Genomic DNA, 57,671 nt, shown 5'->3' with positions numbered 1-57,671 from the left:
CAGTCTCTGAATCACATCTGGATTTGCCGCGTAATCCGATTCTATAATTTCTGCAAGTTTTTCTTGTCTAGATTCTGTTTCTACTTCTTCAGTTGTAACCTGCGAAATTAAATCTGGCTCATATAAAACATTGAGTTCAATTGCTTCCAATTGATATACCGTTGGCATGACCCAGTCCAAAAATGTCCCTGCTGAAGACAGCATATAAGCGTCAATTTCTCGATTCCACATACTGGCCTTGGCCCCATAGTCTTTCACCGTACCGAAAAGAATCAACCGGTCTACTGGCCTTGTAAGCCCAACATATAAGACGCGCATTTCTTCAGAAAGCGTCTCGCCTTTTACAACCTCTTTCATAACCATTTGTGGCAGCGTTTTGGATTTAATTCGCAGTTCAGGATTTACATACGCAAGCGCTGTTCCAAGATGTTTATGAGGAATCATATCCCCATATGTGTCCATAAAATTAAACTTTTTACCAAGTCCCCCAATGATTACCACTGGAAATTCCAATCCTTTTGACTTGTGGATGCTCATTAGTCGAACCACATCTTCTTCTTCACCAATATTGCTTGCCACACCCATATCCCCACTTGATTTTTCCATCTGTTCAATAAAACTTATAAAGTGGGCTAAAGTGTAGAGTCTTGAGTTTTTCAGTTCACTCGCACGGTCAACTAAAATTTTGAGATTGGCCTGCCTAGAACTACCGCCAGGCATCGCTGATGCATACGCATAAAATCCAGAGGCTTGCATGATACGCCAAATAAAATCATCCAAAGGCATATAAGCCGCTTCTTCACGCCACGTATTCAATTGGTCAATGAAATTTCTAAGCCTTGGATCCCTAAAAGACTCTTGATTTAAGCTGGCCAATAACCGATTGTAATAAAAATCACTGTCATGATTTACTTTAAGTTCTGTCAATTCTTCAATAGAAAGTCCCACAATAGGGGATCTAAGCACTGTTAAAAGCGCTAAATCTTGATAAGGGTTGTCAATTATCCTTAAGAGATCCATCATAATTTTAATTTCTAAGGTATCGAAATAACCAGTTTGGCTATCTGCATAAAACGGGATACCCTGTTCCAAAAACACGGACTCAAAAGCTGGAATCCAGCTTCTAGTGCTCCGAAGTAAAATTACAATGTCTTTATAAGTACACGGTTTCATCTCACCTGATTTCGGATGATAAACCGGTTTTCCAACAAGCCTTTTAATACGCGATGCTATGGCACGGGCTTCAATTTCATCTGTTTTCAAATCAGCCAAAACATCAGACCCTTCCTCTCCATCTCCCTGATCTTTTGAGATTACATTCATTTCAACATAAGGCGCACCTGATGGTTCAAATGGCATCAACCCATTTAATCGCGCATGTGTGTCATATGCGACATCGCCCATTTTTTCTGACATAATGCGTGAGAAAATACCATTTACCTGGTCTAAAATGTCTCGACGTGTCCTAAAATTGTTTTTAAGGTCAATTCGAAGGCCATTTTTTCCATCCCCTATATCTTTTGAATCCCCATAGACATCGTACAGATGGTATTTTTCCAAAAATAGCTCTGGATCGGCCATTCTAAACTTATAGATACTCTGCTTCACATCCCCTACCATAAACCGATTCCCATGCCTACAAATTCGATTAATGATGGTTTCTTGAATTGCACTTGCATCTTGATATTCATCTACAAAAATGTGGTTAAACTGGTCTCTGTAAAACGCACATACTGTTGAATCTTCTAAAATTTCTATGGCATAATGCTCTAAATCATTGAAATCCAGAAGATTTTTATCTAACTTCATTTGTAGAAATCGATTGGAAAAATCTTGAGTAAGTTTGGTCAAATACGACAGCCTATTGCTGAGTTCAGGCAATTCTTTCCAGTACTGGTCCATTGTTTTGTAATTGAAAATTGACTGTAACTTTGATAAAATTTGTCCTTTTAAAAATTTGGTCCGAATCACATCTTTAACCTCGGCCACAAGTGCTTGATCATAAAGGTCTTTTTCATCTTTCTTGAGTGTCGCTATTCGATCGAGTGACACGTTTGAAAGCCTTGATTCAAATGCTTCCAACCCTTCATGCGCACTCTTTTCCAAATTTTCAAACACAAGTCTATCCGACTGAAGTGTTTTTATATAAGGCTCAGGACCACCTGGCATCTGACACAATTCAATGCCTCTATCAATTAACGAAAGGCCACCAGATACAAGGGCCCTAACCTGTTCAATTAAAATACTTTCCCATTTTTTTCGAAGTGGATGGTCCGGCAACGCATAAGGGTCATGTTGGGATGACAACCACTCAGAAGGATAGGGTTGGCTCATTGAAAAAACATAGAGTTGTTTGATCATTTCCCTCAACTTATAATCATCTCTGTTTCCCGTATAAGATTCAACAAGTTCCACAAATCCCAAATCTTGGTCTTTATAAGCCGCTTCCAACGTCTCATCCAGTGCTTCTTCCATCAATATCAATCGCTCTGAATCCCGGATTAACTTGAAATTTGGGTCTAAATCCGCTTTCAAAAAATGTGTCCGAATCACATCTAAACAAAAAGCATGAAAGGTCTTAATCTGTGCGCGATTTAACTTTTTGATTTGTTGGTTCAAAAGAGATCCCCGCTCTGGGTAAGCTTCTATAGCACTTGAAAGCGCTGATTCTATACGGCTTCTCATTTCACCTGCAGCGGCATTTGTATACGTTACAACAAGCATTCGATCTACATCAGATAAACCTTCAACAATCATTCGCGTTATGCGTTCAACCAAAACAGCTGTTTTACCAGACCCAGCTGCCGCAGATACAAGCAAATTCACATTACGTATTTCAATAGCTGCCAATTGTTCATTTGTCCATTTAGTCATCTTGTCCTCCTGCCTTGATACACGCAATTGCTTCTTCATCCGATAATTTCGTCAGGCTCCGATATTGATTGCCGAAAAATTTGGGGTCAAATTGGCACAAGGCCTTGTACTGGCAGTAATCACAGCTGGCTCTCCCAGCTACTTTTGCAGGACTAACAGAAATTTCTCCTTGTGTTATGGCATTCCCTATGGTCTTCATTTTATTGGTAACCCAACTTGTGATACTCTGAAAATCTTCTTGCGTTAGGGCGCCTGATGATTTGGATAGTGTTCCGTCCTTTTTAACTTTAACAGAGACCACGCTGCTTTGAGACTTGCTTTCAAAATCAGAGTCAAACGCTTTAATGATTTCCATATCATTTAATATAAGCCCATCCAATTTCAAATGGTTATAAATATCTGCTTCAATTGCTTCTCGATCGTTCAAAACTTTTTCAATTATAGGATCATCAATTTTAAAATAGAAAGCCCCAGCTGGAATTAACTCTTTGACTTTAAAATAATCCGGATGTTCAAGGCATGCATTTAGATACACCATCAATTGCATTTGAAGGCCGTGATAAACATCTGATAAAGACATTTCCTTCATCCCTGATTTATAATCAATAATCTTTACATAATGCTTACCATCGCGTTCAAGCAAATCGATGCGGTCAATTACGCCACGTACAAAAAGTTTGCGATCCCCTTCCAAAGGAATAACGATCGGCGGTACACCAGCTGGCCCATCCGAGAAAATCAATTCAAAGGCCTGTGTTTTAAACAATCCAACTTCTAAATGATGAGACAAAGTATCCACAGATCGTTTTGCCACACGTTTTAATTTCCGAATCATATATAGGTATTGGTATTTAGAATCAAACAACTCCTTGTCAAGGCTTGTTTCTAAAATAGCATCCAGAACTTGATTTTTTTCATCTAAACTTAAATCTGACCAGTTCATTTGCGAGGTGAACATCCATTTTCCAAATGCTTCTAAGATTGCATGGAGCAAAATCCCCATATCTGGATATTTCAACTCATAAACATTAGGAATATAAGGTTTTAACCCAGTCGAAACAAAATATTTAAAAGGACAATTAACGAACTCTTCCAATCTTGAAACACTTGTTTTTACAGGATTATCATAAATTTTAGACACCAAATTCCAAGACAATCGCTCCACCGAGTTGTCATAAAATAAAGCTGAAGTCAATTGTTTGACTTTTAATGGCGAGTCAATTGCAAACCATTTTAAGACACTAAACCATGCCACGTGCATTGGCATACCGTCCAAAAACCGTCTTAGTTCCACGGCCAAGTGATCCCACGTAGGCGTTGGCAACGTAATGGTGCTAGGAATCACATTAGGGTCCATATTCTCAACAATACCTTCTTCAGAATACCAAAGGTCTACACATACCTTTCGCCCTTTAGAAATCAAATATGAAGGGCGTAATGCACGGCCTTCTGAATCAGATTTTGCATAATACAAGTATAGCCTTTCTGCTGGACGTGTAATTGCAACATATATGTTAAAAGTTTCTTTATTGATAAACATGTTACTGTCCGATAAAATTCGAATTTGCCCTTGGTTTAAAACGTCTTTTTCCATTTCCGATATTAATTGGTGTGGACTACCTGCCTCAGGTAAAATGCCATCATTGACCCCTAAAACAAATAAGACCTTTATATCATGAGCTCTTGATCGGTCAAGACTTCCAACAAGGATTCGATTTTCATTAAGGGGCAAAACCCCTACTTCCATATTTTCAAAGCCCGCTTCCATTAATTGGCCCAAATCTTTTACCGTCAATATTTCAGAATCCATTACTGCCACCATTTGATCGAACAAAGAAAGCGTTTTATTCCAAATTTGAGAGAAAATTTGTGCTTCTTCAAAATTTTGATTTTCTATAAAATAATCTATATTTTCCTGAATCTTAAGATACAAATCATTTTGCACAATAAACCCATACAAAATCTCCACATATGCTTTAGTTGTCATTTGTTTCAAGTTAGAAATGGCTTCTAATAAGCCCCATAATGACTTCCGTATGGCCTCTAAAGCGTCCATGTCCAACCCGCGGTCAGATTCTCTGCTAAATGGTCGCTTTAAATGATAGGGCTTAATTGCCTTTGACTTTACATAAAGTTCAAACAAATGCACTTGATCCGAGCTGAACGGTAAGTAACCTGTTTTTAGGAGTTGAATCACATGTGCCATCTGGGTCGGTTCGCTGATTATCCGAACAGTTGCCAGAACAAATCTAACAAATGGATTGGCAAGAACACTGTGTTTCACATCCATAAAAAAAGGCAAACCGTATTGATTAAACACACGCCTGATGGCAGAATCATACTCTGAAATACCATTGGTTACCACAGCAATATCCCGCCAACGCATGCCCTCATCCCGAACCAATTTTATAATTTCAATGGCACAGGTTTCAATTTCAGATGCTCTACTGTTTGCAGCATGCATCCGAATGTCACCCTCACTTTTGGTAAAAGTGGCATATGGATAGTTGAGCAAATGATCTGAAAACATGGAAATTGAAGCACTCAAATAGGATTCTGTCAAATGTATCTGCTCAAACATGTCCTCACCGAGTTGTTCTTTTGTAGCTTTCTTAATCCGGTCTACCATCACCTTTGTATGGTCAAATTGGTCACTTTCATCCCATGTTGCGGTTAGTGTGACATCATTGGCGCAAAGCATCAATTTTTCCAAAATGGCATATTCCTGCATTGAAAAACTATCAAATCCATCCACCCAAATATTGGCCTCTCGAATCAAATTGGATGTTTCTGCTTTTTCAATAAACAAATCATAATACGCTTCATCATCAAAAAAAAGAGTCTCCTTCTCTTTCCAATACGCTGAATAAACCCGATGTATATCTTTCATTTTCATACGCAACACATCATGACTTGAAAGTTCATTCTCTAAGTCTTCTAAAATTTCTGGTGTAATGCCTGTTTGACGCAACTCCTGAATCAAGGCATTAAACTTTTGAAGAAAACCCGGTTTCTGATAGGCTTTTCCATAGTAAACCAGTTCTGATTCCATGCTGCGAAACAACTTTCGCAAAAGGAGCATACGGCCCATGTCTCCTATTAACACTTTCTCGTCCAAATCTATAACCTTTTGACAAAGACGTTTAAAACTCAAGATTTCAATGCCAATAAACCCGTTGGAAGCTGTATGCTCTATATATTTCTTTTCCGCTTCAAGTGTGAACTGTTCCGGCACAATCATAATAACAGCGTTTTTTTTATCTGTATTCTGTAAAGTCTGGATTTCTTCAAAAACACGGGTTGTCTTTCCAGTTTTTGCTTTACCAGTTATAAGCCTAATCATACAAACCTCCATCTGTCCATTGTAGATGCTTTATTTTATCATTTTGGTATTGCCCTTTCAAGAATGTCACAGATTCGACTATTTATTATAAAATATTTATTTATTAACCCTTGAGGTGTATAATCATAGCATCACATCAAGGAGGCTTTATGAAAAACATTCAAAAAATACTGATTCTAATTTTAGGCATTTCACTATCCCTCAGCTTATTTCTTTTGATATTTGAAAGCTATGCGTTCAACGAACACTATTTTGCTGAAAACTTTTTAGACCTTAACGTAGCGGAGCAAATAGGCGTTTCTGAAGAAGATCTCCTTAACGTTACACATGAACTGGTGACCCACATAGACACTGGAGAAGGCAACCTCTATGTTTCTGCTGAAGTTCATGGACGGCGGGTCATCTTTTTCAATCACAAAGAACGCGTTCACCTAAACGATATTTTTATTCTTGCTGAATCTGGGCGACAATTTTTGTTCTACATCCAAGTGGTTACAATTGTTTCCATACTTGGTTTGTTTTTCACCTCAGGCGGCAGAATGAAGCCTTTCCTAAGTGTTTTAGGAACGACCCTCATCACAAGTTTGCTTTTTCTAGGATCACTTGTTGTGCTGTATTTTGTTGATTTTACCAAAGCTTTCCATCAATTTCATGAGCTGTTCTTTTCTAACGATTATTGGCTCTTAGATCCTTCTAAAGATAGACTCATCCAGATGATGCCACTTCAGTTTTTTATCAATTTTACAAGCCAGTGGTTACGCAACACAGCACTTGCACATCTGGCAATTTTAATACTCTATGTCATTGGGAAAAAACACATAAAAAAACCGTCAGCAGAGGCATAACACCTTTGCTGGCGGTTTTGGATTTTAAGGTAACCCTTTCCCTGAATCTGTCAATTCTATTAATTCAACTGGAAATAAGTCGAAAATCCGCTGCGTCTTTAAATAGGGCTCATCAAACCGTATAACCCATGCTTTAATTAACATAAGAACTGTTGAAAATGGAATTTTGCGATTTTGATAAAGGGCCAGTTGGTCCAGAAAAAAGGCCTTTTCATGATCCGAAAGGTCTTTTTTAAAATAACCAAACAAATGCAAGAGCATATTCGTATTTTTACCATGTGAAGGCGCTGCGTTATAAATAAAAGGCAGTAATGCCCCATATTGGCTCAGTACGTCTTCTAAAGATAAATGGTCGTGATTGGCCAAAACGCGCCCCATCTCTGTAAGCGTTTTTTGTTGATAAGCCATGAACAAATACTTGTGTCTTGTATGAAATTCTACCAACGCTTTAAGCTTACCGGTTGATTTAACCCGATCAGACACTTCCCTAAATTCAGCTTGAATAAAAATCGACATTAAAAATTGTTCTCTAATATTATAATGCTTCAATCTGCCATCATCTTCAACGGGTATCCCTTTAAATTTTTCAGAAACCACTCTGCCAAAATAGCCTTCAGTCTTGCCGGGATTTGCCCCCATTTTTCCAACACCAGGATATGTTTTCGCGTCTTTCAACCCACATGTAGGTGATTTACACTTCATTATAACACCATCAATGGGGGTCTTCAGCGACTTGAAAAAAGTATCTATAAAGGCATCCATTTCTTCCGTGTGATCTGTGCCTGAATAGGATTCAACAAAGCGAATAGAATCCCCTATTTGGATCAAACGCACAGCTTCTCTAGGAATTGGCAGTCCAATACCAACCTCTGGACAAACCTCAATAAAATCCACATACTCAACTAACTTTTCAATTAATGTGCTGGGAACAACACTGCCGTCATAACGGCATTTATTAAATTCCAAGCATGCACTTATCAAAATTTTGGGTCTGGCCAAATCATTTTGCATATTCTCTCACTTTGAATCCTTTTTCTTCTAACCTTTTTACAATTCGATCTGGATCTTTAGTGTCCAGACGTATAGATATCTCTTGAAGCCCCATGACTTCAGTATCTATCAATGCAATATTTTTGATATTGCCATCATTTTTAGAAATAATCTCAGCAATCCGGCTAAGGACACCCTTAAAGTCATCTGTATAAATTGAAATCTTTGTGCGTTTTAAACCGTAAATTTTTGTAATAACGCCAAACAATGCTTTTTGAGTTACAATCCCCATAAACTGATCATTTGCGTCCACAACTGGAATAAAGCGTACATTTTTATTAAAGAAAATATCTGCTGCTTCTTCCACCATCAAGTCTGGTGTAACCGGTTCTACACGGTTATGAATAAAGGTTATAACTGGACGCGACAAAAACTCTTCCATGCTTGGGTGGTCTTCTTTAAAAAAAGTGTCATAAATAAATTGTTTGGATAAAAAGCCTACAAATTTCTTCCCATCCGCAACAGGTAATGACAAAAATCCATTTTGGTCTATTAATTCTACTGCCTCTTTTGCTGTGTCCGTAGGTTTTAAAACTGTCAGTTCCTTAACAGGAACCATAATTGCTCTTACTTTCATATAGTGCTCCTTTCAAAGTAAATTATTTGTCACTCCATATATATCCAAAAACAATAACAACACAACAAAAAAGGTTATCTTTTTTAATATTAGCACTCTTTTCGGTCGAGTGCTAATTGACGCTTGACTTTTTGATGCCCCAACAGTATCATAATTTTATAGAAAATAATGAGGAGTGAGTAAATATGAATCAACAAAAAGGTAACTTGTCAATTCACAGTGAAAATATTTTTCCAATCATTAAAAAATGGCTGTATTCAGACCATGATATCTTTGTTAGAGAACTGGTCTCCAACGCCAGTGATGCAATTACCAAACTTAAAAAGCTTTCAACAATGAAAGAAGTGGCGTTGGATTCAGAAGAATCCTTTAAAATCGAAGTGCGTTTAAATGAAGCAGACAAAACCATTGTGTTTTCTGACAATGGTATTGGCATGACAGATGAAGAGATTAAAAAGTATATCAACCAAATCGCATTTTCCGGTGCTGAAGACTTCTTGAACACCTACAAAGATAAATCCGATAAAGATCAAATCATCGGTCATTTTGGGCTCGGCTTTTATTCTGCGTTTATGGTTGCTGAAAAAGTGGAAATACACACAAAATCCTATTTGCCAAACACTGATCCAGTTCTTTGGACATGCGATGGTGGGACAACATTTGAAATGGAAACGGGATCGCGAGAACATCGCGGAACTGACATTACCCTTTTCATTGGGGATGAAGGCAAATCATTTTTAAACGCATACACCTTACGTCAGACCTTGGATAAATATTGCTCTTTTATGCCTTACGAGATTTATTTAACAGTTGAAGGCGAAGAAGCAAAAGAAGACGCCGAACCCCAAGAAGCAAAACCACTCAACACAACGACACCCCTATATATGAAAATGCCTTCAGAATGTACAGATGAAGACTACAAAGATTTTTATCAAGCAACATTTAAGGATTTCAAAGAACCTCTTTTTTGGATCCACCTAAACATGGATTATCCATTTAACCTTAAAGGCATTCTTTATTTCCCAAAATTAAATACAGAATTTGATACCATTGAAGGACAAATCAAATTGTATAATTCACAAGTTTTTGTTGCCGACAACATTAAAGAAGTTATTCCAGAATTTCTTCTACTGTTAAAAGGGGTCATTGATTGTCCTGACCTTCCCCTCAATGTCTCACGTAGTTTTCTTCAAAACGATGGTTTTGTCCGAAAGATATCCACCTACATCAGCAAAAAGGTAGCGGATAAACTCAACGGTTTGTTTAAAACCGAACGTGAAAGCTACGAAGGTTTTTGGGAAGACATCAATCCATTTATAAAGTTTGGAACCCTTAAAGATGAGAAATTCTTTGAGAATGTGGAAAAATCAATTTTATTCAAAACCATTCAAGACCAATATGTTACCCTTGATGAATATCTAGCTGAGGCCCTTGACAAGCACGAAAACAAAGTGTTTTACGTTACAGATCATATTCAACAAGCCCAATACATCAATCTTTTTGAGGCACATGATCTAAATGCAGTCCTTTTAGAACATACAATCGATGCACCTTTTATTTCCATGTTGGAATCAAAAAAAGAAAATCTTTCGTTTGCAAGAGTTGACTCAGATCTTAATGAATTCTTTAAAGAAGCAGGCGACGCAGAATCAGACGCAGAAAAAACAAAAAATGAGGAAAAACTTCAAACGCTTTTTAGGGATGTTTTAGAAAACGAAAAACTGGAAGTTAAACTTGAGAGAATGAAAAACAACGATTTATCAAGTATGATTATACTTTCAGAAGAGTCCCGTAGAATGCAAGATATGATGCGGATGTATGGCAGTGCTGGACTTGATCCCAAAATGTTTGAAACCAATGGGACGCTTATTTTAAATGCCAACCATGTATTGGTCTCCAATTTAATTACAAATGAGACATTGGAGTCATCAACTCGGGATATGATTTGCGCACACCTTTACGATTTAGCAATGCTCAGTCACACACAACTCTCTCCAGAGGCAATGACGCGATTTGTAAGTAGGAGCAACCTGCTATTGACGCGGTTAATTTCATGAAACTTATATTCCAATTTGGAATATTAATGGGGATCTGGATCACGGGCGAGGTCATAAGCCACGTGATTAGACCCCTTCTCTCTATTCCAGGGCCTATATCCGGTATGCTTTTACTCTTCCTTCTTCTCACTTTAGGCATCTTAAAGGAGGAACAAATAAAAGATATTGCCGATTTTTTACTCTCTAACATCGCCTTCTTTTTCGTTCCAGCAAGCGTTGGCATTATGGCACTTTCAAACTTAGACGCTGCCACCCTCCCCCTTATGATTGTAATTGCGCTTGTGTCAACTGGTATAACACTCGTTGTAACCATTACAGTTACAAACTTGCTCACACGTAAAAGGAGGGAAAATGGCTGATATTATTCTAACCACACCTGCATTTGGAATTGTGCTTACAATCCTAGCCTATCAATTTGGGCTATGGGTTAGACGCAAAACCAATTCTGACCTTGCAAATCCATTATTAGTGGCTTTAATTTCAATTATAACCCTACTCGTTGTTACTGGAATTCCTTATGAATCGTATAAATTAGGCGGTGATGGCATTCATTTTTTCTTAAGCCCACTTACCGTCGCACTAGGGATTATGCTTTATCGCCAACGCAACTTAATTTTCAAACATTTTCTAAGCTTAATCATTGGAATCACTTCCGGTGTGTTGGCATCTTTTGGATCTATTTTAATCATGGGGCATTTTTTCAATTTATCAGAAGACATCTTGTTGTCAATGCTTCCTAAGTCCATTACCACGCCAATGGCCTTGGCGTTGACAGACATTATCGGTGGCATTCCTTCGATAACTGTCATTATGGTCATTATTACAGGAATTGGTGGGGCTTTTATGGCACCATTGGTTTTAAAAGTTTTACGCATCAACAACCCCATCGCAGTTGGAACTGGCATAGGAACTGCCGCACACGCAGTAGGTACTTCAAAAGCCCTTGAAATAGGCGAAAAAGAAGGGGCACTCAGCAGTGCTGCAATAGGCCTTGCTGGCCTTATAACAGTTCTGCTAATCCCCTTCCTGATTTCATTTTTTTAAGTTAACCGATCCAACAAAGTATCGATATCCGCTGGTTTTCTATCAATTGAAACCAGCGGTTTTTTCATATGCGGTATCCGTGATAAAAAATCTGGTTTTGGATTCGAATAAATAATCCCAATCGGTATTCCCGCGTCACCATACTTTAACGCCATCTCATAAGCTGCGTTCTCATCTGTAGGGTCATAAGACGTATCTAATTCGTAAACGCGGTCCTTATACCATTTAAAAGTATTGATTTTATTAAACGAAATACAAGGTTGAAGCACATCAATCAAGGCATACCCCTTATGCGCCATAGCCGCTTTTATCATTGCCTTTAAGTGTGGTAAATTTCCAGAAAAACTACGGGCGACAAAAGAACACTTAAGCGCTACAGCCATAGCCACTGGATTTAAAGCATCTGACCGCATGCCCTCTACCTGAAGTCTTGTCTTTTGACCCAGCGGGGTAGTTGGCGATCCCTGTCCTTTTGTTAAACCATATACTTGATTGTTATGCACAATGTGAACCAGGTCCAAATTGCGCCGAACATTGTGCAAGAAATGATTTCCCCCTTCACCATAAGTGTCACCGTCGCCCGAATTGACAATTACTTTAAGGGCAGAATTGGCTACATGAGCCCCTAAGGCAGCTGGCAATGCACGTCCATGAAGGGTGTTAAATCCGTTTGCATTTATATAGTGCGGCAATTTGGCTGCTTGTCCAATTCCAGATACCATCAAAACGTCTTGAGGTTTTATTCCCATTTCAAACAAGCTCTGATTTAAGGCCTCTAAAATGCCAAAATTACCACACCCTGGACACCAAGTTGTGCCTTTTTCCGAAACAAAAGGATTTTCATTTATTTCAATTTGATTCAAAAGGATCCCTCCTCATAAGCTTCCACAATCCACTGACCTGTAAATGGCCTGCCATCATATCGGTTAATGGTGCCGTCATAAGCAACACCAGTCTCAAGTCTTAACAATTTTCCAAATTGATTGAAAGCATTCCCCTCAACATTTATCACCTTAATATTGGGTTTTATATAGGGTTTCATACAGGCTTCATTTAAAGGATAGACATCCGTAAAAGCAAGCAAAGCTATCCTGTGCCCCTTTGCATTTAAAAGATCAACAGCCTCTCTTAAAGCACCATAGGTAGATCCCCAGCAAACAAACAGGGTTTCGTAAGCACTGTCTCCATAAAATAGAGGGGGTTTTGCTTGTCTTCTAAGCGCTTCCATCTTTTTGATGAATTTATGTTTTAAGGCCACTGTATCTTCACTGGTTTCTGAAACACGGCCATGACTTGTGTGTATGTGTGAATCTGTCATAATTAAAGACTGAGTTAACCCTGGTATTCGGCGTCTACCCTCTATCTGATTGAAGTCATATCTTTCATAGACCTCCGTATCTTTCGTATCCAAATACCGATTAACCTCAAGTGTTGATGTATCAAAGCGATCAATCCCTTTTACTGTGTCCGCTAGGAGTTGATCTGTCAAAAGAATAACTGGAATTTGATATTGGTCTGCAACATTAAAAGCTCTAAAAGAAGTTTCAAAAGCATCTTCAACATCAATCGGCGCCATAACCGCCCTAGCAAACTCACCTTGAGAGGCATTGACTACAAATGATAAATCTGCTTGTTCCGTACGTGTCGGGAGACCTGTTGCAGGACCGGGCCTTTGTACATTGCACATCACCAATGGGACTTCGGCAACTGCAGCAAATCCCAAGGCTTCCACCATTAATGAAAAGCCACCACCTGAAGTCCCTGTCATAGCCCTAACCCCACACGTTGACGCGCCAATCGCCGCCATTGCCGCAGCAATTTCATCTTCAACTTGTTCAACAACAATGCCAAGAGTCTTTTCCTGACTTGAGAGATAGTTCATAATCCCAGTTGAAGGTGCCATTGGATAGGCAGCATAAAAACCCAAACCTGCAGCCAAAGCACCCAGTGCAGTGGCTTGATTGCCACTCACCAATATCCGGTCTTCCGTCCGTTTATAGTCATAAACACCATCCGCTGCATCATAGCCAAATTCCAGCAACTGAGCATTTTCTTTTTGAACAGACGCATCCCATGTGGCATGTGTAATGCCTTGAAGCTGGCCCTTCGATAGGCCAAAGTACTTAAGAATCCAACCGACAGCATACATTCCAATGCCCATTTTGATTTTGGATATTTCTTTCAGTTGTTTTTCTGAAACCCAGATGACGCGACCAGAAAATGCACATACCTCTTTGAAAACATCCAAACCTAAAAGGATACCATCTTGTTTAAGTAAAGTACCAGCCTCTTTTACAGCATCTGAATTAAGCGCAACCAATAAATCAACCTTATCTTCCACAGCAAATACTGTGTCGTCAGAAAGGGTAATTAGGGCATAATTAAAGCCCCCCCTTACTCTAGACATGTAATTTTTATAAGAGATCAAAGCATAACCTTGACGTTTAAGGTTCTTTTCAAGAAAGCTTTGGACCGTGTTGATGCCCTCGCCTGCCGCACCCGCTATACCAATTGTTTTTCGCATAAGCCACCTTTTTATATTACAAAATTACCCTCTTTAAAAATCAGAATCTCACGACCTTGCCCATCAATTCCCTTAACGGATAAATCAGCCGTTCCAATCATAAAATCTTCATGTGTTATGGAGCGGTTAATGCCATGTGCATCTAAAGTGTCTGCATCCATGTGTTCTCCACCTTCGACACATACTGGATAGGCTTCGCCCAGCGCCAAATGACACGCCGCATTTTCATCAAAAAGTGTGTTATAAAACAAAATGCCTGTATTGGAAATTGGTGAATCATATGGAACCAGAGCCACTTCACCAAGGAATTTTGACCCTTCATCTGTTTCGATTAACATTTTCAACTGCTCTTCGCCTTCTTCTGCACGATAGGAAACAACGGCGCCGTTTTTGAATTCAAGCTCAAAATTTCGAATCAAACTGCCATTAAAGTTTAGTGGCATAGACGCGACAACTTTGCCATTTACACCTGTTTTAAGGGGTGCTGTAAACACTTCCTCTGTTGGCATGTTTGCAATAAATTCATGCCCATCTGGTGTAAAATCAGAACCGCCCATCCAAAGATGTCCTTCAGGCAATTCAATATGAAGGTCTGTACCAAGAGAATTTGTAAAATGTAGTTTTTTTAATTTAAAATTATTTAATTTTGCAACATTTCCCTTAAGATTCTCCTTATGAATTTCCCAAGCCTCTACTGGATTTGATTCATAGACACGGGTTGCACTTAAAATAGCATCCCACAATTTGGAAACTGCCGCTTCTGAACCCACATTTGGAAAAACCTTCTTCGCCCATGCTTCTGTTGGCACAGAGGCCACACACCAGACATTTTCATTGTTCATCATACGCTTTCGGTATTCTGCAATTGCTTCACTGCTTACTCTTGAATAGCGTTGCATTCTTTCGGGATTGACCCCTTTCATTGCCTCCGGATTAGATGCTGAAATTGAAAGAAATGCAGCATCCTTTCTGGCATAAGACAGAAAAAATTCTTTTTGCCAAGAAGGAAAAGTATCAAAAATTTCATCCGGCCCATAAAGGTAACGAATCTTTGCTGCGATTTCATCTGACCACATAAAAGCCACATCACCCGCACCAGCTTTAAAAGCCACTTCTGAAACAATTCTGGCAAATTCTGCACATTCTATAGGTGTTCGAATCACAAGAATTTGTCCTTTTTTTAAATTAATACCTGTTTTTACCAATAACGTTGCATATTTTTCTAGATTTATACGATTCATAATTCCCCCTAAAAAAAAATTAGGACTATTCAGACCTAATTTCAGATTATCAAATTTTTTGATGTTGTACAAATATTTTTCTACGCGTCAAATGATGCATTCACAATTGCCAACATCTCAGTTACATGATGTTGCAATTCCGCTACTTTTTCATCAGACAAGTTTTCAAGTTTTTCTGATAACATGGCCTCGACATAAGCTCTGTGCTTCTCTACCTGCTTTTTCCCAGCAGTGGTTATGGAAATATGCACCACACGTCTATCTTTTTTAGAAGGTTGACGCTTCAAATAATTGAGTTTAATTAACTTATCCACTAATGGCGTTAAATTTGAATTAATCACATGAATTTCCCGACTAATTTCAGACATTGTCATTTGCTTATTGTTTGTTAAAAGCAACAAAATCTGGATGTGGGATGGATATAACCCTTCTGATTTAAACAGTTCCTCTTCCCTCAAAAATCGTTTGTTGAGTAACGGCATTAATTCCAAGGCGTCATACATTAATTGATGAATCGCTTCATTTCTCATTTTTTTATTACCCCTTTCCGTTTGTTTTCTTATATATACCATAATATCCTTTATTCAGCAATAATATTCAATTTTTTTGAAAAAAAACGAAAAAAATTCCGATTTGTATAAATCCTCTAAACAAATCGGATTGCAGTGGGGATTCCGCCTATATTTAAAACAATTTCTTTGTGGATAAGTTTCAGCACTTCATTCTTTTTTATGTTTTTTTGTATTGGAGAGGTCATTTCCCACTGAAAATTGCACCTGTTCACAATGCCCCACACCGAGAAATCTTTTGGATGTTGTACAATTTCACCTATTAAAGGATCAAAAGTACCTTTCAAGGGCATTAGGTGGTGTAAAAAAATTTTGGTGTCAAACTGAATTTTAAAGGTCCCGTTTCCAGAACAAATTTCAATGCCCGACTTATTTTCACACCCACAAATTGGACAATGACCTATATAAGAAACACCACACACAAAGCAATACGCCAATTTGCGTTTTTGATCAATTGTATACTGATTGAGGGTCTCTTTATTAACTGTGCCGAAGTCATATGGCTCAAAAAAACTTTGAATCAAAGCCAACCGCTCTGCCTCCGTCCCCAGACGACACATAAAATGTATTTCTTGTGTCCGCTCATCTAAAAACAAACGTTTAATGGAGAGTTCTGTCTGGCTGTAAGCATTCTTCCAATTGCCTATAGCAATCCTCTGTGCAATTTCTATTTTTTTATGCATTAAAGCACCCGCCAGCAATTCAGATACAGGTCTCCAATGAGATGGGTAATCCGCCGTAACAATACATGGATTGTCACAAATTACCTCAGCATTGGTCTTGCAATTCAATGGCCGATAAACAATCCCACTTGCATCATCCTTGGAATAAGATTCTGCGATTTCAAGTGCTTTCGTTAAATGATTTTCTAAATCATCCGGATTTTCAACGCTTGCCATGGCCCTATAAAACTTAGTTTCATCTATGATGCCACTTGGATACGCGTTTGTAACCCCATCTGAAAAAAGCCCTGCAAAAACCACCTGACGTTCCTCTTGAATATAGCCAATGCGCACAGCCAACCACGCATCTTGCATCGCTAAGGAGTCTGTTTCACCACCCATCCGTTCAATTTCAGAAATGGGATAAATTACCGCACCATCCTCTAAAACAACAACACTACGTCCATCTCCCAATTGCAGAAAATATAAGGCCTCTTCACACCAAACCGCCACGAGCAAGGTACATCCAAACGGTTCGGGATTAAACTCAACTTTTTCAAGCCATTTGTCACAAACTGCAAGACTAAACGTGTTTTCAAAATAGACCAGACGCTTATCCAGAGATGGAAGCGCCACAATTTCTTCCCATAAAGCCTCAAGACACTCAACCACACTTTCAATTGCTAAATTCGCCCCCTCTTTACTGCGATGGTGTTTTTCACCACCATGTCCATCTGCCAAGACCATAAATTGGTGGTGGCCAGTACATCCAAGAACAGCATCTTGATTAGGCGTACCCTGCAGTACATGTCGTTTTCCAGTGACTGATGCAGAAGCCATAACAGCCATAGGGTCTACCAATCCCAATCCATTTCATTTGGATCTTCATTTTTTGGCACTGTGGGTGGTAAAGGCACTTTTCCAACAGATGGGTTAATTGAAGCTTGGGATACAGCAGTTGATGCCCAACGGATATAATTTCTTAACTCTATCGCATTTTTTGCAAGAAGGGGCTTAAGTTCGCCTCCAAAACTGTCTCCTATAAAATCCTGCAAGACATCCATATCCGTATCTCCACCTATGGCAATGGCAATTCTAAGCGCTTTTGATCCCCAATACGTGTCAGTCAATTTTTTGAGCCCAGCTTCATAGTCATCTGTTGGCAAACCATCCGACAATAGAATCATAACAGGTTGATACCCTCTCGCTTTTTCGAATCCAGTTTCCAAACTATCAGCCAAAACTTCAAAACCACGCCCCATATCCGTTACGCCTTTTGTTTTGACATCTTCCCAAATGAAATTCTCAATATCTACATGATTATAAATCCAACGTGCGCCTGTGGAAAATGTCAATGCATGTACTTTTATTGAGCCTTCTGCCTCACGCGCAATTTCCCGAATGTGGGGAATGGATTCCCGAATTGCATTGTTTAGAGTCTCAACTTTACCACCATAGCTCATAGAATCTGATGCATCAATTAAAAAAAACAAATGTAAGTCCCGTGTTCCCATATTTCCAAGTCGATCTAGCATTTTATGCCTCCTTCTTATAACTTGCAGCCAAACGTATTTGTCCGGTCACATCGCCAAAATTTAGTTTCATATGGTGCATTAAAGGTACAATATCACCCGGCTTAACTTCTCTGATAAATTCATCGCCAACCATGGCATACCAATTTGATTTGCTTGTATTTCTTATGCCCCAAATCTCTGGACTGTCTGGTTTTTGCTGGACTACACCCACACTTTCATCACTAAACAAATCAAAATCATCGACAATCTGATTCTTATAGATAACTCTGCCTGGAATCAAAATTAAAACCTGATGATCGACCTTCAGTCTTGGTGGAATCACCCCAATTTCTTGGCCACAATATGGGCAAATGGATGCAGGTGTCATAACGCCTGGCTCATAAAACAGCTGACCATCACACTGCACACAATTAAATAGCCTTGCCTGAAGTCGCGTCAATTTCTTTTGCCAGACACTCTCTCGCACCCGCATTTCAGGTGCACAAAGGCCTTTGGTAAAAGAATCGACAAACAGGTCTTTGAACCAATTTGGGTAAAGGGACCAAAAGAAAACCCCAATATCTTTTCGCCCTTCAACAGGTCTATTTGTCGTGTTTTCAGGGTCAAAAATAAAAACAGGATTGTCTCCATAAAGTGACCTTAAAGCTGCCTCGTCTACAATTGGCAATTCAAATTCCAACCGACCTTGAAGCGGGTGTTGAAAATGAAGCAATCTAAATATAACCACTGCAAGGGCATACAAATCTGTGTAAGTACTCGGTGGTTTTTCACCGCGCATCCATTCCGGTGCCATAAACCCAACTGTGCCCCAAGTATTTTCCAATTTATCGACTTTATCTATAGAGATATTGTCCGTGTCACAAATTAGAATATTCCCAGAACTGAAATCCACAAAAACATTGGCAAATGACAAGTCAGTGTAGCAATACCCTCGAAGATGTAGTTCATAAAAACTCTGCGTCAGTTGTTTACAGATTTCTATCACCAAATGTAAATCCGGTATTTCCTTAGGCTTGCCAAAATAAACGGACAGCTTCTCATATTTAGCGGTGTCAATTAATGGCATCACATATCCAAAATGATCAGGGGACTGACCTTCAACAATTTCTTCTGGCCAAATAAAGTGTTCCCCGGGCACACCTGTTTCAATAAGATGCTCAACTGCTTCATACCGTTCAGGTGTTGCCGTCGTTTGCTTGTACCACTTCAAAGCCAAATACCTGTCGCCATCTGTAACTTTATAAACAGCCCCCTGTCCACCCATTCCAATCTCTTTAAGAATTTCATAACTTGATGTTTGCGATACAACTTTATCCCCAATAGTCAATAAATCCGACATGCCTGCCTCCTAAATGAATTTTTGTACCAAAATCTGCATCATCACAAAAATTAAAAATGTGACGCCATAAGATCTAACGGCCACCTTGAATTTAAACCGTGTCCCCCTGCCAAACCCGGTCCATAAAATTGGGATATATGCCAGCAACAAGGTTAACCAAATGGCCAATTGTATTTGTCCGTAAAGAGGCCTCTGCGCCGAATATAGGCCGGATATAACCAGTTGTCCACCTAGAAAAATTAGGGGCAACCAAACCATTCCTTTTGGAATTGCAAGAATTGAAATTGCGCCAATTACAATGCCAACAGGCCAATAAATCGTTTGAAAGAGCGTATACCCATCGCGTGAAATATCAAGGACAAACCACAAGTAAAACAGTTGACTTATAAGCAAAACAAATCCCAAAGTCACTTCAATTCGGTTTCGAGTTCCAGTGGATTTCTTTTTAATTTCTTGACCTTGCTTACACAGAGACGCTGGTTCAAGCGTATTAAAATGGCCCATATGTGTTTTTGTAAAATTCCCTACAAATTTCTCCTCAGGCTGGCTTTCAGTTTCAATGCCTTTACCACCAATTGCTTCTAAAACCAAATTAACAGTTTCTATTACCACGCCATATTCAAAACCATAGTTTCTCGAAAACTTTTGTGCCTCTTTTTCAATTTTGTTTAGACGATTTTGAGACGACTTCGTCCACTGAAAGATTTTTTCCAAAAACCCAGATTGTCCCATAATTTCAAGCCGAGTCTTAAGCCCAATCTGATTTGGTATGTAATCAGCCAGCAGTCCTTTAAACTGTTTGGTGGCAAATCCAGTTATATCACATCTCGAAAACACACGCTTAAGGTGTTCGACAGTTTGTTTTCTTCGCATGATGCCTCCTTGTATCTACCTTAAGCATATAAAAAACCCGGGCTTATCTCCACCCGGGTTTGTTTAGTATTCCTTTAATATTCTCTAATTCAATTCTAACGCAATTTTAATTCAACTGCTTGAGGTTAAAATACAGTCCACCGTCAAACAGACCAAGTTCAAGTGGCATCTGATCTTCCGGTAAGTGAATGACACGTGTGCGGTTGATATAATCCATTTCCAAAGTGTCCCCAGAAGCTGGATAAATTACAAGAACTTCTACGCCTCTAGCCACTGCAGCACCCGTCATTTGATAGAATAAATCCTTCTCCAAAGGATCTTTAAACCTTTGAGGATCTGATACTATAAAAATCAGTGGTTTACCATCAACAGCTTTTAGAGCTGTCATAATTTGTGTCCACTGGCGTCCACCAGTGTCTTTAAACGTCTGTTTGCTGTTGTCTAACGCAACAGTTGTAATCCGGTCAGAAAGCGCCTCTAAATTTTCAAGCGCCAATGCCATACGCTCACTTTCAAGGACTGTTTGCGGAATCGATGCCTTCATAACATCCGCATAACGGGTAATGGGCTCTGGAACGTCCATTTCAAAAGCGCTAGACACAGTGGCTTTTAAATCGTCTAAATAGATGCCCCCCTTATCCTTTATAAGCGGGTCTGTTTCCACAAGATAAATTCGGTCCAAGGTCAACGGCCCTTCTAAATCACTTGGAATATCAGCAGTGACTTCTTGATAGCCTTCCCAATCAAGTGTCCTTGCAAAAGTGATGTTATAAGGCGTTCCCTGGCCATCGAAGACTCGACCTCTCAGCCAATGTCCATTTCCACCACCAGCATTTACGGAAAGGGTTAATTGGGTAGTGCCTTCAGGCAAAATCACAGGGGTATTAAAATTCATATAGGCAGCTCGTGTAACTTCAGTCTCAGTAAAATCATAAGTTAGCATACCGCCACTCGACCCCTTAAGGCCCAAGCCTCTAATTTCTAAAAAGTTTCCTGAAACGTCTGACGGATAACTTGAAAAAGTTCCCGTTGACGATTCAAAATCTGCCAACACCACTTTTCCAATACCGATACCTGCAGGCACATAATCTGTTAAACCTGCATACTTGAATTCCCAAATCGCTTCTGTTACAGAGTCACCTGCTGTAAAAATGCCTGTTTCAGAATTGAATATGCCCAGCTTATCAGATATTGATGTTTCAATCACACTTGCCGGAATCGCCACTTTATTTCCATATTCTGTGATGACAGAAAAATGTAATTGAACAGATTCTCCTGGACTTAAATTAACCGATGTGGGAGATACATTAAGTTCAAGTGGCATGTCGCTCACCGCAAACTCAAAGGTCGATTTTTTTCCCTGATAAGTTGCAATTAAAACGCCGTTTCCAGTACTTTCTGGAACAAACGCATTGTTTTCAAATCGCCCTTCAACACCTGCCACCTTATACTGGACAATACCATCATTCATTAAAGTTTTGGTGTAATTGGAATCAATCGCTTGAACTTTAATTTGGGATGATACACCTAGAAGCAATTGATCTGATGCCATTGTCGCCTTGATATATTTAAGTTCAGGCGATTCTATTGGAGCCTTTGCCACACCAATTCCTGTAAAAATTCTTCTTTCAGATTGGTCTGAAGGTGCGTTTAAAATAGACATCGTTCCCAACCACGGTGATTTTCCCATCATTTGCGTCGACCCACCACCATCAAAATTTATGGCTTCGTATGCGCCAAGCTCTAGCATCAGCTTCGCAAGTTCTGTTTGGCTAAGGCCTCTAAAAGATGCCGTTCGTCCGTCTACAGCAACCAAAATCAATTCATTGCGATCTGCATTAATCCCAAGCGCAGATCTTGGATGTAAGCCAGAGACATTTAGTGAAAACGGACTTACAACCTGACCTTCTTTAACAAGTTGTGCACCACCACCAAGGCTTAATTTAAGCCCTGTCACATAATCATCTGCATTAAATTCAACTTCAGTTCCAACACTTAAACGGTATTCTATGTCAAAAATACGATTTCCTGTTGCTGCAATCACGTAAGCGCCTTCTTTAAGATCAAAGGGCGCACCACTCCGCCTGGTTTCCACCACAACACCATCTTCTACCAGCACTTCATGAACAGGCGTCCCAATTGTATTTCCAAAGGACTTTTCTCCCCAATAGTGCGTGTATAAAGCCAGTGTATCACCGGATAAATGTGGTTTGTTAATGTGGTCTAAAACAAAGGTCCACCACTTCGCTTTTAGGGTATGAACCGGCTCAGGAAGATAACTGATCATGGGAACGTTGTTTTGATCCAGATTAAAAGATCCAAATTCATAACCACCAACACTGGTAGTTACAACTTCACCGTCTTTAACAATACCACCTATCGTCGCTGCCCCAAAAAAGTCCGTGTTTAGTCCACCCACAATGAGATCAGACTGATCATTTGCTTCAATCATTTTTGACAAGGTCTCTCGCTCAGATAAGTAAGGGGCCGTTAATGGAACAATTTCTGCACCAGAATCCAATGCAACACGTATAATATTTACATTGATCCAGCCTTCATCTGTAAACCGTTGTAAGGTTTGATGCACCACACCATCTGCAAGATTTTCCGTTTTCGAATACCGTTCGTATAGGGTCGTATACGCACCAAATGTAATGGCAGATGTGCCAGCCCATATCACAACGATCCCAAGCATTAATACCAAATATTTTTGAAAACGCTTTGCCGTTTTATCAATTCGTCTATTTCTCATAAGTCGATCCCACACTCTCTCTAGTCATTTGACTCATTAAAAGCATCCATAGCATCATTCAAATACGTATCAATTACATCTTGAACATGTGAATCCTTAAGAATAATGCCAATTTCGATGCGTCTATTTTTTGCATAAGCCGCTTCTGTTTGTCTGTCATCTACAGGCCTGTATTCAGAATAAGTACTGGCCATAAAGTAATCTGAATATGTGCTTTCCAAATTCGGATTCGATTGCATTAGAAAATTAACAACCGATGTCGAACGCATGGCACCAAGTTCGCGGTTATAATCCCCTTCACCCCGTTCATCCGTATGGCCTTGAATGTTAATGGCATCTATACTGGCTCTGGTTTCGGAGTCGTCCAAGACAGCTTCAAACGCCAATGCCAATTGTGCAAGCAATTTTTCACCATCGGGCTTAATGGTATAGGAAGCCCGATCAAATAGGACCCCTTCGTTAATGACAATACTCCCATTATCACTGATTAAAACCAAGGGCTCTCCCGCTTGATTGGTTTTCCCAAGGACCGATTCGACCGAATCCTTAACGGCATTTAAAACATCTAATCTCAAAATCGCAATTCCCTGGAGTTTTGATCTAAGGTTGCCCAGTTCTTCATTGCTGTTGGCAATAATATCTCTTTGTTCTTCGATTTCTTCTCTTGACAAAGTAAGTGCCAATTGGCCTGCTTCCACTTCAGCCATGGTTTGATCCAGTTCCGTTTCCAGTAGCCTCAAGTTTTTTTCCGCTTGACTGATTTCAAGTCTACTGGCCTCCAGCCGTCGATCCGTATCCTGCAGTTCCTTTCTTAAAAATTCAAGGTCCTTGCCTGCAATAATGTTGTTGATATACATTAAAAACATTAGAAAAAACAGGATTATGGCTATGGTTGAAATCATGTCGGTAAAGGAAGGCCAAAAATTTTCAGGTTCCGTGTGTATGTCTCTTCTCTTACGACTCTTCATCTATGCCTCCTCACGATTGTGTTTTGTTTTCGCGTATATCTGTGGTTAAGTCGTCGAAAGCCAAAGACATTCTCTGAATGTTGTTTTTAAGTTGGTGGTTAAATTCTGAAAAATCCCTTGTGTTTTCAGAAAAAGTCTTTACTGAGGTGTCAAATAAAACCAAACTCTTTTCTATGCTTTCAGCTGTATCTTTCATGCTGTTTGAGGCCACTGTCAGTCTATAACTCATGGCCTCGGATACAGACTGTAAATCTCCAGAAAGACGTTCGCCCAATTGCTCAAATGCAATTTCAAGTGGCGTTCTACCGGATTCATCAATTAGGGTTAAATCAGAGGTTTTGTGGCCAAGCACATTGTCCAAATACTCTTCTGCAACAGAAATATATTGGGCTCTGGATTCAGATGTCCCAACCAAAATGGTTAACACATTCACCACAATTGATGCACTGATGCCAAATAGAGATGTGGCAAAAGCAACGGACATGCCATTAATCGAACTCAGCAAACCGCCAGTAATTAAGTTTACATCTCCAACAACCGCTTCATTGGTGGACGACAATAAGTTTACAAGCTCTGATATGGATAAGGTTAAGCCAAAAAAAGTACCCACTAGACCTAGGATAATCATAAGTCCGGATGCTTTGGCTACAAACCGTTCTGCAATAAGTGTTCCAGACAAAAACGTCTGCATATTCTTATCAATAATTGCAGGTGTATTAATTTCTGTTATTCTAAGATCTACAGCCGTTTTAAAGTCATCTGAAACTGCATTGTTCACCGGAAATTTAAACAATCTGCTTTTTCGATTGGCATCGTCTAAAACATCGTAGACCAAATTTACATACTTTGCTTTGATTTTAAACATAGCCACCAAAGTGCCCAATAATACCAATAAAATCAAAACGATAATCACTTGACCAATAGGGTTCATTCTCAATAAAAGTTCAATCATGCATGCCTCCTTAAAATGTGATCTATTTTGCTATCATCATAACATAAGAATGTTTCAAAACTGTTACTGTAAAACACTTTTAATAATATTGTTCATTAAATTGTAATTTTTATTTTAGAAAACGGCTAGGATGTTATAATAGAATAGGCATAGCATAAATAGAGAGGTTTAAATATGAAGATAAAAACGAAGTTCATCATCGCCATTGCGCTACTGGTCCTTTTGCCTACCGCTTTTACAGTTGCTGTTACAAGCAATATTTTAGACGACAATTTGGACTTTGTACATTTTTTTGACACCTATTTTGACATATTCAATACATTTACTGTTATTGCAGAGGATTTTGATACTGTAATAGAAGAGAAGTCGGCAAATCCAACCTATTTTCTAACGGATGCCTTTACACAAAAAATTGCCCAAGACTTTGACAACAAAATCCTATACATTGAAATTTTTGAGAACTCAAACTTAAGGTATTCCTCACATTTGGACACACTAGAGGATCTAACCCCTGTGGAAACCTTTTTAGCATCCCGCATCTCCCCCACCTTGGTTCAAAAAGGATACACTTTGAAACAGCACCACTTTAAACTTGAAGATGCTTCTGTAATTGATGTGCGCCTCAACATCGATACGTTAAGACTTGAACTTGCCTATCAATCCTTTGAAGTCATATTCTTTCTGTTCTTTGGCGCATTTAATTTAATTGTACTTTCTTTGCTAATTGCATGGATATCCAACCCCATTAAACGCAGCTTAAGGCGACTTTCCTACGCAACAAACGAAATTGGAAAAGGTAACCTCAACATTGAGCTGTCTTACAACGAAAATGATGATTTTGAACCCTTGGCAGAGAGCATAGAGTCTATGCGTCAATCCTTAAAACGCTCTGTCGCAAGGCAACAGCAAGTTGAACTGGAAAAAAAGGAACTCATCGCCAACATTTCCCACGACCTCCGCACACCTGTAACCTCCATCCGTGGTTATGTTCAAGGACTGAAAGATGGCGTGGCAAGGACACGCGATACCCAACAAGAGTATCTTGAAATTATTGAATCTAAAACTTATATGTTGGAAAGTCTTGTAAATGACCTTTCAGAAATCACTGGCTATGATACCAATGCCATAAAACTCAACAAACAGTCAATTGACTTAAGGCATTTCCTATTCGATTGCGTGGATGAACTTGAGAAAGATGTCAGCCGGGCAGGTGGAAAAATTCACCTCCATTACATCATTAAAGATACGGTGATCACTGTAGACCCTGAAAAATTGATGCGGGTCTTTATCAACATTATAGAAAATGCCATTAAGTATAAAAGTGCAGCCCCTTTGGAGATTGTTATCTTGGCAAATCGTGATGATGATGGTGTTTTCATCAACATTTCTGACAACGGCATAGGTGTTCCCGAGTCTGATCTGGATAAAATTTTTAACCGCTTTTTCCGGTCGGACAAATCCAGAAATTTGGACATTGGCGGCAGTGGTATAGGGCTTAGCATCTGTAGGGAAATTATTCAGGCGCATGGTGGCAGAATCACTGCCACTACAGGCACAAGCGGAGGACTTACACTCTCCATACGTCTAAGCGCAACACAAAATGATACGGAGGAACTTTATGGAACGCATACTGATTATTGAAGACGATCAAAGTATCGCCAGACTGCAAAAAGATTATTTGGAAATCAACGGCTACGAAGCCATCGTTGAGCACACAGGGGACCTTTCCAAAATCATGCCCCTTATTGACGGGGTTTCCTTAATTGTTTTGGACTTAATGCTCCCAAAAGGAGATGGCATTGAAATTCTGAAAAAACTACAGACCTTGGTAGATGTGCCGATTATTATTGTCTCCGCTAAAAACCAAGACCTTGATATCGTTCTCGGTCTTGGTGTTGGAGCAGATGATTATCTCACAAAACCATTTAGCACAAATGAATTTATTGCCAGAGTCAAGGCTCAGCTTCGCAGATATACCAAAATGAAACAAGCGGGCACAGACGGGTATGACGATTCAAACATTACCATTCGAAATGCCATTATCAATGAAATGACTAAAATTTTTACCCTAGATGGAATTCCAGTTGAGCTCACACCAAAAGAATTTGACATTATCTTATTGCTGGCCAAAAACAGGGGCCGGGTTTTTCCAAAAGAAGAAATCTATGAACGTGTTTGGAAATATGATTCTTTAGGCGATGCCTTCACTGTAACGGTCCACGTTAAACGCATCCGAGAAAAATTAGAAAAAATAAGCCCCAATGCAAATCTCATTGAGACCGTTTGGGGCGTTGGTTATAAAATTATTTAATGCGTTCCATAATAAGGTTGTGTGTAAATCAGATCGAAGATCGTACCTGTTAGGTCAATGTCTTCGATCTTTTTATGCCGTTCAACAGCTCCTTTTGTAACTTTGATTTCAGCTGTATAACTGGGCCCAATCCGAACATCATCCCAAGATAAGGTAGGTGCTGTTACAGGCAGATTGTATTCATAAAGCCATACCCCCGGTTCATTTTCCACCAAAAAAACTGGAAAAGCAATGTCTGCTTCAAACTCATCGGTATATTTGTAGAGGTTGCCAAACCCATCTCGATAGGTCATGGCTTTGAGCCCTTCTGACAGATCCAGCTTAATTTCATCGGGATTGCCTTGAACAAAAGCTGTAAACCGGACTTTTTCTAGTCCCAAAAACCGATGTGGGTTTAAGGTCAAAGTTTTACCATCCAAATCCCCTTGTCCCCGCCAATGATTCCAATACCCAGTCACGTCAAAGGACAAAATTTTTAGAACAATGACCTGCTTCATAACCAAATGAGAAGCCTCATTGCCAGAAGCCGTTTGCGCATAAAACTTGAACCTGTATTGGTCTTCCACTACCCCATCACCCACTTCAAAGTCAGCTTCCCAGATGGATTCACCCGATGGTTGTGTCCCAATCTGTGCCAACTGAACATGGTGTTCATAAGGGGTTCCTTCAAATACCTTCGCATAGACCGTTTTTGCATATTGGCCTGCAACCGCGCGCACCACACCAGTTTCACCTGCAATAAGTTCTGATACTTGTCCTTGAACAGATATTGGGGTTTGAATTGTAAATGGCAAATCCAATGCCACCCGTCCAGAAATCAACCGCATGTAATAGGCCCCATCACTTAAACCCTCTGAAAGCTTGGTTGCAATAGCATTCCAATTGTGCTTACTTCCATCAACGCTTCGGTGGCTATAATCGGTTTCACCGTAATCACACACCTCTTTTATCCAAACCCCTCCTGCACCCATCAGGTCAATTTTAAGACCATGTGGCAAATGATACTTGGTTTCAATGTCATATAGGGTGACCTTTTCTGAAGCCGGCAGTGTTTTAGGCGTGAGTTTTCCCTTGAGCTCAAGTTCTGGGACATCCTCTAGCACAATCCTCTCCACAAACGGATCACTCCAAACCCCTTCAATGTCTTTTACAATGTAACGGATTTCGTAGTTGCCAGGGGCAAGGTTATCGGGAATGGCATAAATCCATTGGTTGTCCCCATCTGTTTTTCGGTACATAATCTGCCGGTCCCTAATCCCCCTTTCAGGATCTGTGTGTTGATGGTCTTTGTCATAAGACAAGTCTACCCAAGTGGTCTTGTAGGTTTGTACGTCTGGATTGTAGTCCCAATCTAATGCAAACTCTGCTATGGGCTTTCTGTGGACGTAAACATCAAGTGCCGGTGTGTTGGATACCTTGTTAAAGTCCGGTTTTCCACTTGGCCTGTCCTCAATAAGTCTATAAATGGTGTACTTGCCGGACTTTGAAAATCTGTCTTTCATATCCGGTGTAAAGTCTGTTTGGGTGTAGACGAGGTTTGTGCCCAATTCTTGGCCCATTGAATTGTCAAAGTAAGTCGGCTCATGGATGTACTGAAACCCTATTTCTGTTAAGGGATCGCCTTCCATATCAAAATTTGCCACATTGGTTTCAAACGTTTGGTTAACCAAAAGAAGTTTCCTGTTGTCTACTGGATTGTTTTCGGAAATTATTTTATTTACTTCTTTCATCACATCCTTAAGAGGTTTTGAAGCGTCTATCCAGTAATCGTGTGGGAATTGACTTCTTGCCCCTGATGTGGATACTAAAATCAAACTGGAATCCGCCTTGTTTAGGACATATTGCAAGTCTGTTTTGTTTGTTATATTCGAATTTGTAAAATAAACTACATATTTGTCAGATCCATTTCTCAAATTAGGGATATAAGACGCTTTCTCGTATTTGTAAACTGTTCCGCTATAGTAACCTGTGTAGTTGTCATACCAAGTCACATCCTTAACATAGACTTGTTCTGATTTCGTAACTGTTCCAGAATATGTCGCATATCTGCTCCAATGGAATTTCCAATCTGATTCAACGCCATCTTCTACAACAGGCCACCAGTCATAGCTGTAGGAATCTTGAGACAAAGTTCCAGAATATCCTCCAGAAGAATAAGCAATACTGGAAGGAAGTGTGTTGTCTTTGAGAGGTGGCGATGTTCCGCTATCAGATCTGGAATCTGTTTCTGTCCTTGAATCCTCCACTGTTTTCCAGTAACTGTTGTCCACTTTATATTCGTTGTTTTCGTAATCATACCTAGAAAGAGTGCCGCTATACCCTCCTGAAGAGTAATGTATGGTAGAAGGCGGAGAAGAACTTCCGGTGTTTCTAGATCTAGAAACTGTTTCCGAATATTCATAAGTGTAAAGATCCCAATTTTCAATCCAAGCGTCGACACCCAATTGTCTCATGCTGTTTATCCAATTGACTCTTTCTGAAGCTATAGCATTGTTCTTTTCTCTGGTTAAAGACTCGTCCTTTAAAACCATTACATCTACTTTTGGAAAATTGTATTCTAAATCTGTGTAAATTTTAGTCATTGGCGCAATGTTTTCTACAAAAAATTCTCTTTCTATTGTGAAAGATTTTTTATCTGCATCTGTTACAAATTGAGAAAGTGTTGGCTCTCCAAACTCTTCTTTTGCATAAAATACAATTTTATAATTGCCTAGATTAGAAGGTTTAAACTCGGTATAATCTTCAAAATCACCTTGTTTTATTAGGCTATTTGGGATTCCGTTACCCGTTGTATCGTAATATATTTTGTATGTGTCTATTGCTATCGAATCTCCATCGATACTCTCTGCTTCGTAAGTGAAATTTAGAGCTTCGTTTCTTGTCAGAACACCATTCCAAATATTTGCAATTAGTGCAGGTTTGTGGTCTTCTAAAACAAGTATTCTGTTTTCATATTCGTCAGAAAAATGATAGCCAGATGGTATGTCGCTTCTCTCTATTTTAGAAGGGTTTATAGTTGCTCTTACTTTCATTTTCAAAGAAAGCTCCGCTTGATCTTTTACAATAAACGATTTTTTTGTGTCATTATTTGTGCCATATTTTATCAAGGTATTCGAGCCAGAGTTATTGTTTACTGTGAAATATTCTGTAGTAAATGTCGAATTGGACATTAGGTAATCTGAATTTAAAGAAATATCTCTAGTCGCTTCTAGCAGCCTGTTTTCTTTCAAGGTCCCTGTGATAAAAAACTGGGCTGTTGGTTTTGTGGTATGCACCAACACATAGCTGAAATACTCATGGACTTTTCCTTCCATGTTTGTGTACAGAATTCTATAGTTGTAAATTTTATCTCTTCCGATCAAAGGGAATAAGTGGTTTCCATTTAAAAAATTCTCTGCTTCTGACTCTGAAAGTTTTTCAGATCCAACATATACTTCAATCATCATTTCTTCATACATGACACTATTGTCTGTGATTTCAAATCTTTCCGTATCTAGCATAACCTTGATTGCGGAAATGTCAAAATTAAAGGTGGGCGTAGGCTCCTCTATTTCAGGTGGCTCTATAATTGGCATTTCTATTACAATTTCCTTATCGGGAATTTTGCCTTCTTCTATTGGTGCAGATGGATCAACTCCGTCTTGTGTTGTTGCGTACCCAATTCCTTTATCTCCAGTATGGTAATTTACTGTAGCTGTTCCATCTAAAACGATTTCAAGGTTTTGATTGTCTTTGGAGATCATGTTTTTATACTTACTGTAAGGGATTGTTATTTCAAATTCTGCTTCGCCTATGTTTAAAGTCCCTCTTCCTCCATTGATAGTTTTTGTATTTCCTGTTATTTGATCTTTAATGTCAAAAGACCACGTTTTAATATCTTCTCTGTTGTAATAAGCACTCCTTAAAACTTCATCGGGGACACCTTCATTTACTCCGTCATATAGGTAATCGTCCATAAGTTTACCTCGAATAACACCCCTAAGCGTTACCCCTCCAGAGCCTTCAAAAACCTCTTCTTTTATATCTGTTATGTGAATTTCAGCCTGAACAAGCGTTGACGCCTTTTCTTCTATTTTTGAAAGTGTAAAACTTTGATGCCAAAAACTTTCACGACTTGTGCCGGCATTGCTAACATGCCACATCATAACTTCTCCCGGATACAAAGAAGTTGGTCTTGTTTTCACATGTGCATAATTGTAAGCACTCTTATCGCTGTTGGTGCTGCTTTCTATCTGAAAGGGCATTCCGTTTTTAATCCATTCTCTAACTTCATTGGACCCATTCTCGTTTAAAATAGCGGTATAATTGTAATCGCTAATTTCTCCGATAAGTGGGTCCGAATTGCTTCCTGTTGCGTAAGGTTTAGTTTTATCCCAAGGCCTGTAAATCCAGTTTTTCTCTGTTGGCTGACGGTTAGATGATTTGTCTGGCGGGAAATTGCTGTTGCTGTAGGGGTTCCCTTCTGCGTCAAATCCATGGTATCTGTACTCGCCACTGTTGTTTCTATAGTAACCCTTGTTTGGAACGGTAGTCCCGTTTACCCTCGTTTCGTTTTTAAAGTCATTTCTAGGGACATCTTCATAGTCTCCATAAACGATTATTTGTTTGTCTTCCCAGTGTTCCATCGAAAAAGCGTAACCGTTTTTGTTTACTCTTTTTACTTCAAAGGGAATTCCATAAAGGTCTTTATAGTTTTCCCAAGTTCGTCCGCCTATTTCTTCAGCTTCAAAAAATCTTGGGTTGTCATAAAGACTTGGAGAATTTGTGCTCGCAAAACTTTGAAAAGTTACGCCCGAAAAACACTGCATAAAAATTAAAAAAGTTAAAACGAGACTTATTTTTTTATTCATGTTCTACCCCCTTTTATTTTTTTAAAGAAATGTAAAGAGTGAGGCCTCCCGAATCATATCTGAAATGAATATCTCTATTTCCTATTTCTAAATCTTCAGATTTTCTCTCTTGCCCAGTGTAAAAAATTGCATTTTCGAAAGCCGCCCAATATTCTTCAAAATCTTCTTCAAAAATAACTTTAAATAAAGTTTCTAGTTTCTCCCTGTGTGTTTTATTGAAATAATTTTTAAAAGATGTTTCTGGAAGCATGTTTGAAGATTTTTTCCAGTAAACCATATTGTAAGGAGATTGGTCATTGTTTAAATTTACAAGGTCCACTGAAAAGGAATAATCTTTTCTTTCAGCTGCTATAAACCCTTTTTCCATATCGCTTACTGGAAGTTCTTGGATGGAATCTAAGTATTCTTTAGATTTATAACCGCTGCTACCAATAATAGAACTAAAAGAGTTGTAAGACAAACTAGTGTAATTAGAGTCCGTAATGCTTTCAAAATCTCTTAACAACGTAATGACATCTATAACTTCATTTACAGGCTCTCCGTTGCGAATAGGGGCGTAAATTTCTACCATTCTTTTTTGACGCGAAAAAGATGGGTCTTTGGGATCGTACGAAACAACTTCGTTTCCGTCTTTGTCAGCAGAATACTCGACCTCAAAAACTACTTTTTTAGCATCTTCATTTTTATAAGGCGTTCTTGAAGATGGGTTTAGAAAATTAATTAGAACTTTGGAAGCTTCTGCCCTTGTGGCCAAACCTTCTGGTCTGAAAGTTTTGTCGGGGTAGCCTGAAATAATGCCAAATTTGTAACTCTCAACGACATTTTGCTTGTAATAGTCATCAACCAAGTGATAATCTTTAAAACTGTTAATAACATAATCGTCAATAGAGTTTGGTAAAAGTTCTTCTGATAAAGCGATTGCGTTGACAATAACAGATGCCATTTGCTGCCTTGTGATAAAGGCTGTGTATTGTGGAAATTCTTTATCTTCAATAACCCCAAGTTCAATGGCCTTGTCAACATAAGGCTTGGCCCAATCCGAGCTTTTAGACTCTAAATGATAACCAATTCCCCTTAAGGTCATGGCCAGAAACTCATTGACCCTAACATTGTCCTCTGGTTTAAACGTCCCATCTGGATACCCACTGATAATCTCACGTCCAAATAAGTCCTCAATATGCCCCCTTGCCCAATGGCTCGCTGACAGGTCTGAAAACACCTTGTCCCCCTCTGCAAACGCCATGCTCGATGCAATTAAAAGTGCCAGTGCTAGTAAAATCATTGTTTTTTTCATATTATTCCTCCAGATGTTTTTGTCAGTATAACAAGTTTTACATAATTTTACAAGTCCCATTTGGAATAGTATTGACACCTTATGTAAAATTGAGTACAATTTAATTGTACATACAAGATTTAGGAGGTCCCCATGTCACATAAATACGATGCCCTTTTATTAAAAAATCAACTGTGCTTTCCACTTTACGCTGTTTCAAAAGAAATCATCCGATTGTATAAACCTTTTCTAGACCCATTAAACCTCACCTATACCCAATACATTACAATGATGGTCCTTTGGGAAACAGACAATTTAATGGTTAAAGAATTGGGCGAGCGCCTTTATCTGGATTCTGGCACATTGACGCCGGTCTTAAAAAAACTGGAAGTACAAGGGTACATCACCAGAAACAGAGGCACAGAAAACGAACGCAATGTCTACATCCAAGTCACAAAAAGCGGATGGCAACTTCGTGAATCGGCACTTAGTGTTCCGGAGGGTATCCTCAAGTGCCTAGACCTCAATATAGAAGATGCCAAAACCCTATATGGCCTTTTGTATAAAATACTGAATGCATCCCCAAAAACCTAAAAAACTGATGAAAATCTAGTAATTTCTAGATGTTCATCAGTTTCTTTTTTGCCTTATTTTAAAACTTTTTTAATCCATCCCAATCGGTTGCCATAAGGCGGATAAAGCAGTTTCATATCATATTTGGATGACCTGTATAGAACACTCTTCTCATGCGAAAAGGTCTTAAAGGAATCAAAACCATGGTAGGCCCCCATTCCAGAATTCCCCACGCCACCAAAAGGCATATCCGGTGAAATCAAATGTGAAATGGTATCGTTGACACAGCCACCCCCAAATGACACGTTTTCAATTAAATGTGCCTGAACCGTTTCACTTTCGCTGAACACATAAAAGGCAAGGGGTTTTGGCCTTTGTCGAATGGCCTCAATCACTGCTTCTAAATCTGAGTAGGTCATTACCGGCAGAATGGGACCAAAAATTTCACCCGCCATCACCTGATCTTCCCACGTAACACCCTTCATAACCGTGGGCGCCATATACCGGCTTGAAACATCATACTGGCCACCACTTATCACTTTTGAATGGTCCAACAAGTCCGCCAACCGCTCAACGGATGCTTCATTTACAATCCGGCCATAGTCCGGGCTTTTTTGGGGAAGGCCACCAAAAAAGTCAACAAGCGTCTGACCAACATACTCTAAAAATTTATGCTCTACTGCTTCATGGACATACACATAGTCTGGGGCAATACACGTTTGTCCAGCATTTAAAAATTTTCCCCACACAATCCGCCTTGCAGCCAGTTCAAGTTCAGCATCCTCATGAACAATTACTGGACTTTTACCCCCTAATTCCAAGGTCACCGGTACCAAATGCTCTGCTGCTGCCCGCATGACAATTCTGCCAACCGTATCACTTCCTGTAAAAAATATATGATCAAATGGGGCGTGAATCAGTTCATTCATAACCGTTCTATCCCCTGTTACAACTGCAACATATGATTTTGGAAAAGTCTCGCTCATGATTTTTTGAACAATGGCTTCTGTGTTCGGTGTGCGTTCGGATGGTTTTAAAACAACTGTGTTTCCAGCTGCAATAGCCCCAATTAAGGGTTCAATTAAAAGCTGGAAAGGATAATTAAAGGGGGCTACTACCAACACCTTCCCCAGGGGCTCCCATTTCACAACACCCTTTGAAAATGGCAAGAAAAGCGGGGTTTTAACCTTTCGGTCTTGGGCCCATGACTTCACATTTTTAATGGTATGTCGGATGCTGCTTAGGACATAGCCCACTTCCGTGGCATAGCCTTCAAATGCACTTTTCCCAAGATCTTTATAAAGAGCCTCTAAAATCAAGGCCTCATTGGCCTCAATAGCCGATTTTAACAGTTCAAGTTGTTGAATTCTAAACGCAACTGGCCGTGTCACACCCGTTTCAAAATACTGATTTTGTTCTAAAAGCAATTCTTTTACCATGATACGCCTCCATTCACTTGATTAATTGGGGTCCCCAAAATAAAATGCCTTACATTTTCAACAGCGAGGTTCAAAAGCCTTGCCCGCGTCTCTTTTGGAGCCCATGCAATATGTGGGGTTATGTTTACAGTTTCAAACTGAAACAAATCCGTGTCCGGCTTGGGGGGTTCTTTTGAAAGGACATCCAAACCTGCTGCAAAAACCTTTCCACTTCTTAATGCTTGAACAAGTGCCGTTTCATCAATAAGTGGCCCCCTTGCTGTGTTAATGAGAATAACCCCATCTTTCATTTTTTTAAAGGCTTCTGCATCTATAATGCCACGCGTTGTCTGCGTCAATGGCAAATGCAAACTGATTACATCTGCATCATACAAAAGGTCGTCCAAACTACAAAAGGATAAACGGTCTGTCTGTTTGGAAGGATCGGGCGTCCGCGTGTAAAGTTTAACCGTCATCCCAAAAGCAAGGGCTATCTCTGCTGTTTTCATGCCAATTCGACCACCCCCAACAATCCCCATGGTTTTGCCATAGAGTTCAATAAGGGGCTTTTCCCAATAGCAAAAATCAGCATGTGTGCTCCACTTACCCGCTTTAACACTTTTAGAGTGGAGGGGAATGTGGTGACAAATTTCCAGCAAATGGGCAAAAACAAATTGGGCAACGGCTTCTGTTCCATACGTCGGTATATTGGTCACAACCACACCGTGTGCATCTGCCGCTTCCAAGTCAATCACATTATACCCAGTGGCTAAAACACCAATATATTTTAAATTTGGCAATGCTTCAAAATGCGTCTTCCTAAATTTAATTTTATTGACCAATAAAACTTCGGCTTCATGAGCGTGTTCAATCAATTGGTCTGGCTCAGTTCGTTCATAAATAGTGACATCTCCCAAAGTTTCTAGAGATTTCCAAGACAAATCGCCTGGATTCAGGGCATACCCGTCCAACACCACGATCTTCATATGACTCACTCCTCATCTTTAATATATGTCTATCTTGTCACAGTCCCTATGGCTTTGCAAGCCTTTTATGTGATAGAATAAGCTTGGGAGGTGGCACTATGACATCCATTCAACCCTGTCTGTACCAAACTAAAAATTCAAACACTTTTTATCAGTCAATCTGCGGTGGTATGCTTGAACCTGTATGCCGTACCATTGAGCTTGCCCATAATAAAACCCACATTGAAGTGACAACGCTTTTAATTGATGGCCTCAATACAGACTTAAACGAACTTCATGCGCTATATAAATGGCTTGCAGGAATTGACCCAAAGATTAAAGGCGGCATTGCATCCTCAAGAAATGCAATACCGCCTATATTTATAACCGCTTCACTATTTTTTTAATATTTTCTCAACCATTGGGGCCTTAAGTCTAGCACCTGGATTGAAATTCGAGCCAATTAATGGTCTTGCATACTTGATAAAGGCTTCCGTTACATGGTTGCCTGCTTCATTGATAAATGTATCCGGCATGTGCTTGGTCTTTGCTGCGATTTCTTTAAGATCTACCAATCTGTAATCCACAGCATAATCCCCCTTACGCTCCATGACAACCGAACCATCTTTGTTATCGATTAACGCAAATTGGACTGCTTTTTCAGCAACTTCTCTGGCTTCTTTTTGGTCTGTATCTGACACACAGCCTAGGAATGATCTTTGCATGTAACCAAGCGTATCGGCTCTTACCCTGCCAATACCCAATTTAGCTTTCACTTCAGCCACAAGCAAATCACCAAGCGCACCCGTTCCAGAAAGTTGAACATTTCCGTGGGCATCTCGCTCAACATTTTCTTGAAGTTTGGTCACAATCGCTTCTCCAGATGCATCTTGAATGCCTTCTGAAACGGCTACGATACAACGCCCATACTTGTCATATACTTTTTTAACATCTTCAATGAAGGTGTCAATCTCAAATGGTCTTTCCGGGAAGTAAATTAGATGCGGGCCATCCTCTTCATAAACTCGGCCAAGTGCAGCTGCACCTGTTAAGAATCCTGCATGTCTGCCCATGATAACCCCAATGTAAACACCAGCCAAAGCTCTGTTGTCATAGTTAATTCCTGCAAAAGCTGACGCCACATAGCGGGCAGCTGATCCAAATCCAGGCGTATGGTCGTTAATTACCAAGTCATTGTCCACTGTTTTAGGAATATGAACCGCTCTAAACTCATAATTTTGGCGTTGGGCTTCTTCATTAACAATTCGCACAGTATCCGAAGAATCGTTTCCGCCAATATAGAAGAAAAATCTTATGTTGTGCGCTTTCATAGAGTCGAACATTTTTTTACAAAATTCTGCATCCGGCTTCACACGTGTTGACATAAGCCCTGAAGATGGGGTTGCTGCCACAGCCTCTAAATTTGCCACAGTTTCGCGTGTCAAATCCATAAATTCTTCATTTACAATCCCTTCAACACCGTGAACAGCGCCATAAATACGCTCCACTTGTGCATAGCGTCTCGCTTCCAAAACCACGCCCACCATAGACTGGTTAATCACCGCTGTTGGTCCGCCACCTTGTGCAACCAACAGATTGCCTTTTAATGCTTGATTGTTCATAAAAACCTCCTATTTTAAACCATAAAGTTCTGAATATTTTTGTTCAAGATAATCGCAATAATAAGTTGCATTGAACGCTTCTCCTGTAATTTGTTTCATTAAATCAACCGGTTTTACAAGGCTACCATACTGATGAACCTTGTCATTTAACCAGGCTGTAAGCGGCTTGAAATCGCCATTTTTAAGGCAGGTATCTACATCAAGGTCCTGTTTCATATAGTGCATCAACTGGGCCGCATAAGCGCTTCCTAGTGCATACGTTGGAAAATAGCCAAACATGCCTTCAGACCAATGCACATCCTGAAGCACCCCTTCGCCATCGTGCTTTGGTGTAATGCCCAAATAAGCTTTTACTTTCTCGTTCCACACCCTAGGCAGGTCTGATACCTTAATGGACCCATCAAACAAGCCCAATTCAATTTCATAGCGAATCATAATGTGGAGTGAATACGTGAGTTCATCCGCTTCAATTCGAATTAAAGACGGTTCTACCTTGTTCATCCCCTCATAAAAGGCGAGGTCGCCAATTGATCCCAATTGTTCTGGAAAGTCCGCCTTGAGTTTCAGCAAAAAATAACTCAAAAATGAACGGCTGAGCACAAAATTGTTTTCATAAATTCTTGATTGAGATTCATGAAACCCATTTGAAGTTCCAGTTGCAAGGGGTGTCCCTTGCACTTTTTCAGAAAAATTTTGCTCATAAATGGCATGACCCCCTTCATGGGCACTGCTCAACAAAGCAGATTTCAAGTCATTTTCATAATAATGCGTCGTTAAGCGCACATCATTTACATCCAAACCCATGGTAAACGGATGTACACTTTCCTTAAACCACCCTCGATTCAAATCAAATCCAATGGTTTTAAGCAAGTCTGTTGACACCGTATGTTGTTTGTCCACAGGAAAGGCCTGACCTAAAAAATCTGTGGCCACTTGTTTGCCACTTGCTTGAATCTTCTCTAAAAGCGGTACAATTCTGGCTCTAAGTGTATCAAAGAAGGTATTGAGTTGATCAATTGTCATACCCTCTTCAAAATCATCAATGTAAAGATTGTAGGGATGATTTTGATACCCCCTGTATTCGGCAAATTTCAAGAGGTAAGAGACAATCTCCTCCAGATAGGGTTCAAAAAGCTTGAAATCGGCATTTTCCTTTGCTTCTTCCCAAATCATAGACGCTTTAGAGGTTAAAGCACTGTATTTTTGATAAGCTTCCATTGGAATTTTTGTTAGCTTGTCGTATTCTTTTTTGGTGTCTACCACACGTACGCGATCCACGTCTGATAAGGCATCCAAATGATTTGTCAACAAGTTCAGGTCGGCATCCATCGTCTCATTGACCAATAATTTGTACATAAAGCCACTCATGGTTCCAATAGAAGTGCTGCGTTTGTCCGCGCCACTTTTCGGTGCACCTGTTGATGCATCCCAAAAGAGAATGGATGTGGCATAGTTCATAGCCATCATTTGTTCTTGTGCGGCCTTAAACCGTTCAAGTGCCTGTTCGATTTGCGTGGTGTTTCCCATAATTGAATACTTCCTTTCTCAATGGATTACTTTACCCATGTACCTTAAGATTATAACAAAAAAATAATGAGGTTGAAACCTTTTAATCCCTGTGATAAACTAATTTTTGAAATTCTATATTAAAGGAGGACCCATGTCTTTATACGATCAATGGAATGCCCTTTTAGAGGGTAAAGGTCTTAGCCAAGCGCAGTCGGACGAATTCTGGAACGCCTACCTGGCGCATGAGACTCAAATTTACGAAACCATACTTAAAACCAAAAACGACAAAATTGAAGGCACACTTAAAAGTTTTGGTGAAGCCCATGACCTAGAGCCTCTTTTGGCCCTTGGATTTATTGACGGCATCCACACAAGTCTTATTGAAACCTTAGATTTGGAAACGCTTGAAGAAACTTCAGAATTGAACCACACAATTGATTTTGAAAAATTGTATTTCAATATGCACAAGGCAAAAGCGGAATGGCTTTATTCACTTGATGCATGGGATGACGTGCTCTCCAAAGAGCGCAGAAGAGAAATCAAACAAGAGTATGTCGACACAGTTACCGTTCGTGTTGAAAACAAAATTGGTCGAAATGACCCCTGCCCATGTGGCAGTGGAAAAAAATTCAAAAAATGCTGCATAGACAAAGGCATCTACTAGGAAAAAAATAAGATAGACCCTGGAAAATCAATGGATTGACCAGGGCCTTTTTTTATTCGGACTTGCTATATTTTGATTTATAAAGCCGTCTACGGTCCAAAACAAAAACAGGATCTGTAAACTGTTCATCGTCCATATCCTTAAGGGCTTTATTCATGTCATACATTCTCGCATCGATCATGTCAATGTAGTGAAGAAGTTCACCTTCTGGAATCAAAGGTTTTTTAGGACTCCCAAATTCCGGTTCATAATGGTGGGACAAAATCATATGTTGAATCAAAAGAGACAATTCAGAGTCTACATTGAGTTGCTCTGCAATTCGGTCAATGCGTTTGATGCCCATGATAATATGACCCAGCAATTGACCCTCTTTTGTATAGGTTTCAACAACGCCAGCTTCCGTGGCATCCATTTCATTTATCTTTTCCATATCGTGTAGAATGACACCTGCATAAAGCAAATCTGGGTTTATATTTTTATAAATCCCACTTAAGGCTTCCGCAGACCTGAGCATCCGAATAATATGATACAAAAGCCCCGACTTAATCGCGTGATGATTTGACTTTGCAGCAGGATAGTAAAGCAGTTCAGTTTTATAACTTTCTAAAACTGCAAGCACCAGCTTTTTCATGTCTGCCGAATCCATTTTATTAATATAATACAGAATTTCATTATACATGGTTTCTGCATCTATCGGTGCAGTTGGAATAAAATTATCATAATCCACTTGATCTGAATCCTCAGATTGTCTAATTTTTATAATCTTCAACTGGACGCTTTGCTGCCACTGGGTGACACTCGCTTGAACTTTTACAATCTCACCTGGATTATACAAAGCTTCAAGGTCTCCTTTTGCATCCCAAAGTTTCGCATTTACTTCCCCAGTAATATCCTGAAGCGTAAAATCAATGTATGGTTTGTTGGCACTTGATGTTTTTACATTTTTTGATTTCACCAGATAAAATGCAGTCACTTCTTCGCCAACTTTTAAATCTTTAATGAACATGCGCCTCTCCTTTTATATTTTCTAATTTATATTATACTGGAATCCAAAAGCAATGTCTAATCCACATAAAAAACCCTGTTCCATGTGACATGAAACAGGGCGTCCTTGCTTTACAATTTTTCAATAGTGTATTTTGATTTTAAAGCTTCCACTTTTTCCAAATAAGCTTGGTTTTGTTTTTGAACCAATAATTGTTGCTTAATTTGTGGCATTACAGCTTCTAAAGTCTGAGTTTCAGCCCCTTTTTCAGCCGTTTTAAAAATCAAATGATATCCAAATTGAGTCTGTACAGGTTCAGAGAGTTCTTGAAGATTCAACTTAAACGCAGCTTCTTCAAACTCTGGAACCATTTGGCCTCTTTGGAAAAAGCCAAGACTTCCACCTTGCTGACTTGACGGGCATTTGGAGTATTTTTCAGCAGCTTCAGTGAAAGCAAGCCCTTCGCCTATTTCTTTGGCAATTTTGTCTGCTTCTTCTTTTGTATCCACTAGAATGTGGGATGCCTCCACTTGAGGTTGTGCTTTAAACATATCTGGATTTTCAGCATAAAACGCTTCTGCTTCCGAATCTTCTACTGAAACGCTTTCAATCAATTGTTTGATGTTAAATTGCTTTAAAAGACTTTCTTTCATGAGTTCCAGTTCATTTTGAAATGCTTCTGTTTCTTCAACTTTTGATTCAAGTGCTTCTGCATAAAACAATTCTTGATAAATCAATTCATCCAACAGGCGTTGCATACCCGCTTCCCCTTGAAATTGTGCCTGAACCTGTTGTCCAAGCGATGCAAAAAAATTATTGAAATCAGTTTCTGTGATTTCGCGTCCATTGACTTTAGCCAATACTTTTGAAGTCATATCATTCTCCTTTCACTTTTTGGCTGAAAAACAGCCATCCGATGTCTATCATAACAAAATATCCACCCGATGGCTACCAATTACACAATTGTTTTTAAATTTTCAACAAATTGTTCAAGTTTATCATCTGATATCGCCAAGGCCGACACCACATCTTCATTAATTGGCTTATGATACAGGTCGTAGTCCATAACTTCCCAAGCAAAATAATTTGCCAGATGAACAGCAAGGACCAATTCCCTATTAATAACCATAGGATTTAGAGGGTCGTGGTGCATGAGCGCAGCCTCAACCACTGGCACTGGAAACCCCCAAAGATCTAGTAAATAACCGCCTAGTTCTTCATGAGAAAATCCAACAATTTCCTTTTCAAGCATTGAAATATGACCTGTTTGCGTCGTCTGTTCCCACTCGACAATTTTTTTAAATTCTACCGGATAATTGGCCATCATCACCACACTCCCAATGTCGTGCAAAAGACCCACAGAGGCAATGTTGTTATTGAGTTTTTTACCCAGAAGTTCCACATAAAGCGCGTTTAATATCTTATTGGTCAACCGAACGTGCTTCCAATGAATGTCTCTTATTTTAGGGTCAATTCCAGTATTGCCAAAAACCGCATTGGTCAAAATAATATTCTTCACATTAATAAGTCCAATAAACATAATCGCTTGGCGAATGGACCCAGTATTCGCATTATAAAAAGCAGTATTGGCCATTTTTATAATATTTGATGAGATTGCCGGGTCGCTCTCCAGTTTATCCGCAATATCTTCAACAGAAGCATTGTTTCGAATCATATGGCTCAACTCAAAGTAAATATTGGGAATGGTTGGAATATTTTTAAGTGTAGACATTAAACTCATCAATTCACGATTTTTAAGTTTGGAATCAATATCAAAAACTTTGTCAACCAATGACCAAATTTCAGTGGCAGAATGCGTCTTATTCAAATTTAGTTGTGCAATGCCCTCAAAAGCAGGCATGTGGTTTTCACATGTGGTCCTAAGATCATTTAAGGTCATTCGAATGATATTGGGATATGTCTGTTTAATATAATCCAGCATGGACTCATTATAATTGCCAATCGACACATCCAATATAAAAAGTTCCACCGATTTATGGCTTGCAAGCCAAGCATGTACTTTTTGCTGATCGTTGAAACTGTAAAGTACAAACTTCTCCGGGTTCATCCGGCGGCGAAACATATTGATAAAAACTTCATCTCGTGTCAGCAAAACAATTTCTTTCATGGCTTCCTCCATGGTGTCCTTAATTGTATAGTTGTCTTATACCCAAATCCCCGAGTAGGTCACGCAAAAATTGAAGAGAATTCACTTGATGCGTTATTTAGCTTATGTTAAAATTAGAATCAAATGATGACAGAATCGCATTGCACCTCCCTCTGTTTTATCCCTGTGTTGCAATGTGACTGTTGAATCATTCCTTATACTAGAGTCCCAACTCTAGTATTTTTTTATGCCTGAAAACGCCTATACACATGTACGATTGCCACTAAAGCCAAACACGATAAAACGAGACTAAGCCCTGCAAGCCATAGCGTTTTAAAAGCAAGTGTTAAAATGCCCGTGCTCACGCCACATAAAATCAATAGCCCCATTATAAAGAGCACACCTTTAGGTGTCAATTGAAAATTCCCCATAATTTACCTCCTTTACCTTACTCTTATCATACGTTATTTGAGTTTATTTTTCCATACTGATCTGTGAAATCATTAACTTAATTGAAACATGTTTTCATCTACGCTATAATAAATGAAAGTTTAAAGAAAGAGGTTCTATTATGTTTTTGCAAGTAAATCATTGGACTGCATTTACTGCAGGGATTTTGTCTTTTTTTACCCCCTGTCTCTTGCCCTTAGTCCCGGCATATATCATGTACCTAACCGGATCGTATGACAGCAATGATGTCAAATCAAAACGCAGTTATGCTTTAATTCAAACCTTTGGGTTCATCCTTGGCTTTACCATTATCTTTATGATTCTAGGCGTTTCTGCAAGTGCTATCGGTCAAATTTTCGCCCAAAACAAGGCACTCTTGTCAAAACTAAGTGGCCTTGCCATAATACTCTTTGGCGTCTATATGACTGGACTTGTTAAAATTCCATTTTTATCAAAAGATTATCGTAAAACCAAACCCAGAACCAAAACAACTTTTTTATCTGCAATTGGAATGGGGATGGCTTTTGCCTTTGGATGGACACCCTGTTTCGGGCCTATTCTTGGTGCAATCTTAGCGTCCACTGCCTTTATTAGCAAAAACGTCTCTGAAGGTGTTGGCCTTCTTTTTGTCTACTCAATGGGCATGGCTGTTCCCTTTATACTAACCGCACTTTTTATGGACTTATTTGACCGCTATGTGGCATCACTTGGCAAATACTCGAAAAAGCTCAATGTTATTGCAGGATTTGTCATGATTGTTTTTGGTATTCTTATTTTTACAGACAAGCTCATTGACATATCCAACTGGCTTTTACAACTTACTGAATAGGAGGGTCTTATGACACACAAATTGCGTATTGCAACACTTGGTATTTTACTTTTAACAGCACTTATTACAGGCTGCACAACCACTGCCGAAATCAAAACACCAGAAGCAACAGAAGTCACAACAACACAGCAGGCCCAACAACAACCTGAAACAGAAGCGGAAACAGAAGCAGAAGTTGAAGCCTATTATATGGATGATTTAGACTTAACCATGCTTGACGGGTCAGAAACTTCGTTATATGCTTATGAAGGTAAAATCATTATTCTAAACTTTTGGGCAACATGGTGCAAATATTGTGTTCAGGAAATGCCCCTTCTTGATGAAATCAACACGCGTGATGACGTTGTCGTCCTCGCATTAAGTACAGGGGAAGATTCAGAAACCGTTAAAGATTACATTGATAAATATGGGTATGCTTTTGATGTTTTTGTAGATGAAGCAGGCACCCTGTCTAGCGCTTTTGGAATCTCGGGACTTCCAACCACTTTTTTCATTGCACCGGATATGGAATTGCTCCATGTTCAACCAGGCATGGTAACAGAAGAATCCTTGGATCAAATCATGACTGCAATTGAAGACTTGCTCGAAAGTAAATCCAACCAATAATGGAGGCAAAAATGCAAGCAAACAAAACGTATGTATTGGAACTTTTAAAGGATTTACTTATGACAGACAGCCCAAGTGGCTATACATCAGCTGCCATGGCGAAACTTTCAAACTGGGCAAAAGAACTGGGGTATAACCTTGAAACAACGCCTAAGGGAACTGGTATTATCACACTTGAAGGTGAAGACAACTCTCGCACCATTGGATTATCCGCTCACGTCGACACACTTGGCGCTATGGTTCGTAGCATTACATCAAAAGGCACACTTAAGTTCACATTAGTAGGTGGCCCCATTGCAGCAACTTTAGATGGTGAATACTGTACCATTCACACAAGAGATGGCAGCTTGATTTCAGGAACCTTTCTCAGTACTGCCCCATCCTCTCATGTCAATAAGGATGCACATACGCAGGCAAGAACCCCTGATACAATGGAAATCCGTTTGGATGCGCCAGTTCATAACAAACAAGATGTTCTGGATTTAGGCATATCTGTGGGCGATTTTATTTGTATAGATCCCAAAACGACACTTATCAACGACTTTGTCAAATCCAGATTTATTGATGATAAGGCTTCTGTTGCCTGCCTATATGGTGTTATGGCCTACTTATCTGAAAATAAACTCAAACCAAAATATAAAACTAAAATTATCCTCTCTGTTTATGAGGAAGTTGGACACGGCGCTTCCTATCTCCCAAGTGATATAGAAGAGCTCCTAGCTGTGGATATGGGTTGCATCGGCGAAGACCTAACGTGTACTGAATTTGACGTTTCCATATGCGCAAAAGATTCTTCAGGCCCTTATGATTATGGCATGGTTTCCAAACTCATTGACCTTTCAAAAGCGCATGATCTTAAATATGCCGTCGACATTTATCCATTTTACGGATCGGATGTCAGCGCTGCACTTCGGTCTGGCAACAACATAAAAGGTGGCCTTATAGGACCTGGTGTTCACGCCTCTCACGGAATGGAACGCACACATTACAGCGCACTTGAAAATACCATGAAACTTGTATATGCCTATTTAATAGGCTAGAACAATCTACCCATCAGGAAGGATGATTCATTTCATCCTTCTTTTTTTTGTCGCTAAAGGTTTTAACAACATAAGTTATGGGTAACAATAAAAAAATGTGTGAAAGAAGGTGATTTTATTAAACGTATCGTCTATTATGGTCAACTTGTAGCCCTCTTTTCCCTATTTTGGGTTGTACTTTTTGAGAGTTTGTCTTTTTGGGTTCTCATTTCCGCACCAATTATTTCTATTCTTTCATTGATCCTCTCTGAAAAATACCTCTTGAAGGCCAACTATTACGACCTCTACTACTTTAATATTTTTTGGCTTCTAAAATATACCGTTGTTTTATTTACTGAAATCTATAAATCCGGTTTTTCCATTATTCCCAATATCCTGTCGGGCCACGCCAATCCAGGAATCGTGGATATTACAACTGAGGTTGATACCAATATTGGCATTGCTCTGATTGCCAATTCCATAACCCTTACACCAGGAACGATAACCATGGATGTTTCAGGACAAAAATTAAAAGTCCTCTGGATTGATCCCGAAACATACAACCCAACCATGGCAGGCCTGATTATCAAAGGACGTTTGGAAAAACTATTTTAGGAGGATTCATGGCAATCGCTATTTTTTTATTGATGATTTTTTCACTGTTGAGTGCTCTTAGAGTTATCATTGGGCCCACAATATGGGACAAACTCCTTGGTCTCAACTTGGTTACTGCAAAGCTCATTGTCATTATTGTTTTGGTTGCCAGTATGCAATCAAAAACTTATCTTTTGGACCTAGCTTTGGTTTATGCCCTTCTAAGCTTTATAGGCATTGTTTTTATGTCTTACTACCTTCAAAGAAAGGGGCGATTCTAATGCGAGATTTAATTGGTAATATTATTATTTTTGCAGGTGTTGGCTTTGCCGGCTTGGGAATTTTAGGCATATTTCGGTTTAAAAACTTTTATTCACGGGTTCTTGTCTCTTCAAAGGTGGACACTGTTGGATTTATCACCATACTTTTAGGGGTTTCTGTGAAGCATGGTCTATCCTTTTTCACATTAAAAGTCCTTTTTATCATGGCAATGGCCCTAATTATCAACCCTCTAATTACACATTCTATTGTTAGATCTGCTTATATTAGCGGATATAAGACCAGAAAGGAGTAACAATGCTTGAACTGACGCTTATTTTACTGATTATTTTAGCCATAGCTGCCATGCAGACGCGTTCCATGCGCAACGCAGTTATTTATCTAGGTGTCTTTTCACTTGCCATTTCTTTTGTCTACTTAGCTTTAAATGCCCCTGATGTCGCCATTGCCGAAGCCGTTATCGGGAGTACAATTGCAACGATACTCTATTTGGTTGCCCTTCAAAAATATAAGATATTTACCATCTACTATCGCTTACAGGATGCAGAAATAAAAGACGAACATTTTTACGCCTCCTATAAGATGCAATTGGTAAAATCTCTTGAAAAGTTTTGTACCAAACAAGAATTGGAGGCTCAAATTATCTACACACATGAGCAATTGGCCGATATCCTCATTAAGCACCAATATGCATTGATTGTTGAAGAACACGACGATTTTTTTTCAATCTATGCACATCACGAAAACTATATGTTGGATAAATTGGAAGTCTTTCTGGAACATGAGCCACCGTTCAAACTGCCATTTAGAATTATTAAATTAGAAGAAATGGAGAGCGAGGTGATTGAATGAGACGAAAACTCATTGCAATCTTACTGGTGGGAATTGGCCTATTTACACTTGTTCAAAGCCAGAACATGCCAGCGATAGATGCCTTGCCACTAAGTGCTTATTATGCTGAAAATGCTTACCCAGTAACTGGATCTGTAAATGTTGTCACATCCATTTACTTGTTTTTTAGGGTATATGACACACTTTTTGAAGCCCTTATGCTTCTTTTTAGCATAATTGGCGTCATCTATATGTCGATTCACGAGGGAGAAACACACGATGACTGAACATTCTTCATTACTTTCAAGAACACTGGGAATCACTTTCCCGTTCATCATTCTTTTTTCAATTTATATGATTTTAAACGGCCACATAACGCCAGGCGGTGGGTTTCAAGGAGGTGCTGTTATGGCGTCCATCTTTATTGCCAAATACCTCATTGTACCCGTGAAAGACATCCGGCTGGTTGGTGTGCAATTTGTTGAAAAAATTGCCCTCCTCTTAATTCTTTTGTTCGCAACTGCCTTTGTAATATCCGGTTTGAACATAATTTTTCCAAGTTTTTCGCAGGTTTATATGGTGGTGATGAACGTTTTAATCGGCTTAAAAGTCGCATGTGGCATGACCATCATATTCTATCGATTTGTATACTATGAGTCCAGGTGAATCTATGATTTCTAAAATAATCTCTCCAGAAAACGTCAGCATTGTCCTTTTTTTCATAGGTGTTTATGGGGTAACTGCAAGGCGAAATATATTCAAAACCATTATGGGACTTAGCATTATGCAGGCCGCGCTTATTTTATTTTTCCTGTCCATGCATGCAGAAAATGCCATTTCAGCACCAATTGGCATTGGACTAGACGCCACACAAATAGCAGACCCGGTCCCCCAAGCACTTATGATCACAGCAATTGTCGTGGGTATTTCCACAACTGCTGTGAGCCTGACCATGTTTGTAACCCTTTATCATAAATACGGCACAACCAACTGGAATAAAGTAAAGAAAAAGCGAGGTGAAATGGATTGACCCCACATTTGATTGGATTTATACTGCTCCCAATTGTCGCAAGCTTGACACTTTATATTTTTAAAAACACAAAATTCAGGGTCATTTCAGTGGCAATTGAACTTTTTCTTTTTCTCGTATCTGTAAGTTTTATACAAACAGGTTCACATTTTGATTTGCTTGTAAATGTGCCACTCCCCTATGGTATGGCCCTAAAACTCGATTCACTTTCTGGCGCTATGCTACTTTTAAACAATTTTCTATTTTTAGCCATGACAGTTTATAGCATTAAAAGGCCCTATGCCAATCAACTGTTTATGTTTATTTTTTTGAGCCTACAAGGCTTAATTAACGCCTTGTTTTTGTCTACAGATTTTTTCAATGTCTATATTTTAATTGAAGTGGCTACAATAGCGGTTAGCATTTTGATTATGTATAAAAAAGACAGCCAATCCATGTATGACGGCATGATCTATTTGTTGGTCAATATGGTGGCCATGGCTTTTTTCCTATTCGGGATTGGGTTTTTGTACAAGCAATACGGCGTTCTTGATTTTGTCACAATCGGGGCCCTGATTGAAAAGAGTAATACGCCAGAAACCCTCTATTTACCCTACGCCTTGCTCATTACCGGTGTTTCTCTTAAAGCTGCACTTATGCCCCTTTTCAGTTGGCTTCCCAAAGCCCACGGTACAGCCAGTGCCCCTGCAGTTGTTTCAGCTATACTGTCCGGTATTTTTGTAAAAGTTGGCGTCTACATGCTAATCAGACTTCAAATCCTGTTTAATCCAGCAATTGATATTCAGAGTTTCTTTTTGTTTCTCGGATTTCTAACCGCCATAGCAGGTTTTGTCTTTGCGATTTCACACACAGATATAAAACTCATTTTAGCCTATCACACGGTGTCACAAATTGGTCTAATTCTAATTGGAATTAGCGGTTCTTCTGAACTAAACTTTCTTGGCGGAACCTATCATATTCTAAGTCATGGTGTGTTTAAGTCCCTATTCTTTCTCAGCAGTGGCCTCTTGGTCCAACATTATAAAACGCGAAAAATCAAACACATGACGGGGCTATGGCAGTCCTCAAAGTGGTTGTCACTTGTCCTTATGTCTGCAATATTAAGCATCACTGGCGCCCCATTTTTCAGCGGAGGTTACGCCAAATATTTTATATCTTATGGGTACCAAGGTCTTGCTTATGACGCCCTCTTCTTGGTCATTAATTTAGGGACTATGGTTTCTTTTATTAAATTCATTCATGTTATTTTTTCTAAAAATGAAAATCCTGAACCTGTTGTCATTGATCCATTTCAAAGAACTGTTATTACAATAATGGGACTTACCTGTTTCATACTCGGTACATTTGGACCCTTCTTATCAAATGCCATATTTGGGATTTCTGGACAAATGACCCTTACAGATCAAATTGGCAAACTGCCTACTTATTTGCTAACTTACGCCCTTGCGTATGGCATATACGCCCTTATTTCTAAGCAAAAGGTGGTCCTTAGAAAAATACGCTCATTAGAACTGAGTTTCAACAGCATTAATCTAGCCGTTGTTTCTTTCTTCTTTGCCACTTTGGCTTATCTCACCTATCTGCATTAAAAAACGCATTTGGCCCTGTCTGAAGCCAAATGCGTTTTTCTTTCCTATTTAAAATAAACCAAGCCTAAAGCGCCTTCTCCTGTATGCGTTCCAACAACAGACCCAATTTCACTTACATGAATCTCTTTCACGTTAAAAGTCTGTAAAATTAAGCCTTTAAAAACCTCTAGCTTATCCGGCGCATTGGCATGTGCAATTCCAATGGTATCAATTTCACCCTCTGGATAAGACGCAGCAAGTTGATCCAGCATCCATTGCATGCCTTTCTTCCCACCTCTTACCTTTGTGGCAACACCTACTTTTCCATCTACAATTTCAATAATTGGTTTTAGATTCAACATCTTGCCAATCATGGCACTGCTTGACGATAACCTACCACCTTTTTTTAAATTTTCAAGTGTGTCCAGCATCCCATAAAGTTGCGTATGATTTATGTGAGAGTCCATTCGATTAATCAAGTCATCAAGTTCTAAGTCCATCTCTATATAGGCCGTGAGCTTTTGGAGTAGAAGTCCCAATCCAAAACTCGTTGTTCTTGAATCTAAAAGAATAATTGCGTCTGATCCAATCATCTCCTTTGCAATCACAGCAGACTGGTAAGTGCCACTTAATTCTGACGACAAAAAGAGTCCAATGACTGTATCACCTGCTTGAAGAATCTTCATAAAAATATCATGAAACTCATTGGGATTAACTTGAGAAGTCGTTGGCAAAACGTCTGAATTTTTCATTTTCTGATAAAATTCTGGATTGGTCAAATCTTGCTTATCAACATATTCCCCATCCTGAAACAACACCTTTAAGGGTGCATACTGAACGCCTTTTGATTTTAAAATCTCTGGTGCAATATCACATGTACTATCTGTAACCACAACTATAGCCATTTTATACGCCTCACTTTTCATTAAAATTTAAAATGCTTTGAAATTCAATATTTTTGATATTCAAACTATTTGCTTAAAAATTTTTATGTGTACTTTTCCGCAAAATAATCCGTTATTTTTGAAAGCGCTTTTGTTAAAACATCACTCTCTTCATCAGACAAAGAAGCCATCGTATACTCAATCATTTCGTTGTGAAAGATTTCGTGGTGCTTATGGGCATCAACCCCCAGATCTGTCAATTGAATCAAAACAACCCGGCGATCTGTTTCACTCCGTTCCCGCATAACATAACCTTTCCGCACCAGATTATTAATCGCTATTGTAAGGGTTCCTACAGTCACATAAAGTTTGGCTGCTATTACTGACATTGGCGAAGGCCCTTCCTTCCCAATTGCTTCAATCACATGCAGCTCACTTATGGTTAGATTTTTGTAAGGCCCTGTTTTAAGCGCTTTTTCTTCGATATGAAGAATGTTATTAAAAAGCGTTACCAGTACTCGGTTTATCACTTCTCTTTTAGAATCCAAAACATCACCTCTTTTTACTTTGAACATCAAAATATTCTGTGTTTAGTATAGGCTGTCCCCTTATTTTTGTCAAGTTTTTCAAGTAGGAATTTTTGACCCAACACCATTGGAAAGGATATCCAACATAAAAAAGCATATGGTGCATATGCGCCAGCACCCACACCAGTAATGGCTAAAATAATTAATGCGTTTACATTCCATGGCATTAATGGCGCCAAAGCTGTTCCACTATTTGAAATCACCATCGCTAGGTCTTCATTTGCCAAATTTTCACTTGCATATGTGTGTTTAAGGTATTTGCCAGGAATTAAAATGCCAACTGTCTGATCACAAGTCAAAGCATTTAATGCGACAGAAAGTCCCCCTGTCTTTCCATAAAGGGCCGTTTGAGTCCTCGTTCCCCTTTGAACAAAGTCTACAACAGGCTCAATCCACCCACAGGCTTCATAGATTCGGCTAATGGACACACCCCCCATAATAATCAATACCACTTCCAACATACTCAAAGCCCCGCCAATTTGTAGCGACTGTATAAAACTGCTCTTAGAAACTGTTTCAAACCCATACAATGCAAACTGTATTAATTCCAAAACAGAATACCCTTGTGACAGAACACCAATCATCCCACCAAGCCCTATGCCCAACAAGAGCACATGAAGGGTCTTCACCCCCCTAAAACTGCTCATTAAGATCGCCAAAGGCACGCCCAAATAATAGAGTGAAATCTTAAAAACATCTTGCAAGTCTGTCCTATAAAGCAAAATTTGATCCAACGAAATGGTATTGTTCAGCGTACGTCCTAAAACACCATAAATAACACCCGTTAAAATAAATGCCGGCAACATCCAAACACCGGTCTTTCTAAAATAACGCTTAAATGTCACGCCAACCGTTGCCGTTGTAAAATTCACAAGTGCCGAGATTGGGGACAGACGATCTGCCACATAAGCACCCGACAACAAAGCGCCCACCAAAAGAGGTTTTGGCAGACCCACACTTGCACCAAGAGAAAACAAAGCAACCCCTATGGTACTCAAAGTCCCAAGTCCAGTTCCAAGAAAAAACGAAACCACTGCAGCCAACAAAAATGACACTAAAATGAAATTCACCTGTCCCATAACATCAAAGCCGTAGTAAATTAAAGTTGGAACAATCCCAGAAGCAATCCAAATTGAAACATTGACACCAATCAATAAAATAACCCAATAAATTGACCAAATGCTCCTAACACCTTCCCAAATCCATTTAAGGGTCAAGCCAACGGCCACCCCCTGCCCATTTAATATCAAAGTCGTAATCACAAGCGTCCCCACCAACCCATAAGCCAGCGAAACACCCTTATATAAACACAGCAAAATACTAACTGTAAACACACTTGCAATCACAATTCCCCATTTATTTGACACCTGATTCATATAGCCTCCAATTTTACTCACTTGACTCTATTGTAGACTATTTTTCAAAAATCAACCATTGCTTTTTTATGTAAAAACAATTAAAATAGGTTTAGGTTTTGGGGATATAGCTCAGCTGGGAGAGTACCAGACTGGCAGTCTGGGTGTCGAGGGTTCGAGTCCCTTTATCTCCACCAAGGATTTAATAAAAAATGGCTTCCAAATAGGAAGCCATTTTTTATTAATATCCCCCGACGTAGTGTTTATTTATAAACACAGGAGGGTTTGTAAATAAGTTTAACGCACCGAAGGTGCATTTCCCCACGGCGTTAGCCGTAATTCACGCGACGCTAGTCGCACTAAACATGGCGCAGCCATACTCCACGAGGCGTAGCCTCACTTTCACTCAAACACATACCGTCCTGCAAACGCATAGCCCTCTGGTATCGAATCGTCACGCAACCCTTCGTCTAGATTCCAGCTGCCTCTAAAGCCACTATCCTTAAGTCCAACTTCCAAATAAAACATCGCAATTCCTGCATCCAAGCACTGGATTGTCCCAGAAATTTTATCAGACGTTTCTACAATCAAATCAATGCCAGAATTACGAATTAAAAACATCCAAGGTTGCCTATTCCCATAAGAAGGTGCCAACCGCATGTAAAATAAAGCTTCATGTAATCCCAGTTTTTCAAGATTTTCTAGTTCTGGCGTCACGCCCCATTCATTTAAATAAACAAACGCCATAATGGTTTTTCGGTCTCGTGTAGGTGCTTGAGAAAAATCTGCTGTAATGTTTGGATAGCCCATATCCGTTAAAGAAGATAAACTGTTTTGCCCCATGTTGGCATATATCGAAGACATTTGATGTTCCTTTTTAGGGTAGCCAAATGCAATCATAGCAACAGCCTCATCATCTGTATTCAATTCCAAAATACGTTTGACATTGACACTGTCCAACACTTCAATCCAGCAAGCGCCAAGTTCGTGCTTTAGAGCGTTTAAAACGAGCCACTCACCAATATATCCAGCAGTTTTTCGGCACAGCTTGCCCTGTGTGCATGTCAAAACAATATACTGTGGCGCCTCTATCATATTTCCAAAATATCCTGCATAACCACTTAATTTTGGCGCTAGTTCAGAGCCATTTTGCACCAAAACCATCTTAAGGCCGGAATCATTTGAAAAAACGGGTGCTTCTTCAATAAGTTGCTTCAAAACAGACAAATCTGATCCACTCAAGGCCTTGGTTTTATAAGAACGAATTGAGTGTCTTTTTTCAGCCAGTTTAAAAGATAACATTTCTTCACCTCCAATAGGTTTTTTATTTCTATTGGATTTCTACCCGAAAATCGCAACTGGCAATCACAATCCCCGATACTGATTTTTAGGCTTATTTTTTGACATAATTGATATTGCTGCAGTTGGACAATGGTTCACACATCTATAACACAAGGTGCACTTGCCATGCTGTTTTATAATGCCATCTGCCATATACAAATTCTGTGTTGGGCACTCTTCCACACACAAGCCACAGAGTGTACATCTTTCACGATCAATCTTTACATTCTTCGACAATTTTCGTTCCATTTTTGAAAATGGAATCCTTTGAAATGCACCCAAAAGCATTGACCAAAAAGAATTGCCAATTTTTACAGTTTTGCCGTTTTTATAATCCAGAACAAAAAGTTCAATCTGCTGATTCAATCGTCTTTTTATGGTGTCATTTTGACCACCATTTTTTATCGGTATTAGACGTACATCCGATAAGTTATTGTTAATTTTAAAATGTTCAATCCCAATTACATCCATATTGCATTTTTTAAGAATACGGGCCAAATACGCACCACCATCACCTGAAAAAAACCATTGTGTTGCCAAAACAACGCCTTTTTTTCCATCGAACAAAGCAGCATTTTTGCGCACAAACTCCCAAACAAACATTGGTGCCATAGACCCATGAACGGGATAGGCAAAAAACAATACATCCGCTCCTTTGACAATTTCTTCGCCAGCATCATCAAAAGTTTCCATGTTCAAAAGCGCAGCATCTAGATCATGACTTTTGAGTTGGTTTGTAACCTCATTTACAACATAGGCTGTATTCCCAGTCCCACTAAAATACAGTATTGCGATTTTTTCTTTTGACACTTCCATCTTTAAATCTCCATTTCTATGTTACTGCTGTTTTCTATTTCGAACATATTTTAAACTCACACTTGGGTTGTTGGTTTTTCTTGAGCGAATTTCAAAATGCTTTAAAGATGAAACCAACGGTGTTAATTTTGAATACCCATAATTTCGAGTGTCAAAATCAGGATATCTTTTGTTCAAAACACTCCCCACTTCTCCAAGAAAAGCCCAGCCATCTTCATCGGATATTTCATTAATAATGTTTTCAATGACCATAACCAAAGCTGTTTTCTTAATAATGCCAGATTTGCTTGAATTTGAATTCTCTTCTTTTATATTTCCCGTTGTTTCCATAGCAGATGGTGAAGATGCCAAAACTTCCAAATATTTAAACTTTTCACAAGCAGATATAAAAGGTGTCGGTGTTTTTTTCTCACCCATTCCTAAGACATACATGCCCGCTTCTCTCAATCTTGAAGCCAACCTTGTAAAATCACTGTCACTGGATACAATACAGAAGCCATCCACATTATTTGAATATAAAATATCCATAGCGTCAATAATTAAGGCTGCATCAGTGGCATTTTTACCAGTTGTATAACTGTATTGCTGAATTGGTGAAATCGAGTAATTTAAAAGGACATTTTTCCATGATGCCAATTGTGGTTTTGTCCAATCCCCATAAATTCTCTTATAAGTTGGTGTGCCGTGATTTGAAATTTCGTCAATAATATATTTGATATACTTATCAGATACATTATCCGCATCAATTAAGATGGCAATTTTTTTATCGTGGTTCGAATTCTTATCCATATAACAACTCCTATAATTTCTTCTTATCTCCTATTATACACGACTCAAAGCCGATTAGAATCTTATTCTTGAATAAATTTTAACGTTTTGTTAAATGATAGCGATTTTCATTTACATTTTTAGTCATCTTTGCTATACTACACCCAGGCATAAATTATCGCGGCGAAATTTATGATTAGGAGTGAGTTAAGCATGGCTAGAATGAGAGGCCCGCGATTCAAACAGTGCCGCAGGTTGGACTTAAATGTCTGCGGACACCCGAAAGCTATGAAAAGAGCTGGGAACGGACAATCCAGAGCATCTGGAAAACTGTCTTCATATGGGAGACAACTTTTAGAAAAACAAAGACTTCGAGGCTATTATGAAGTGATGGAAAAACAATTTAAACGGTATGTCAAGAACGCTATGGCTGATTCTGAGCAAACAGGACACGCGCTTTTAAAAACACTTGAAACCCGCTTGGACAATTCAGTCTACCGATTGGGATTTGCAAGTTCTATAAGGCAAGCCCGACAAATGGTGGTCCATGGTCATTTTTTAGTAAATGACCACAAAGTTGATATTCCGTCCTATGCTGTAAAACCAGGTGATACAATTGTTTTGAGAGAAAAATCCAGAGCAAACACACATTTTAAAACAAATTTGGCGCAACGTGCGCTGTCAAAACCACCGTATTATTCAATTTCAGAAGACACCTTTACGGGTGAACTGGTTCGTATGCCAGATGCCCAGGAGATTCCAATTGAAATTGATGTCCATCTGGTGGTTGAATATTATTCTAAAATCAGTTAATATTTCTTCTTACCGCACATTTTGTGCGGTTTTTTTATTTGTTGAAAAATGAATTGATTGAATCTCTTGAATCTATGGCTGCAATCAGCGAGCAATCCGCTGCATCTACAGAAGAAATCAATGCTTCAACCGAAGAACAATTGTCACGCGTTACTGAAATTGCAGAGGCAATTGACTCCTTGAATCAAGACATTGCTAAGCTATCAAATGAAATGAACAAATTTAACGCTTAGTCCCATAATTTGAAGAAATACAATACGCGGAATCTTCCGCGTATTTCTTTTTGAATTCTTTATGAAATTCATGTATAATAACTTCATATTTGTGACATACTCCCACCACTTAAGAAGTGGGGGCTTCTCGTTCGAATAGCCTAATGGCTACAGCATAAGCGAGCTATCCCCGTGTGCCCCACGGTT

At 39.3% G+C, this 57,671-nt stretch carries 53 protein-coding genes and 1 tRNA gene (1 of these 54 running past the window's edge); 23 read left to right on the top strand and 31 right to left on the bottom strand.

The genetic code is table 11. From position 1 onward, the window contains the following. Both addA and JOC49_RS08930 read right to left on the bottom strand, forming a co-directional pair. Positions 1-2,874, bottom strand: the 5' portion of a protein-coding gene (gene addA, locus JOC49_RS08935) for a helicase-exonuclease AddAB subunit AddA (protein ID WP_204664489.1). Its footprint begins 609 nt before the window's first position; 2,874 of the gene's 3,483 nt are visible here — the first part of the coding sequence; it begins with the start codon at positions 2,872-2,874; its stop codon lies off the left edge, out of view. Further along, positions 2,867-6,217: a PD-(D/E)XK nuclease family protein gene (locus JOC49_RS08930; protein ID WP_204664487.1), complete on the bottom strand. Its 3,351-nt coding sequence runs from the start codon at positions 6,215-6,217 to the stop codon at positions 2,867-2,869. The genes addA and JOC49_RS08930 overlap by 8 nt, the downstream gene beginning before the upstream one ends. A 149-nt stretch (positions 6,218-6,366) precedes the next feature. Between JOC49_RS08930 and JOC49_RS08925 the strand changes: the two genes are divergently transcribed. Beyond that, positions 6,367-7,062: a TIGR01906 family membrane protein gene (locus tag JOC49_RS08925; RefSeq protein WP_204664485.1), complete on the top strand. Its 696-nt coding sequence runs from the start codon at positions 6,367-6,369 to the stop codon at positions 7,060-7,062. Between the two features lie 24 nt (positions 7,063-7,086). On the opposite strand, the gene JOC49_RS08920 is transcribed toward JOC49_RS08925, so the two are convergent. Together JOC49_RS08920 and JOC49_RS08915 are read right to left on the bottom strand one after the other, a co-directional pair. Further along, a complete protein-coding gene (locus tag JOC49_RS08920) occupies positions 7,087-8,073 on the bottom strand; it encodes a YbgA family protein (protein ID WP_279381206.1) in 987 nt (328 codons plus the stop codon). Beyond that, the gene (locus tag JOC49_RS08915; RefSeq protein WP_204664481.1) at positions 8,063-8,689 is read right to left on the bottom strand and encodes a CBS domain-containing protein; all 627 of its coding nucleotides are present in this window, start codon (positions 8,687-8,689) and stop codon (positions 8,063-8,065) included. Before JOC49_RS08915 ends, JOC49_RS08920 begins: the two co-directional genes overlap by 11 nt. 185 nt (positions 8,690-8,874) lie before the next feature. On the opposite strand from JOC49_RS08915, the gene htpG reads away from it, so the two are divergent. Genes htpG through JOC49_RS08900 form a run of 3 tightly spaced genes read left to right on the top strand, consistent with a single transcriptional unit; the run spans position 8,875 to position 11,790 of the window. Further along, positions 8,875-10,746 (top strand): molecular chaperone HtpG, encoded by a 1,872-nt coding sequence (gene htpG, locus JOC49_RS08910; RefSeq protein WP_204664479.1) that lies wholly within the window; start codon positions 8,875-8,877, stop codon positions 10,744-10,746. Continuing rightward, complete coding sequence (locus JOC49_RS08905) at positions 10,743-11,105, top strand: CidA/LrgA family protein (protein WP_204664477.1); 363 nt, start codon at positions 10,743-10,745, stop codon at positions 11,103-11,105. The genes htpG and JOC49_RS08905 overlap by 4 nt, the downstream gene beginning before the upstream one ends. Continuing rightward, a complete protein-coding gene (locus JOC49_RS08900) occupies positions 11,098-11,790 on the top strand; it encodes an LrgB family protein (protein WP_204664475.1) in 693 nt (230 codons plus the stop codon). The genes JOC49_RS08905 and JOC49_RS08900 overlap by 8 nt, the downstream gene beginning before the upstream one ends. On the opposite strand, the gene JOC49_RS08895 is transcribed toward JOC49_RS08900, so the two are convergent. The 11 genes from JOC49_RS08895 to JOC49_RS08845 form a co-directional block, all read right to left on the bottom strand. After that, on the bottom strand, positions 11,787-12,653 hold the full coding sequence (locus JOC49_RS08895; protein WP_207754713.1) for a thiamine pyrophosphate-dependent enzyme: 867 nt from the start codon (positions 12,651-12,653) through the stop codon (positions 11,787-11,789). The genes JOC49_RS08900 and JOC49_RS08895 overlap by 4 nt on opposite strands. Continuing rightward, a complete protein-coding gene (locus JOC49_RS08890) occupies positions 12,650-14,314 on the bottom strand; it encodes a 2-oxoacid:acceptor oxidoreductase subunit alpha (RefSeq protein ID WP_204664473.1) in 1,665 nt (554 codons plus the stop codon). The genes JOC49_RS08895 and JOC49_RS08890 overlap by 4 nt, the downstream gene beginning before the upstream one ends. 11 nt (positions 14,315-14,325) lie before the next feature. Then, complete coding sequence (locus JOC49_RS08885) at positions 14,326-15,555, bottom strand: aminopeptidase (RefSeq protein ID WP_204664472.1); 1,230 nt, start codon at positions 15,553-15,555, stop codon at positions 14,326-14,328. Between the two features lie 80 nt (positions 15,556-15,635). After that, positions 15,636-16,085, bottom strand: coding sequence for a MarR family winged helix-turn-helix transcriptional regulator (locus JOC49_RS08880; RefSeq protein ID WP_204664470.1), 450 nt, complete (start codon positions 16,083-16,085; stop codon positions 15,636-15,638). Between the two features lie 116 nt (positions 16,086-16,201). Further along, positions 16,202-17,626, bottom strand: coding sequence for a protein phosphatase 2C domain-containing protein (locus tag JOC49_RS08875; RefSeq protein ID WP_204664468.1), 1,425 nt, complete (start codon positions 17,624-17,626; stop codon positions 16,202-16,204). A gap of 14 nt (positions 17,627-17,640) precedes the next feature. Continuing rightward, positions 17,641-18,321 (bottom strand): vWA domain-containing protein, encoded by a 681-nt coding sequence (locus JOC49_RS08870; RefSeq protein WP_204664466.1) that lies wholly within the window; start codon positions 18,319-18,321, stop codon positions 17,641-17,643. A 1-nt stretch (position 18,322) separates the two neighbouring features. Continuing rightward, on the bottom strand, positions 18,323-19,660 hold the full coding sequence (locus tag JOC49_RS08865) for a serine/threonine protein kinase (protein ID WP_204664464.1): 1,338 nt from the start codon (positions 19,658-19,660) through the stop codon (positions 18,323-18,325). Continuing rightward, positions 19,632-19,718 (bottom strand): hypothetical protein, encoded by an 87-nt coding sequence (locus JOC49_RS13530; RefSeq protein ID WP_423875432.1) that lies wholly within the window; start codon positions 19,716-19,718, stop codon positions 19,632-19,634. Before JOC49_RS13530 ends, JOC49_RS08865 begins: the two co-directional genes overlap by 29 nt. A gap of 921 nt (positions 19,719-20,639) precedes the next feature. Continuing rightward, a complete protein-coding gene (locus tag JOC49_RS08855; RefSeq protein WP_204664460.1) occupies positions 20,640-23,285 on the bottom strand; it encodes a phosphodiester glycosidase family protein in 2,646 nt (881 codons plus the stop codon). A gap of 20 nt (positions 23,286-23,305) precedes the next feature. Further along, positions 23,306-24,253, bottom strand: a complete 948-nt coding sequence (locus tag JOC49_RS08850) for an OmpA family protein (protein WP_204664459.1) — start codon at positions 24,251-24,253, stop codon at positions 23,306-23,308. Positions 24,254-24,263: 10 nt separating this feature from the next. Further along, positions 24,264-25,205, bottom strand: coding sequence for a hypothetical protein (locus tag JOC49_RS08845; RefSeq protein ID WP_204664457.1), 942 nt, complete (start codon positions 25,203-25,205; stop codon positions 24,264-24,266). 174 nt (positions 25,206-25,379) lie between these two features. On the opposite strand from JOC49_RS08845, the gene JOC49_RS08840 reads away from it, so the two are divergent. Next, positions 25,380-26,846 (top strand): sensor histidine kinase, encoded by a 1,467-nt coding sequence (locus JOC49_RS08840; protein WP_204664455.1) that lies wholly within the window; start codon positions 25,380-25,382, stop codon positions 26,844-26,846. Then, positions 26,824-27,516 (top strand): response regulator transcription factor, encoded by a 693-nt coding sequence (locus JOC49_RS08835; protein WP_204664453.1) that lies wholly within the window; start codon positions 26,824-26,826, stop codon positions 27,514-27,516. Before JOC49_RS08840 ends, JOC49_RS08835 begins: the two co-directional genes overlap by 23 nt. On the opposite strand, the gene JOC49_RS08830 is transcribed toward JOC49_RS08835, so the two are convergent. Further along, positions 27,513-32,366: an Athe_2463 domain-containing protein gene (locus JOC49_RS08830; protein ID WP_204664451.1), complete on the bottom strand. Its 4,854-nt coding sequence runs from the start codon at positions 32,364-32,366 to the stop codon at positions 27,513-27,515. The genes JOC49_RS08835 and JOC49_RS08830 overlap by 4 nt on opposite strands. A gap of 13 nt (positions 32,367-32,379) precedes the next feature. Then, complete coding sequence (locus JOC49_RS08825) at positions 32,380-33,660, bottom strand: S-layer homology domain-containing protein (protein ID WP_204664449.1); 1,281 nt, start codon at positions 33,658-33,660, stop codon at positions 32,380-32,382. A 132-nt stretch (positions 33,661-33,792) separates the two neighbouring features. On the opposite strand from JOC49_RS08825, the gene JOC49_RS08820 reads away from it, so the two are divergent. Next, positions 33,793-34,233 carry a MarR family winged helix-turn-helix transcriptional regulator gene (locus JOC49_RS08820; RefSeq protein ID WP_204664447.1) on the top strand — a complete coding sequence of 147 codons (441 nt, stop codon included), beginning with the start codon at positions 33,793-33,795 and terminating at the stop codon, positions 34,231-34,233. Between the two features lie 53 nt (positions 34,234-34,286). On the opposite strand, the gene JOC49_RS08815 is transcribed toward JOC49_RS08820, so the two are convergent. Continuing rightward, a complete protein-coding gene (locus JOC49_RS08815) occupies positions 34,287-35,651 on the bottom strand; it encodes an aldehyde dehydrogenase (RefSeq protein ID WP_204664445.1) in 1,365 nt (454 codons plus the stop codon). Further along, entirely contained in the window at positions 35,645-36,616 is a 972-nt protein-coding gene (locus JOC49_RS08810; RefSeq protein ID WP_204664443.1) for a D-2-hydroxyacid dehydrogenase, read from the bottom strand. The genes JOC49_RS08815 and JOC49_RS08810 overlap by 7 nt, the downstream gene beginning before the upstream one ends. 98 nt (positions 36,617-36,714) lie before the next feature. Here JOC49_RS08810 and JOC49_RS08805 point away from each other — a divergent pair, with 98 nt between their 5' ends. Beyond that, on the top strand, positions 36,715-37,002 hold the full coding sequence (locus JOC49_RS08805) for a hypothetical protein (protein WP_204664441.1): 288 nt from the start codon (positions 36,715-36,717) through the stop codon (positions 37,000-37,002). On the opposite strand, the gene JOC49_RS08800 is transcribed toward JOC49_RS08805, so the two are convergent. Together JOC49_RS08800 and JOC49_RS08795 are read right to left on the bottom strand one after the other, a co-directional pair. After that, a complete protein-coding gene (locus JOC49_RS08800; protein ID WP_204664439.1) occupies positions 36,991-38,217 on the bottom strand; it encodes a 6-phosphofructokinase in 1,227 nt (408 codons plus the stop codon). The genes JOC49_RS08805 and JOC49_RS08800 overlap by 12 nt on opposite strands. 9 nt (positions 38,218-38,226) lie before the next feature. Beyond that, a complete protein-coding gene (locus tag JOC49_RS08795; RefSeq protein WP_204664437.1) occupies positions 38,227-39,744 on the bottom strand; it encodes a carboxypeptidase M32 in 1,518 nt (505 codons plus the stop codon). Positions 39,745-39,877: 133 nt separating this feature from the next. Between JOC49_RS08795 and JOC49_RS08790 the strand changes: the two genes are divergently transcribed. Further along, positions 39,878-40,390, top strand: a complete 513-nt coding sequence (locus JOC49_RS08790) for an SEC-C metal-binding domain-containing protein (RefSeq protein WP_204664435.1) — start codon at positions 39,878-39,880, stop codon at positions 40,388-40,390. 52 nt (positions 40,391-40,442) lie between these two features. Here JOC49_RS08790 and JOC49_RS08785 read toward each other — a convergent pair whose 3' ends face one another. The 4 genes from JOC49_RS08785 to JOC49_RS08770 form a co-directional block, all read right to left on the bottom strand. Further along, positions 40,443-41,396 carry a 3'-5' exoribonuclease YhaM family protein gene (locus tag JOC49_RS08785; protein WP_204664433.1) on the bottom strand — a complete coding sequence of 318 codons (954 nt, stop codon included), beginning with the start codon at positions 41,394-41,396 and terminating at the stop codon, positions 40,443-40,445. Positions 41,397-41,506: 110 nt separating this feature from the next. After that, positions 41,507-42,250 (bottom strand): peptidylprolyl isomerase, encoded by a 744-nt coding sequence (locus JOC49_RS08780; RefSeq protein WP_204664431.1) that lies wholly within the window; start codon positions 42,248-42,250, stop codon positions 41,507-41,509. 80 nt (positions 42,251-42,330) lie between these two features. Beyond that, complete coding sequence (locus JOC49_RS08775) at positions 42,331-43,503, bottom strand: HDOD domain-containing protein (RefSeq protein ID WP_204664429.1); 1,173 nt, start codon at positions 43,501-43,503, stop codon at positions 42,331-42,333. Between the two features lie 224 nt (positions 43,504-43,727). Beyond that, positions 43,728-43,913 carry a hypothetical protein gene (locus JOC49_RS08770; RefSeq protein ID WP_204664427.1) on the bottom strand — a complete coding sequence of 62 codons (186 nt, stop codon included), beginning with the start codon at positions 43,911-43,913 and terminating at the stop codon, positions 43,728-43,730. A gap of 140 nt (positions 43,914-44,053) precedes the next feature. Between JOC49_RS08770 and JOC49_RS08765 the strand changes: the two genes are divergently transcribed. From JOC49_RS08765 to JOC49_RS08715, 11 genes are all read left to right on the top strand, one after another. Further along, positions 44,054-44,761, top strand: a complete 708-nt coding sequence (locus JOC49_RS08765; protein WP_204664426.1) for a cytochrome c biogenesis CcdA family protein — start codon at positions 44,054-44,056, stop codon at positions 44,759-44,761. Between the two features lie 9 nt (positions 44,762-44,770). After that, positions 44,771-45,367: a TlpA family protein disulfide reductase gene (locus tag JOC49_RS08760; protein ID WP_204664425.1), complete on the top strand. Its 597-nt coding sequence runs from the start codon at positions 44,771-44,773 to the stop codon at positions 45,365-45,367. Positions 45,368-45,378: 11 nt separating this feature from the next. Beyond that, positions 45,379-46,407 (top strand): M42 family metallopeptidase, encoded by a 1,029-nt coding sequence (locus tag JOC49_RS08755; RefSeq protein WP_204664423.1) that lies wholly within the window; start codon positions 45,379-45,381, stop codon positions 46,405-46,407. Positions 46,408-46,506: 99 nt separating this feature from the next. Beyond that, positions 46,507-47,001 (top strand): Na+/H+ antiporter subunit E, encoded by a 495-nt coding sequence (locus tag JOC49_RS08750; protein WP_204664421.1) that lies wholly within the window; start codon positions 46,507-46,509, stop codon positions 46,999-47,001. 8 nt (positions 47,002-47,009) lie between these two features. Then, entirely contained in the window at positions 47,010-47,261 is a 252-nt protein-coding gene (locus tag JOC49_RS08745) for a monovalent cation/H+ antiporter complex subunit F (protein WP_204664419.1), read from the top strand. Continuing rightward, positions 47,261-47,554 (top strand): cation:proton antiporter, encoded by a 294-nt coding sequence (locus JOC49_RS08740; RefSeq protein WP_204664417.1) that lies wholly within the window; start codon positions 47,261-47,263, stop codon positions 47,552-47,554. The genes JOC49_RS08745 and JOC49_RS08740 overlap by 1 nt, the downstream gene beginning before the upstream one ends. Before the next feature lie 2 nt (positions 47,555-47,556). Continuing rightward, positions 47,557-48,111: a Na(+)/H(+) antiporter subunit B gene (locus tag JOC49_RS08735; RefSeq protein WP_204664415.1), complete on the top strand. Its 555-nt coding sequence runs from the start codon at positions 47,557-47,559 to the stop codon at positions 48,109-48,111. After that, a complete protein-coding gene (locus JOC49_RS08730; RefSeq protein WP_204664413.1) occupies positions 48,108-48,377 on the top strand; it encodes a hypothetical protein in 270 nt (89 codons plus the stop codon). The genes JOC49_RS08735 and JOC49_RS08730 overlap by 4 nt, the downstream gene beginning before the upstream one ends. Further along, the gene (locus JOC49_RS08725) at positions 48,370-48,756 is read left to right on the top strand and encodes an MnhB domain-containing protein (RefSeq protein WP_204664411.1); all 387 of its coding nucleotides are present in this window, start codon (positions 48,370-48,372) and stop codon (positions 48,754-48,756) included. The genes JOC49_RS08730 and JOC49_RS08725 overlap by 8 nt, the downstream gene beginning before the upstream one ends. A 4-nt stretch (positions 48,757-48,760) precedes the next feature. Then, positions 48,761-49,120, top strand: coding sequence for a sodium:proton antiporter (locus tag JOC49_RS08720; RefSeq protein WP_204664409.1), 360 nt, complete (start codon positions 48,761-48,763; stop codon positions 49,118-49,120). Continuing rightward, positions 49,117-50,709 (top strand): complex I subunit 5 family protein, encoded by a 1,593-nt coding sequence (locus JOC49_RS08715; RefSeq protein WP_204664407.1) that lies wholly within the window; start codon positions 49,117-49,119, stop codon positions 50,707-50,709. The genes JOC49_RS08720 and JOC49_RS08715 overlap by 4 nt, the downstream gene beginning before the upstream one ends. 44 nt (positions 50,710-50,753) lie before the next feature. On the opposite strand, the gene JOC49_RS08710 is transcribed toward JOC49_RS08715, so the two are convergent. The 3 genes from JOC49_RS08710 to JOC49_RS08700 form a co-directional block, all read right to left on the bottom strand. Further along, positions 50,754-51,593, bottom strand: a complete 840-nt coding sequence (locus tag JOC49_RS08710; RefSeq protein WP_204664405.1) for a DegV family protein — start codon at positions 51,591-51,593, stop codon at positions 50,754-50,756. Positions 51,594-51,676: 83 nt separating this feature from the next. Further along, complete coding sequence (locus JOC49_RS08705; protein WP_423875430.1) at positions 51,677-52,120, bottom strand: MarR family winged helix-turn-helix transcriptional regulator; 444 nt, start codon at positions 52,118-52,120, stop codon at positions 51,677-51,679. A 26-nt stretch (positions 52,121-52,146) separates the two neighbouring features. Further along, complete coding sequence (locus JOC49_RS08700) at positions 52,147-53,535, bottom strand: Na+/H+ antiporter NhaC family protein (protein WP_204664401.1); 1,389 nt, start codon at positions 53,533-53,535, stop codon at positions 52,147-52,149. Positions 53,536-53,635: 100 nt separating this feature from the next. On the opposite strand from JOC49_RS08700, the gene JOC49_RS08695 reads away from it, so the two are divergent. Further along, positions 53,636-53,711, top strand: a tRNA-Ala gene (locus JOC49_RS08695). A gap of 205 nt (positions 53,712-53,916) precedes the next feature. Here JOC49_RS08695 and JOC49_RS08690 read toward each other — a convergent pair. The 3 genes from JOC49_RS08690 to JOC49_RS08680 form a co-directional block, all read right to left on the bottom strand. Next, positions 53,917-54,816 (bottom strand): nitroreductase family protein, encoded by a 900-nt coding sequence (locus JOC49_RS08690; protein ID WP_204664399.1) that lies wholly within the window; start codon positions 54,814-54,816, stop codon positions 53,917-53,919. A 63-nt stretch (positions 54,817-54,879) separates the two neighbouring features. Next, positions 54,880-55,671: an EFR1 family ferrodoxin gene (locus JOC49_RS08685; RefSeq protein ID WP_204664397.1), complete on the bottom strand. Its 792-nt coding sequence runs from the start codon at positions 55,669-55,671 to the stop codon at positions 54,880-54,882. 21 nt (positions 55,672-55,692) lie between these two features. Then, the gene (locus JOC49_RS08680; protein WP_204664395.1) at positions 55,693-56,460 is read right to left on the bottom strand and encodes an NYN domain-containing protein; all 768 of its coding nucleotides are present in this window, start codon (positions 56,458-56,460) and stop codon (positions 55,693-55,695) included. Between the two features lie 192 nt (positions 56,461-56,652). On the opposite strand from JOC49_RS08680, the gene rpsD reads away from it, so the two are divergent. Together rpsD and JOC49_RS08670 are read left to right on the top strand one after the other, a co-directional pair. Next, positions 56,653-57,252 (top strand): 30S ribosomal protein S4, encoded by a 600-nt coding sequence (rpsD, locus tag JOC49_RS08675; protein WP_204664392.1) that lies wholly within the window; start codon positions 56,653-56,655, stop codon positions 57,250-57,252. 38 nt (positions 57,253-57,290) lie between these two features. Continuing rightward, positions 57,291-57,485, top strand: coding sequence for a hypothetical protein (locus JOC49_RS08670; protein WP_204664390.1), 195 nt, complete (start codon positions 57,291-57,293; stop codon positions 57,483-57,485). Positions 57,486-57,671 lie beyond the last annotated feature (186 nt).

Origin of the sequence: Fusibacter tunisiensis (genome assembly GCF_016908355.1) — a bacterium.
GTDB lineage: Bacteria > Bacillota > Clostridia > Peptostreptococcales > Acidaminobacteraceae > Fusibacter_D > Fusibacter_D tunisiensis.
The sequence above is the reverse complement of the archived record's forward strand: the minus strand, read 5'-3'. Positions and strand labels throughout refer to the sequence as shown.

What these genes read in the sequence shown, in the direction of transcription:
- JOC49_RS08930 (WP_204664487.1), bottom strand. Translation starts at nt 6,217, where the DNA reads ATGATTAGGCTTATAACTGGTAAAGCAAAAACTGGAAAGACAACCCGT.
- JOC49_RS08925 (WP_204664485.1), top strand. Translation starts at nt 6,367, where the DNA reads ATGAAAAACATTCAAAAAATACTGATTCTAATTTTAGGCATTTCACTA.
- JOC49_RS08920 (WP_279381206.1), bottom strand. Translation starts at nt 8,073, where the DNA reads ATGCAAAATGATTTGGCCAGACCCAAAATTTTGATAAGTGCATGCTTG.
- JOC49_RS08915 (WP_204664481.1), bottom strand. Translation starts at nt 8,689, where the DNA reads ATGAAAGTAAGAGCAATTATGGTTCCTGTTAAGGAACTGACAGTTTTA.
- htpG (WP_204664479.1), top strand. Translation starts at nt 8,875, where the DNA reads ATGAATCAACAAAAAGGTAACTTGTCAATTCACAGTGAAAATATTTTT.
- JOC49_RS08905 (WP_204664477.1), top strand. Translation starts at nt 10,743, where the DNA reads ATGAAACTTATATTCCAATTTGGAATATTAATGGGGATCTGGATCACG.
- JOC49_RS08900 (WP_204664475.1), top strand. Translation starts at nt 11,098, where the DNA reads ATGGCTGATATTATTCTAACCACACCTGCATTTGGAATTGTGCTTACA.
- JOC49_RS08890 (WP_204664473.1), bottom strand. Translation starts at nt 14,314, where the DNA reads ATGCGAAAAACAATTGGTATAGCGGGTGCGGCAGGCGAGGGCATCAAC.
- JOC49_RS08885 (WP_204664472.1), bottom strand. Translation starts at nt 15,555, where the DNA reads ATGAATCGTATAAATCTAGAAAAATATGCAACGTTATTGGTAAAAACA.
- JOC49_RS08880 (WP_204664470.1), bottom strand. Translation starts at nt 16,085, where the DNA reads ATGAGAAATGAAGCGATTCATCAATTAATGTATGACGCCTTGGAATTA.
- JOC49_RS08875 (WP_204664468.1), bottom strand. Translation starts at nt 17,626, where the DNA reads ATGGCTTCTGCATCAGTCACTGGAAAACGACATGTACTGCAGGGTACG.
- JOC49_RS08870 (WP_204664466.1), bottom strand. Translation starts at nt 18,321, where the DNA reads ATGCTAGATCGACTTGGAAATATGGGAACACGGGACTTACATTTGTTT.
- JOC49_RS08865 (WP_204664464.1), bottom strand. Translation starts at nt 19,660, where the DNA reads ATGTCGGATTTATTGACTATTGGGGATAAAGTTGTATCGCAAACATCA.
- JOC49_RS08855 (WP_204664460.1), bottom strand. Translation starts at nt 23,285, where the DNA reads ATGAGAAATAGACGAATTGATAAAACGGCAAAGCGTTTTCAAAAATAT.
- JOC49_RS08850 (WP_204664459.1), bottom strand. Translation starts at nt 24,253, where the DNA reads ATGAAGAGTCGTAAGAGAAGAGACATACACACGGAACCTGAAAATTTT.
- JOC49_RS08845 (WP_204664457.1), bottom strand. Translation starts at nt 25,205, where the DNA reads ATGATTGAACTTTTATTGAGAATGAACCCTATTGGTCAAGTGATTATC.
- JOC49_RS08840 (WP_204664455.1), top strand. Translation starts at nt 25,380, where the DNA reads ATGAAGATAAAAACGAAGTTCATCATCGCCATTGCGCTACTGGTCCTT.
- JOC49_RS08835 (WP_204664453.1), top strand. Translation starts at nt 26,824, where the DNA reads ATGGAACGCATACTGATTATTGAAGACGATCAAAGTATCGCCAGACTG.
- JOC49_RS08830 (WP_204664451.1), bottom strand. Translation starts at nt 32,366, where the DNA reads ATGAATAAAAAAATAAGTCTCGTTTTAACTTTTTTAATTTTTATGCAG.
- JOC49_RS08825 (WP_204664449.1), bottom strand. Translation starts at nt 33,660, where the DNA reads ATGAAAAAAACAATGATTTTACTAGCACTGGCACTTTTAATTGCATCG.
- JOC49_RS08820 (WP_204664447.1), top strand. Translation starts at nt 33,793, where the DNA reads ATGTCACATAAATACGATGCCCTTTTATTAAAAAATCAACTGTGCTTT.
- JOC49_RS08815 (WP_204664445.1), bottom strand. Translation starts at nt 35,651, where the DNA reads ATGGTAAAAGAATTGCTTTTAGAACAAAATCAGTATTTTGAAACGGGT.
- JOC49_RS08810 (WP_204664443.1), bottom strand. Translation starts at nt 36,616, where the DNA reads ATGAAGATCGTGGTGTTGGACGGGTATGCCCTGAATCCAGGCGATTTG.
- JOC49_RS08805 (WP_204664441.1), top strand. Translation starts at nt 36,715, where the DNA reads ATGACATCCATTCAACCCTGTCTGTACCAAACTAAAAATTCAAACACT.
- JOC49_RS08800 (WP_204664439.1), bottom strand. Translation starts at nt 38,217, where the DNA reads ATGAACAATCAAGCATTAAAAGGCAATCTGTTGGTTGCACAAGGTGGC.
- JOC49_RS08795 (WP_204664437.1), bottom strand. Translation starts at nt 39,744, where the DNA reads ATGGGAAACACCACGCAAATCGAACAGGCACTTGAACGGTTTAAGGCC.
- JOC49_RS08790 (WP_204664435.1), top strand. Translation starts at nt 39,878, where the DNA reads ATGTCTTTATACGATCAATGGAATGCCCTTTTAGAGGGTAAAGGTCTT.
- JOC49_RS08785 (WP_204664433.1), bottom strand. Translation starts at nt 41,396, where the DNA reads ATGTTCATTAAAGATTTAAAAGTTGGCGAAGAAGTGACTGCATTTTAT.
- JOC49_RS08780 (WP_204664431.1), bottom strand. Translation starts at nt 42,250, where the DNA reads ATGACTTCAAAAGTATTGGCTAAAGTCAATGGACGCGAAATCACAGAA.
- JOC49_RS08775 (WP_204664429.1), bottom strand. Translation starts at nt 43,503, where the DNA reads ATGAAAGAAATTGTTTTGCTGACACGAGATGAAGTTTTTATCAATATG.
- JOC49_RS08770 (WP_204664427.1), bottom strand. Translation starts at nt 43,913, where the DNA reads ATGGGGAATTTTCAATTGACACCTAAAGGTGTGCTCTTTATAATGGGG.
- JOC49_RS08765 (WP_204664426.1), top strand. Translation starts at nt 44,054, where the DNA reads ATGTTTTTGCAAGTAAATCATTGGACTGCATTTACTGCAGGGATTTTG.
- JOC49_RS08760 (WP_204664425.1), top strand. Translation starts at nt 44,771, where the DNA reads ATGACACACAAATTGCGTATTGCAACACTTGGTATTTTACTTTTAACA.
- JOC49_RS08755 (WP_204664423.1), top strand. Translation starts at nt 45,379, where the DNA reads ATGCAAGCAAACAAAACGTATGTATTGGAACTTTTAAAGGATTTACTT.
- JOC49_RS08745 (WP_204664419.1), top strand. Translation starts at nt 47,010, where the DNA reads ATGGCAATCGCTATTTTTTTATTGATGATTTTTTCACTGTTGAGTGCT.
- JOC49_RS08740 (WP_204664417.1), top strand. Translation starts at nt 47,261, where the DNA reads ATGCGAGATTTAATTGGTAATATTATTATTTTTGCAGGTGTTGGCTTT.
- JOC49_RS08735 (WP_204664415.1), top strand. Translation starts at nt 47,557, where the DNA reads ATGCTTGAACTGACGCTTATTTTACTGATTATTTTAGCCATAGCTGCC.
- JOC49_RS08730 (WP_204664413.1), top strand. Translation starts at nt 48,108, where the DNA reads ATGAGACGAAAACTCATTGCAATCTTACTGGTGGGAATTGGCCTATTT.
- JOC49_RS08725 (WP_204664411.1), top strand. Translation starts at nt 48,370, where the DNA reads ATGACTGAACATTCTTCATTACTTTCAAGAACACTGGGAATCACTTTC.
- JOC49_RS08720 (WP_204664409.1), top strand. Translation starts at nt 48,761, where the DNA reads ATGATTTCTAAAATAATCTCTCCAGAAAACGTCAGCATTGTCCTTTTT.
- JOC49_RS08710 (WP_204664405.1), bottom strand. Translation starts at nt 51,593, where the DNA reads ATGGCTATAGTTGTGGTTACAGATAGTACATGTGATATTGCACCAGAG.
- JOC49_RS08700 (WP_204664401.1), bottom strand. Translation starts at nt 53,535, where the DNA reads ATGAATCAGGTGTCAAATAAATGGGGAATTGTGATTGCAAGTGTGTTT.
- JOC49_RS08690 (WP_204664399.1), bottom strand. Translation starts at nt 54,816, where the DNA reads ATGTTATCTTTTAAACTGGCTGAAAAAAGACACTCAATTCGTTCTTAT.
- JOC49_RS08685 (WP_204664397.1), bottom strand. Translation starts at nt 55,671, where the DNA reads ATGGAAGTGTCAAAAGAAAAAATCGCAATACTGTATTTTAGTGGGACT.
- JOC49_RS08680 (WP_204664395.1), bottom strand. Translation starts at nt 56,460, where the DNA reads ATGGATAAGAATTCGAACCACGATAAAAAAATTGCCATCTTAATTGAT.
- rpsD (WP_204664392.1), top strand. Translation starts at nt 56,653, where the DNA reads ATGGCTAGAATGAGAGGCCCGCGATTCAAACAGTGCCGCAGGTTGGAC.